This is a genomic window from Fontibacillus phaseoli, from assembly GCF_003337355.1.
In the GTDB taxonomy this organism is placed as follows: domain Bacteria; phylum Bacillota; class Bacilli; order Paenibacillales; family Paenibacillaceae; genus Fontibacillus; species Fontibacillus phaseoli.
The window spans coordinates 57,672-115,342 of record NZ_QPJW01000008.1; the positions used below are offsets into that span (position 1 = coordinate 57,672).

The window sequence follows — 57,671 nt, forward strand, 5'->3', positions numbered from 1 at the left end:
TCTTTCTGCACTTGTCGCCGGAAAATGGGCAGCATACGCTCCCGGAACTGGCGGGAGTGTGCCGAGCCGAATTTCGCCCGGATTTGTCCATGGAGACCGAATATGCCTGCCACTTGTTTTACCGGCAATTAGGCGGCTATATCAGGTTTAATTATGCATATGGGCGCGAGGTGGCTATCTTCTATGAACAGGATGCCGATGCCGGAAAGGCATTTGCTCAACTTGAGCAGTGGTTGTTATCGAACGGCTGCAAGATTATTTAAAAAACACTAAGGGTAAAGTTGAGAGAATCCGGTTTTGCTTGAAATAAGGCTGTTGAAAAGGGCTTTTAGGGCCGGACCGCGAATGTAGAATAAGAATCGGCAGATAAAGGGGGAGTGGCCTTTGGACAATAAGTATCCCGAAATCGATGTCATTCTGGAAAAGATGCAAACGGTTTTGGCGGCGTTGCGTGAACTGGATCCGGAATTTTATGCGAAGTATCCCATGCAGCTTGGAACCGATGCCGAAGAGCAGGATATGCGCGTCGTTTCCGACACTTGGCATTTGCCCGATGAATATTCCTACTTTCTACGGCATTACGTTCCCCAATCGGTCGGCTGGAGCACCGATGAATACATTCATCTGGATATTTACGGGGCGAAGGATTTGCAGAAGGGGCAATGGGGATACAACTATAATCCCGTTACGAAGGAACCTATTTCGGATTGGCCGGACCATTATCTCGTCATTGCTTCGGATGAAGGCGATCCTTACTGTATCGATTTATCCGAAGGGGACACCGTCATTTACACGGCGGAGCACGGAACGGGCCGCTGGGATTTTGAAATTGCTTATGACAATCTGGCGGAGTTTCTTCGCAGCGCCTTGTTGCCGCGAGGCGACGAGGATGTTGATCTTGGCGATGACGTTTCATACGATTACTGCAAAGTCTTTATTACAGGGGAAGGCAAGGACAAGCTTAAAACCTTGTTGTTCATCAAAAAAGCATTCTCCTGCGACGTTTCGCAAGCAAGATCCTACCTGGGAGCGGTACCTTTGCTGGTGTACAAAGGGATTGAAACGGGTGCCGCTAATGTCGAAGCCCAATTGAAAAGCATCGGTGCGGATTATGAAAAGCGCGAAATCGGGTTGGCTGAGTTTTTGTCATAATCGAGTGCGGCAGTTTAGAATATTCAGGAAAAGTGGGGTTAACATGACCATTCGGCAGTGGAAGGAACAAAGTGACCGGTCTTTTCGAATCTGTGCATTCGGTTCAAGCAATACGGAATTATCCTTGGAGAATCGGGGACGGCATAACTGGGTGGACTGGTTCTATATCAACGTGAGAAAAGAAATCGGCAATCATGTCAGCGTCACGAATCTGGGGATCGGCGGAGAGACCGCCATGGATCTGCTCGGCCGGATCGGGCGGGATGTTAACCCCCTCCAGCCTTCGCTTGTCATCGTAACGATCGGGGGCAACGATGCGGGCACGGAAGTGCCGACTACGCTATATGCCGAGCGGTTAAAGACCATTTGTTCCACGATTCGCGAATATCAGGCCGTTCCGGTGCTTCAAACTTATTATTGTCCGCTCTATCATCAGAGTCCGCCTGGTTTTCGGGCCCGCTTCGAGGCCAATATGCAAGTAAACAGGGACATATCGAGCGAATGGGATATACCGTTAGTCGACCAGTATGGTTATTTCGAACCGCTTTATCATAATGATCCGGAAACTTATGAGAAGCTGATGCGGGATTGGCTGCATGTCAATCCTTTGGGCAATCTGGTGATGGGACAGTTCCTATCGGCCAGTTTCGGGCTGCCCCCGATTCCCGTGCCCGAGGACATGCAGCAAGAGTTCAACCCTCTATACGAAAAAATGAACGCGCTGGCAATCCGGTAAGCTGATTTGCCGGTTCAACGAATAAAGAGGAGGCTACAACATGATCAACGATACCGATTTGAGACATCTGCGCCGCTGCATTGAGCTTGCGGAGGCTGCGCTGGAGAAGGGTGATGAACCGTTCGGCTCGATTCTGGTCACTGCGAGCGGCGAGGTGCTTGCGGAAGACCACAACCATGTAGCGGGGGGCGACCATACCCAGCACCCGGAATTTGCGCTGGCGCGCTGGGCGGCCCAGAACATGACCCTCGAGGAACGGGCGCAGGCGACGGTGTATACCTCGGGCGAACATTGCCCGATGTGCGCCGCGGCCCACGGCTGGGTCGGTTTAGGCCGGATCGTTTTGCGAGCTCCTCCGCGCAGCTGGCGCAATGGCTGGGCGAGATGGGAGTTCCTGCGTCGCGCGTCCGGAATCTGCCGATACAGGACGTCATTCGGGACACGGCCATCGACGGGCCCGTGCCGGAACTCGCCGATCAAGTCCGGGAGCTGCATCGCCGGCTTCATGAGACAAAGCGGTAGCCGATCGGTTTTGCGGTAAACAAAAAATGGCCCGGCGTCAAGAAACGACGCCCGGGCCATTTGCTTATTTTTGCTCATCCCCTATTTTCACGTAAAGGCTTGTCCGGAACGATAAACGACACCGTGGTTCCTTCACCGGGCATGCTGATGATGGACAGGCCCTGGCCGTACAACCGGATCAGCCGCCGGTTCGTATTGGCCACTCCGATTCCGCCTTTGCCCTCCAGCGTCGGGCTTAACAGCCGGATTACCTGTTCTTCGTCCATTCCCTTGCCATTATCTTTGACCTCGATTAGCGTGCCATTGTTCCGGCGGGTAACCCGAATCCGAACCGTTCCCCCTTTGTTGCGGCTAAGCAGGCCGTGCTTGACCGCATTTTCGATCAGCGGCTGGATCGTAAGCGGAGGGAGGAGCAAAGAGATATCGGGATCGACTTCCCACACGACGGACAGCCTGTCCCCGAACCGTTCTTTTTCGATATACAAGTAGGCTTCGGCAAGCTGCAGTTCATGGGCGAGCTCGACCTCTTTTCCCGTATTCAAAAAATTAAAGCTGATCCGTAAAAAAGAAGCGAAGGCATCGCCCAGGTTCCGCATTTTGGCCGTGTCGATTTCGCTGAGCGCCATAATGGAACCGAGCGTGTTAAAGAGAAAATGCGGATGAATTTGCGCCTGCAGGTAGGCGGCCTCCATGCGCAGCCGCTCGTTCACCGATTGCTTCATGGCGGTCAAGGCCCGGATCCGGTATTTCAATTCCAGGGCGTCTACCGGCTTGGTCACGTAATCGTTGGCTCCCGACGAGAACCCGGTATAGATATCGGCGGGCTGGCTGCGCGCGGTCAGCAGCAAAACGGGCAGCTCCGAGACGGAGTAATGCTCTCTCACCCGCTGCGTCAACTCATAGCCGGACATCTGCGGCATCATGACATCGGCAATGAGCAGATCCCATGGCTGCGTGCCAAGCAGCTCCAATGCCTCGCGGGCGGAGGGGGCCGTCGTGACGTTATACGGCTCACTCGAAAGGATACCGACGAGCACATTCAGATTGACGGGGTCGTCGTCGACGGCAAGAATGTTTACCTGTCCGTCGTTCAAAAGCGGCGGGACGGCAGCGGTAGCCGCAGATTCGCCGATTGCAGGGTCCGGAAGCAGGAACCCGAAGGAGGACCAAATCTCGGCACCGTCCGTCGGCAGGCCCGAATGAAGCGGGGGCTTTGACAACGGGCCACTCGATTCATCGGCCAACGGCAGATTGAAACTGAACACGGAGCCCTTTCCCGGCTCGGAGCGAACCGTTAGTTCCCCGCCATGCAATTCCACCAGTTGCTTGCAAATGCTTAACCCAAGCCCGATGCCCCGCCCATCGCTTATTCCGTACGATCCTTGTTCATAAGGGAGAAAGATTCGTGCCAAGGTTTCCACATTTATGCCGACGCCCGTGTCGGCAACTTGGATGAGGACATGTTCACCCTTCTTCCCAGCCGAAACGGTGATGGTTCCTTGTTCCGTGTACTTGATGGCGTTATGCAATAAGTTATACAAAATCTGCACAAGTCTTTTCTCATCGGCCAATACCGGAGGCATAGACTCTTCCAAATCCATGTTCAATTGGACAGGCTTGGCTTCCGTCATAAATTGTAGCATGGCGATCACGCCGGGAACGACGGATTGGATCTCCAAGGGCTCTTGCTGCAGGGCGATGCGGTGTTCCTTGAGCCGTGCGACATCGAGAAGATCGCCAAGCAAATGCGACATGCGGCGGCTTATCGTAATCAACAGCTCCATATCTTTAAGACTGCTCTCATTCAGCGACGCTTTCTCTTTGTTCACGACGTTCTGGGCGATATTCATAATGCCGTGCAGCGGCGTTCTTAGCTCATGCGACGTATTGGCAAGGAACTGGTCCTTCAGTTTGTCGGCTTTTTGTAATTGCTCGTTCATCGCGGCGTTCGCCTTGGAATGGAGAATATATTTCTTGAACCAATAAGCCGAAAATCCGACCATGGTCGCCAGAATATCGAACGGATAATACACGGTGGTCACATCTTTGGCCGATTCCAATATGCTCCATGACAAGTTGGATATGATGCCTGCCGCGGTCAGCAGCAGGAAGACGGCGTCTTTGTCGCCATCCTTCTTGAAGATCATCGTTCCCGCGACGTAAATAAACCAAACGAACGAAATCAGATATATGCCGAGAAATCCGTAGAAATCCAAAAATCCGTTCCCCCAGGAAGCGGGTCCGGCGAGCAGAAGCCCGGATACGACGACCAGAATCGCCGTATAAGCCTTCAGCCAGGCGTTGCCCGGCGGCGCGGAAGCGAATTTTCTGAAAATATGCAGGATGAACAAGTTCTGCCACAGGAGCGAAATCAGTCTGATCTTGATCGCCCACGTATAATTGATCGGCAACCATAACGAGAGCAAGTTATCCTGTCCGGCCGTAATCGCCAGGGCGACGGACACCGTCAGCAGGGCCATCGTTAGCAAAGCCCGTTCTTTACGGTTGAACGCATAGAGGATGAAGCCGTACAATCCATGAAGCAACAGGACGATGCACGTAACCAGCTGAAATCCGATCGAATACCAGCGCACGGTTTCGATCGAGGCCAAGGAGCCGAAGCGAATGCTGCGCATGATCCCTCCGTTAAAAGGCTCGTCGTAATTGGCCACCCGGATTAGCACCTCCAGTTCCGTAGCGCCGGTGACGGAATAGGAGGCCGTGTAGGAGATGTTTTTGGGCGTATAATCCTCGGCGCTGGCGGCGGGTTTGCCGATATCGCCTTCGGTCACCCCGTTGATTTCCACGGCGGAGGAGGCTTGTATGCTTTTCATCCAGAGCGCGACGGGATGGCTCAACGGGTCGACCAGAATGCGCAACCGATACGTTCCGTATCCGTAGGAGGACCCGGAGTCCGGATTGAGTATGCTCCCCCAGTCTCCGGGAACCTCGATAAGGCGGGAGGGGAGAGATTCCGATTGCAAATCCGCATAAGAAAGGAAATGTTCAGGGTAGAATTGCCATTGCCCGTTCAAAAAGAAAGAGGGGGATTTCTCCAAATCCACGCCGCGCATATCAAGTACGCCATGGACCGGAAGCGGGGCTTCCGAGGTATAAAAAATTTCGGACCAAGCCCAGCGTAGACCGAGCAGCGCGCTCATAAAGAGGATCAATATGGCTAAATATTTAGTAGCCGTTTTATTTAGAATTTTCATAATATCCAAGTTTCGCTATAAACAGCGCGTACTCCTTCTTTTCATGGCTCCCGTCGCGCCGGCGAAAAAAAAGGCCGTCCGTTACGGATGGCCTTGCCAAGCTTGCCGTTCTTAACGTATATAGGCGCCTACGACCTCGTACTTTGCTCGTTGCCTATCGTCTTGTACTTCACTTCAACGACGTTGCCTTTTTGAAAAAACGGTATACACCTCGCTGTTCATCTCAGTAAGGCAATGGTAAAATGTCCCTGCGTTTATTTTAAATTTTATATTAATGATAAAGAGAAGTCTAATTAATTTATAGAAAATTTGCGGGCAGGCGGCCGCAACCACGCGTTGCGCCAGGCTGCAACCGATGCGGTCTTTACTTAGGCGCAGGGTTCAGCCGATACTGACGTATATAAAACGGAAAGGTTGTTGCAGATATGATATTTGCAGAGAAGTTAAAGGCGGAGAGGAAGAAACAGGGATGGTCTCAAGAGGAACTGGCAGCCAAGCTTTTTGTCAGCAGACAGTCCGTTTCGAAATGGGAGAATGGTCAGAACTATCCAAATATTGAAGTGATCATTCATATCAGCGACCTCTTCGGCTTGACGATCGATGAACTCTTAAGAAGCGATGAGGAGTTGACGAAAAAGGTGATCAAAGATAGCAAAAAATTGGCCTATCCCCGATTAAAAGAGATGTTTGATGTATTGTTTATGATCGGAGTCGTTCTGCTGGTAATCAAACTGGGCGTTCTTCTTTTGAATAAGGTAACTCCATTAGATTTAACCTTGGTTGGCGGCAAGTTTCTGTGGAATTTTGGACCTCTGGTTCTCATGGTGGGTGGCGGAATTGGTTCCGGGATTCTCAAAGAGATTTATAAAAAGGATTAGCGATAAGCGGTTCGTAATTACCGGGGCAAACCACCCCGGTAGCCCGCGGTCTTCGCGGCTATGCTTAATCTAAAAGCATTAAATATCCGCTTTTCGTTCTCGGCTATCTCATTTACTCGCTAATGGGTACGAAAACGGATCTATGGATGATCGTAGTCACTCATATTATCATGATGTTAGGCGTCGGAATTTGCTTCCGTCCAGACGAACACGCTGAATTCGCTTCCGAAACAGTACTGTCCCGGTGGCATCGCTTTAACTCAGACGATCCGGCAAGTAGCCGGCGCGATCGGCATTGCGGTCATGATCTCCCTATTTTCGGCCAAACAAAGCAGCTATTTGGCGACGATCGCAAACGAGACTACAGCAGCGGCGGCTTCAGGCTCTTCGCTGGTATTCACGGTCGACTTGGTCTTTTCGGCGGTGAATCTCGTATTGTCTTTCTTCCTGAAAAAGCCGCATAACGTGAAACTAAAAGTTTAATAATAAAGCGCCCGGAACAATCGCATTCCGGGCGCTTTAACTTTAATGGCTTACAATAAGGTAATTGTCATAAATGGTATAAACGGCATTCTCATGGATATCCGGGGGGAAGCCGCTATAAACTTCGATTAGCGTATCCAGCATGGCCGGCTCATCAATGGGATCATCAAAACGGACAAACAGCTTAGGGTTCCCTTGTTGGATGGACTCGGTGAGCTTGTCATGAAATTGTTCCATCGAATCCATTTGCAGACCGTGGCTTATGTAATAATCATGCGAATTGGTTTTTCCCGCAAATTGCTTCATATCATAGTCGATCCAATATTTATCATTGATTACGAACTGCATATCCTGAGCGGTCTCGTCATTACTGTCGAATAGCCAGTAAGGGATGCCCGAATTGGTTTCATTGTTGGTAGGATCCACATTGAGCCACTCATTGTTGATCTTTACCTTATTCCAGGTATGCGGCACATTGTCGAGTGTCCCTGTAATGACTATGCTTTCCAGCCCGGCCAAATCGCTCAGCAATTTATAGGCGGAGGCATAACTGGCGCAAACCCCTATTTTTTTGACCAAAATGCCATACGTATTGAAGGAATCGTTGAAGCGGGCGTCAAACTTCTTAAACCCGTACTGCTCGACATTCGCCAACGCTGCGTCATCATATCGGGTGTGATCGTTCAAATAATCATAAATGGCTTTTCGCTTATCGTCTTCGCTGGCTCCGTCTTTAATAATCCACTTCACCAATCGGGTCGCTTCCGCGATAATTTCCTCTTGCTTCTTCTTAATATTGCTTTTGGAGTCGCTATAATTGATGTGTAGCGTCAAAGAACGATAATCATAGCCGTAACTTTTAACGTCCAGGATTAAGGGGTTTTGATAGATGACCTTATCTACGGTGTCGTATAAAACTTCGAAATTTTGAGTTTCGGGAAAAGCTTTTAACGAAATCTTCTGACTAGCCGCCATGAGATGGAGGGCCAAGTATTCCTCAACGGCAGAGTCGGCATGAACCGGCACCGGATTGGCGGGATCGGTCTGCGGAACGGACTCTTGGTTTCCTTTTTCCACAACCTGTTTCGTATTCCTCCGCTGGGCATCTATGAGTTCATCTTCGTCAATCTTCGAGCGAAAGAAAGAGTTGCGGATAATTGTAGGAACTTCAGGGCCAGGCCCGTGGGCGGAGAAACTTTCGATCTGAATGAACCCTTCTTTGCTGCTTTGCGGGTTGTCATTCACCGTGTTACCTTGCCGCAGCACCTCCAGATCCTTCTTATCCAAAGACGACACCATGGCCTTTCCGGACAAGAGAGTTCCCTCTACCTTGAAAGGAATGAGTACATAGCTCTCTTTTTCCTCAATATGTTCCGGGTCGTAAAGGATCGAACGGGTCAGAACCGTTTCGTCAATGGTATATACTTTGGTTGTTTTCGGTAAGTCCTTCGCCGTTTTGTAGTCCATATAATAAATTTCGTTATTAACAAGGAAGGTAGGTAAAGAGTTTGATAATTCCATCGCGTCGACCGGAGGGCCGAAATTGGACTCGGCTCCGTCTTTTACGGCCGTAACATAATATTGGCCATTGACGATAAAGTTTTGGGCCGTGATGGCCTTTTGGCCGAGCTTTCCTTGATATTGTCCATATTGGAGGCCGTCGTTTCCGTCCAAATAGAAGTCTTGAAATTCCGTGTTCGTGACGGTTCCGACCCGTCCGGGAAAAGCATGCTTGTAGCCTTGCTCGGGGCCGGGGAGGGGCTCCTTATTTCCGGAAGAATAGACATTATATACGTTATATTTTTCTGCTCCTTTAACTTCATCCCATACCAATTTAAAACGGCCGTCCGCATCGATTTCGTATCTGACATGGGGAGCTTGAAGCTCGGATTTTATAGTAAACGGAATGATGATCGGCTTTTCTAGTTCGGTACGCTCGCTTGCATCCAAATCGTAATTGACGCGAAGGTAGTAAATAGGGGCATAACCCCAGGACGTCTCAAAATCCCTTCCCGTTTCCTCCGAAGTCAGAACAGCAAAACTAGGCTCTACGACCAGTACGCTCTTGTCGGCATTGTAATCCTCTAGGTAGTTAAAGGTGCCGATTTTGCTTTCGGGCAAAGCCCTTTGATCGGTATGGACCGTAACCACGTTCTCATAAAAAAACAAGTCCGTCATGTTGCAGTTAAAGCGGAATTTGAACTTTTTGTCGTGCTCTACATTGTACAGCGGCATGAGAGTGGTTTGTTTCGGGCTGTCATATTTCTGCTTGATGTCCAACACCGTTAAAGGAGGGAGCAAACTTTCAGCCTGATCGGCCGCGTTCATGGAATCCGTCTTGTTCCCGGCGTTTTGCTGCGGTGATCCCATGTTGGAGTTATTGCCGGAAATGCGGGCGGAGTAATTGCCTAAATCACACCCGGATAACACGAAGGCCAAGATGAATATAGAAAACAGCATTTTTTTCAATAGGAACACCTCAAGAGTTGTGGGATTCTTAAAAATCAAACCCATTTATTAAGAATACAAATTTAGAAAAATTTTATCATCTGTCAAAAGATTAGCAAGTAAAAGCATAGGTTAAAGCCCAATATTTACTAGTTTGATTCAGATTCCTGTTATTGAGAACGTTACCTAAATACTGATTTATCTCTTTCCCCTATTGGTATATATTCAAAATAGAGATGGAGCATCGGGTCCTGTCGCTTCAAGGCGGCTATGCAGCGAAAGCAAGATCGTTATAAAAATATGAGGATGGAGGAACCGCCTATGCCCACGAAGCTGCGGTATTTTGGAATTTGCGCGCTGGCTCTCGCAGCAGTCACACTATCAGGATGCGCGCCGAAGCAAACGGAAGTCATCGTAAAGCCTTTGACCGAGTACACCCCTAAGGATGAAGTCGCCCTCATCGAGAAGCTCCGCAAAAACAAAGATCCCGACAAGGAGCTGCACGAGGTTTATCGCGATCTCACGGTCATCGATATACATAACCATGATGCGGCCAACCCGGTAGCCATTGAGAACTGGAGAAAGGTCGGAATCGACCGAATCGTTTTGTTCGGAAGCATATCGGAACCTAGTGCCAAGTATACGGATCAATTAGCCTGGGAGGAATATCAAAAGTCACCCGGGAACGTGTATCCCTCCTTTGCGGGATTTCCCATTTATGAGGAGGAGGGCTTGGACATCGTCCGGAACAATCTGGAGAAGGGCTACTTGAACATCGGAGAAGTGGCCGCCGCTTCGACGTTTTCGGAATCCGTGTCCAGATTGCCCTGGAAGGCCGAGCACCCCAATGACGGTAACTTTCCGAAAATCTATGATCTTGCGGCCCAGTATCAGGTGCCGATTCTTCTGCATATCGACCCGCCTAACGGCAAGCCCGTCGCGAAATTGGAGGAATCCCTGGATGCGCATCCCGATGCGATCCTCATTTTCGGGCACGCCAACGCCCATAACTCTCCGGAAAATATCGAACCGCTCCTAAGCAAACATCCCAACTTATACATCGATTTTTTTGCAGGGTTTACGGCCTATAGTCCGAGCAGCATCAACAAACTGGAAGATTACGTGCCGCTGATGGAAAAGTACCCCGACCGTTTCATGCTGTCCACCGATTCGGGCTTCGACCTGTCGAGGGACCAAGCGGCGAAAGGCATCTATGAAATGATCGACTTGCTCTCCCCGGAAACCGCCTTGAAGGTCGCTTATCAGAACTACGAAGGACTGATCGAGCGCCAGCCTCCGACTCAGACGCAGATCGAGACGATCAAAAAGCTGTCTGCCAAAGCCGGGAAGTTCAAGACGTATGAGTTGAATAAGCGGATGGCGAATGAGGTGATTTTTGAGTTGGAGGGGGATGTGGAGAAGTAGGTATTTGGGTGCGTCGGATATGGAACTGGCTTATCGGCTCATGTGCTTTGAGTATAGGATGGGTCTGAACGGGGAAGATATTCGAGGAACTGCATCGAAATTAAAATTAATTTTTTTATTTGACTATGGTTTATTTTGTAAATAAACTTAAAATAATCGTTATAAAGGGGCTGATTTGAATTGCCATTCATTGAACAGATCACTATAAAAAATTATAAACTACTTCAAAATGTGACATTATCTGATCTACAGCCAATAAATGTAGTGTTAGGGCCAAATGGTACAGGTAAGTCGACCTTGTTCGATGTTTTTGGATTTTTAGCGGATTGTTTACAATCAAATGTCAAAAAGGCTCTGGAATCTAGAGGGAGATTTCTTGAGGTCCGTTCTAGGAATGCAGATGGGCCAATTTCTTTTACTATTAAATACAGAGAAGCAGACTACCTAAATCGTCTGAACTCGACTCCAATTACGTATCATATATCTATTGATGAGAAGAATGGAAAACCTTATGTTTCTCATGAGTACCTCCAATGGAGAAGAGGAAAACAATATGGATCACCATATAGATTCCTAGATATCAAAAACGGAGAGGGTATTGTTATAACTGGGGATTCACCAGAAGAAGGTGATGAGAGGCAGGCTATAAGAATGGATAGTCCTGATATCTTAGCTATTAAGAGTCTAGGACAATTAGCTGAGCATCCACGTGTAGCAAGTTTAAGAAGATTTATTGAAGGGTGGTTTTTGTCTTATTTTATTCCTGATAAAGCTAGGCAAATTCCCGAATCGGGTGCAGCAGAACATCTTTCTGGAACAGGCGATAACCTAGCAAATGTTGTGCAATATTTAAGTGAAGAACACCCTAACACATTCGAGGAGATATTAACAAGAGTAGCAGACCGTATTCCTGGATTAGAGACAATAAAATCGGAAAGAACAGTTGATGGTAGGTTGGTCCTACAATTTAAAGACGGGCCTTTTAAAGATCCATTTCTTGCAAGAAATGTTTCAGATGGAACATTAAAAATGTTTGCTTATTTAATACTATTGTATGATCCTACCCCACCGCCTTTACTCTGCGTTGAAGAACCGGAGAATGGCTTACATCCAAAACTTTTAAATATATTAGCAGAGGAGTTTCGGGCCCATGCTAGGGGCGGTATAGGAGAAAAAGGAACTCAGGTATTTGTTTCTTCTCACTCTCCATACTTTATTGATGCTCTAAAATCTGAAGAATTATGGATAATGAATAGAAATGATAAGGGCTACGCCAGTATTATTAGAGCAGATAAAATAAAGCGTATTCCAGAATTCATGTCTGAGGGTGCCTCATTAGGAAGCCTTTGGTATGAGGGGTATTTTGGAAGGGGTAATGGGTAGTGCATTTAGAAGTACTTGTAGAGGAACTGTCTATGAAAAAGGCACTAGATGTTCTGATTCCTAAGATAATTGATACAAAACATAGCTTCGATGTTTATAATTTTCGTAGTAAACAAGATTTAATGAAGAAGCTAGAATCACGGTTGCGAGGGTATTCAAAATTGAGGAACGATTGGGATTTTAGAATTGTTGTTTTAGTAGATGAGGATAGGCAGGATTGCAAAGAATTAAAACAATTTATGGTCGATACAGCTAATGTAAGCGGAGTCAGGGATATTACATTAAACCGGATTGTTGTTGAAGAATTAGAAGCATGGTTTTTCGGTGATGTGGCCGCTCTCAGGGCTGTTTATCCAAGAATTCCAGAAAGTCTAGGGGAACAAATTCGATTTAGAAATCCGGATCAAATCCCAGGCGGAACATGGGAGGCATTAGATAAGACGCTGATTCAATACGGTTACCGCACTGGTTTGGTAAAGACGGAAGCTGCAGAAAAAATAGCGTTACACATGGATCCGTGGAGTAATAGATCGACGAGCTTCAAAGTTTTTAGGGATGGTATTATAAATTTAGTGAAATGACTTGGTTAAGAGGATTTTTAAAAGGTGGGTACCCCTTTGTTTGATATTACAGACAGTACGAAAAACCGTATCATAAAGTATAAATATTTTAAACTTCATAATATCCCAACGCCCTACAATCCTTCTTCTCTTGATTAGTCACCCAAACCATCAACCTTCTCTTCGAAGGAAGATGGTTTTCTTTTTTACCTGAAGTCACCTCCAAAAACCCACGAATAGCCCCTACAGTCATAACATCAATATGTTTTACAAACAAATTGATGTGAACTTGATCTGCTGCCTGCTTTAATAGGAATTTCTGCATGGCTTCATTAGTGTTTCGATATAATCTTTTGTAGTTATTAGTAAGAGGAGGGCTAATTAATGTATACTGCACGGTCAGAATCTCTCCGTAAAAATAAACTTCGTGGGCATGATCCAAAGGTTCCAAGGAAACATTGAGATACTGCATATCTTTCCCTTCCTCCAATAAAGTGTAACTCTTTATATAATTTTAGTGCATATAAGCACTATTTTCAAATAAAATAAGAATATAATGATCTGTTTATGGGCACAATGCTTCTCTAATCTGATAGAGAGGTGGTAAATTGTGCTACTGCAATTAATCGGTGAACGGATTAAACAATTACGAAAAGAACAGGGGCTTACGCAAGAAGAGCTTGCAGAAAAAGCCGGAGTAAATGCCTCCTACATAGGAACTGTAGAACGCGGGGAACGAAATATTTCATTGGAGACGCTTGAGAAAATCATTCAAGGTCTGGATGTCCCGTTGGAAGTAATGTTTCAATTTCATGAGTTTGAGGATATGGATTCAAGAACGGATAAAGCCGAAGTGCTAACAGCCATCAGTTCTTTGATGCATTCTCGTTCAGTGGAAGAAAATAAGCTTATCTTCCGCGTGATTAAAGATATTTTGAATACGATGGACATTCAGAATGATCTAAAGAAATCATAAGCCGGGATCTTCCCGGCTTATTTTCGCAGTATATGAGATTTATCGGACTTGAGGGGGCTCCCCCTCTTTTTTTATTATGAGGAGAAAAGGGTTCAACTCGAGTGGGAACGAACTTTTAAGAACATAAAAAATATACTTCTCAGCCCGTTGACTTTGACGTTGTGTCGCACCTTAAGCTGATTGTGAAAGGAGGATCATATGGAACTGCAGACCATCAGTCAGGTAACGAAAAACTATAACATCACCACAAGAATGCTTCGGTACTATGAGCAAATCGGGTTACTTCCAAGCTTGAAAAAAGAGGGGTACGCCTATCGGACCTATGATGAGGATTCCCTAACGAGATTGGAACAGATTTTAATCTTAAGAAAGCTGAGAATTCCACTAAAAGAAATCGAGAAAATTCTTCTTAGCGAAGAGTCCAGGACGACTGTGGAAATTTTTCAGGCGAAGATTAAAGAGCTTTCAACCGAAATCACGGCGTTATATACGATCAAGTCTGTTTTGGATACTTTCGTGAGCCGTCTGACGGAAAACGCAGATGTCAAAATGGACCCCGCATTACTGGCTGATGAGTCCATACTTCGTGCCATCGGATCTCTCCCGGGAATGAAACACCATCTTAAGGAGGAACCAAGAATGAATGATTTGAATGCAGCCGACAAAAATCTATCCAAGCTAAGCGACGTACGCATTGTTTACTTGCCCCCTGCCACTGTAGCCGCTATACATTCGGTGGGCGGAGCGCCCGAATCCGACACGGGGAAAGAGCTTCAAAAATTCATGACCGAAGCGAAACTGGCCAGCGTTAAGCCTGACCTGCGGCACTATGGCTTTAACCACCCTGTCGGCAGCGAGCACGGGTACGAGAGATGGGTAACCATCCCCGACGATCTGGAGGTGCCGGAGCCTTGGGTTAAAAAGGAATTCCCCGGAGGCCTATACGCCGCGCATATGATCCCTATGGGGAATTTTGAGGAGTGGGGCTGGCTTATCGAATGGGTCGAGAACAGCGGCGAGTATGAAGCGAACTGGAGCGACTCCGAATCCATGCATGGCTGCCTGGAAGAACATTTGAATTACATTAATTTGTATCCATTGACCAATGAAGAGGTGGATAAAAGAATACAACTGGACCTGCTGGTGCCGATTAAGCCGAAGTCACAGTAAGAGTGAGTCGTGCCGAGCCGCTTCGCACCACGCGCAACTCCCAGCGCGGGGTGCGGCTTGCTTGGCGGCAGGCAGTGAACCGTTGCCGTGGACTTATATAGAGATCCCTGCAAGCGATCGCCATCTCCTTCATGTGCTGCACGGCTGCGGTCATCTGTGCTTGCCATGGACATTATGCAGTCTCCGCAACCGGAAATTTTGCTATACTGGAGCGCAAATAACGACCTTTTGGGACCTTATTTCCTCAAATAGGCAAGACATTGGTGAATAGCGTCCTTTTAGGCCGCTATTTTAATATAAACCAGCTAAAAGATATCCAATGGCTCATTTCCTCCGAAATAAGGTCCCCAAAGTACGCTATTTCTAGCCAAGTACCCAAAAAACGCGGAATAGCGACCCAAAAGGCCGCTATTCCAGCAGAGCGGATGAGAGCACCTGTGAATTGGCAGGTGCTCTTAATATGCACCTGGAATCCCCAGGAGTCCGGGTAATCCCGGATAATCCCAGCAATCCCAGCATCCCAGCATCCCAGCAATCCCGCCAATCCCAACAATCCCAGCAATCCCAGCATCCCAGCAATCCCGCAAATCCCAGCATCCCAGCAATCCCGGCAATCCCCGGCAATCCCGGTAGATCAGCCTATGCTGCCCCTTTGCCGGTCTTCGCCTGCTTCCCGAGAAAACCTGAGGTACCCTCAAGGGTGTCTCATTAAGGGTATCTCTTTTTTTTGCGAACCACCTTGGCTCGTAAAAAAATCCCCCTCCGCCGTTTCGGCGGGAGGGGGATTACTTTAGAACTTGATCCGATCGCTCAGGAATTGCTTCAGATCGGCGATAGGCATCCGCACTTGCGTCATGGAGTCGCGTTCGCGCACGGTGACTTGGCCGTCGGTCTCGGATTCGAAGTCGTAGGTGATGCAGTACGGCGTACCGATCTCGTCATGGCGACGGTACCGTTTGCCGATGGAGCCGGTATCGTCATAGTCGACCATGAAGTCGGAAGTTAATTCCGAAAACACGCGCTGAGCTCCTTCGTTGAGCTTCTTCGACAGCGGGAAGATGGCCGCTTTGAACGGCGCGAGCGCGGGGTGAAGGCGGAGCACGGTCCGGCTGTCGTCGCCTTCGAGCTGTTGCTCTTCGTAGGCATCCACTAGGAAGGCCAGCGTAACGCGGTCGGCTCCGAGCGACGGCTCGATGCAGTAAGGAACATAACGTTCGTTCGACTCCTGGTCGATGTAGTTGAAATCTTCGCCGGAATGCTCCATATGCTGTTTCAGGTCATAATCGGTCCGGTCAGCGATGCCCCACAGCTCGCCCCATCCGAACGGGAAGCGGTATTCGATGTCGGTCGTGGCATTGCTATAGTGGGACAGCTCGTCTTCCGAGTGATCCCGCAGGCGCATGTTTCCTTCGTTCATGCCGAGTGCCAAGAGCCAATCGCGGCAGAAGCCGCGCCAGAATTCGAACCATTTGAGGTCTTCGCCGGGCTTGCAGAAAAATTCAAGCTCCATTTGCTCGAATTCGCGCGTCCGGAACGTAAAGTTGCCCGGGGTGATCTCATTCCGGAAGCTCTTGCCGATTTGGCCGATGCCGAACGGCATTTTCTTCCGCATGGTGCGCTGCACGTTTTTAAAGTTGACGAAGATGCCCTGCGCCGTTTCCGGACGCAGATAAATCTCGTTGGTGCTGGACTCCGTAACCCCTTGGAATGTTTTGAACATGAGATTGAATTGGCGGATATCCGTGAAGTCGCGGCTTCCGCAATCCGGGCAGACGATCTGGTGCTCGTCGATCAGGGCTTTCATCTGGTCGAATGACAGGCCGTCGACAATCAGCTCGATACCCTTCGCGTCCAGGGCATTCTCGATGATTTTATCCGCGCGATGGCGTGCTTTGCACTGCTTGCAGTCGATCATCGGATCGTTGAAATTGCCGACGTGGCCCGAAGCGACCCAAGCCCGCGGGTTCATCAAAATCGCTGCATCCAGACCGACGTTGTAAGGGGACTCCTGGATGAATTTTTTCCACCAGGCGCGTTTGATGTTGTTCTTCAGTTCGACGCCGAGCGGGCCGTAATCCCAAGTGTTCGCCAGACCGCCGTAAATTTCCGATCCCGGAAAAATAAATCCGCGATGCTTGGCCAGCGCGACGACTTGATCCATTGTTTTGGTACTGCTCATGGTTGATCTCTCCTTCGATTATTGAATTGCTTCAGATGCCCGCTAACCGGAAACGATAAAAAAGCCCCCGTCACAAAGGCATCCAACCGATGCCCAGGGACGAGAGCTGTATGCACCCGCGGTTCCACCCTAGTTGACGTTCCCTGCGGGATCGCCCTCTTTTTCCGAGTCTCCGGCTCCGGACTGCCTTTTCCTTGATGCTTCCTCCGGGCTTTCACCGCCCCCGAATCGCTGAATGGGCAAGACAATCAAGTACTATTGGTCCATCATAGCCAGTATCCTTCTTTGCAGTAATATTATCTCAAAGTGAAGCAATACTCAAGCGGCAAATACAATTTTTAGCCTAAGTATATTAGCCTGGATCTAAAGTCTCAGTTACAGGCAAAAACCCATTGTGATAAACTATTTAAAATTGTTAATGTTAAAAATTTTCATAATGGGGTGTAATTTTAATGAAACAAGTGATGAGGTTGTGGTTTGGCGTCCCTTTCATGCTGCTATTGTCGTTTACGCTTGCGGCATGCGGTTCCTCGGGGCCATCGCAGGCGGATTATGACAGCTTGAACGAAAAGGTAGCCGGGTTGGAGCAGCAGTTGGCCGAGGTGGAAAAAGCTTTGGAAGGCATGAAATCGAACGCGGTCGCCGCGAGTGTCGATGTCCCGGAAGGCGAGACCGCAACTCTCGCTCCGGTAGACAATGGGCCGTCCGACAATGGGGATGGAGTACAAATCACCTTGGAGCAGTATGAAAAAACGGAAGTAGGCATGACCTATAAAGAAGTATCCGAGATCCTCGGCGGAGACGGAGAGGCGGTCAGCGAAGCGGAGGATATGGTGGTGTACTCTTACCATGGCACCGGAGATTTGGGAGCCAATGCAGTGTTCTCGTTCCACAAGGGGAAGCTATTGACCAAAGCGCAAGCGGGGCTTGAATAAGGTAAGTTAAGCAACATCTTGCCCGGGATCCCATATGGTTTTACGAAAGGCACCCCTTCCGGTGTTTAAGTTTGGCGGTTGAATTAGAAAAAAGCTGGACTAAGATCGTATCGTTCTTAAATCCAGCTCAAGAGTTTTAATGGGGCATGGTTCCGTTTAGAGGAGCCTTTGTATAGCTGTTTAGCATCACGTTCATATCCTGTTCCTTCAACTGCGGCACTTGATAATATCCGTGCTTGTTCTGGTAAAGGAAGATTTCATAACTGAGCTCGATCAGGTTCGGCACGCTGTCCGCAACGACGCGGCGGAGTACGGGGTTCGTGATTTCCAGGGCCGCCATCGCAAACATGGAGGACAGCGACTTGGTGTTTCCTAACATAAACCCGGAAATGTTCTGGTCGGAAATTTCCTGTGCGGATTGAGCGGGCTTTTTCGGTTGGCCCGGCGTGAGCCCGTATACGACGTCGTTGTTTTGTGTCATTCGGTATTGCTGTGTAGGAACCTCCGGATCCTGTCCGGTCTGAAAGCAATCGACGATCGTATTGTACATTTGAGTAGCGAACGAAGATTGTCGTTGAAGAATGGACTTCAACTCGGGATCTTTCACGTACTGATCGTACATTTGGTATTGATCCAGCATGCAAATGACACTGGAAATGACTTCGTGAGCATCGAAAAATTCATGGCCGCCATGGTTTTTCCCCATCGATGGATTCATGGACAGGTTTGGCGCTTGCTGATATCCCGCTTGGTTCATATTTTGCAACCTGATTCCCTCCTGTGTACATAAGTTACATAGATATAGTTGCCCGGTACTCGTTTTTTCATTCTAAAAAAGGTATGGAGAATGGGCAGGAATCGTCACAAATAAAGGCTCCTTTCACCGGCAAGGTGAAAGGAGCCTTTTTAACCAAGTATTCCGTTACGGCTTACTGTCCGTCATGGCCTTGTGTTTTCAACAATCTTTTCATTCTTACAAAAGCGACAAACTCTATCATGTCATCGGTTGCCAAAGGCTCTCCGTCTATCGTGATTCCGGGATCAGGGCGGGTTAGGAGACCCGTTAATTCCGTCACGCATCGCTCCTCGTCACATCTCCCCAAAATATAATCCACGGTAGTTTCGAATAAATCGGCCATTTGCAACAAAGATTGGAGAGAAGGCTCGCGGTATCCGGTTTCGTACCCCGCATAGGTGCTTTTGGCGATGCCGAGTTGATCGGCGGTTTCCTGCAAGGACCATTTTCGATTTTTTCTTAACTCTGATAAATGTTCCAGCATGCTCTCAAACTCCATGTTTATAATTTCGACTTCATTATCATAGCATAGGAAGATGGACTAAACTAGAAAAAGTACGCGAATCGAGGACAATATCTTGATTTCCTAAAATATAAATCTATAATTACTAATAGAAATACGCGTTTTGCGGAAATTTGATCATTATCCCGCTATGGAGATGTTGCTGATGAAAAATATATTATTGCTTGCGACCGGGGGCACGATTGCTTCGGTGGAGGGGAATGAGGGACTGGTTCCCGGACTGTCCGTCGAAGAGTTGCTTCAATACTTGCAAGAGCCGTCCAACGGCCTGAAGATTGACGGGAAAATCTTAATGAACCAGGACAGCACCAATTTGCAGCCCGAGGATTGGGCAACCATCGCCGAAGCGGTCTATAAATACTATGATGACTACGACGGATTTGTTATTACGCATGGAACGGATACGCTGGCTTACACCTCCTCGGCACTTTCATATATGCTTCAGGGGTTGGATAAACCGGTGGTGCTCACCGGCTCGCAGGTTCCGATCAGCTTTCAGAAAACCGATGCCCGAAAAAACGTCTCCGACGCCCTCCGGTTTGCTTGCGAACCTGTCGGCGGCGTATTTATCGTATTTGATGGCAGGGTGATTCTGGGTACCCGGGCGGTGAAGATGCGGACCAAAAGCTACGATGCGTTCGAAAGCATCAATCATCCGTATGTGGCTTATGTGAATAAGGACGAAGTGAAATATCAATGGAAGCCTGCGCCGGCCGCGTCATCTCTTTTGCTGAATACCAAGCTCTGCACTGATGTGTTTTTGATGAAATTATACCCGGGCATGAAGCCGGAAATCTTCGATTACTTGAAAGGGCTTTACAAGGGAATCATCATTGAAAGCTTCGGAAACGGCGGGCTGCCTTTTGAAGGTCGGAATTTGCTCCCGAAGATCCAGGAACTCACCGAGTCGGGGATGGCGGTCGTCATTACGACGCAATGCCTGGAAGAAGGTGAAGATCTGCTTTTGTACGAGGTCGGACGCAAGGTGGCGCAGTATAACGTGATCTTATCCGGCGATATGAACACGGAGGCCATGGTTGCCAAATTGATGTGGGCGCTTGGACAGGGCGACTCGTTGGATCTGGTCAAAGAGATCATTGAGACGCCGGTCGCGGGCGACTTATCGGTTCATTCGGATCAGGGAGAATAGAAGTAGCATCAGCCCATAAAAGCTAAAGGGGCACCCGAGCGGGCGCCTCTTTTTTGCTTTGTATGAATATTCATAGCTATACCCCAAAAACGAGGTCATATTAACTGTAACGTATCTGCATAAGAGAGGCGGAGAGGATCTTGAGGATGAACATTAGGGAAGCACGGATTGAGGATTATGAAAATATAGCAAAACTGCATCTGCAGCTCCACGAACTGCATGTAGCGAACAGGCCGGATTTATTTAAACATACAGCTAATTATCCTCTCGATTTCGCCTATTTCAAGTCTTGCTTGGATAACGATATCTTCAACGTGTTCATCGTAGAAGATGAGCGGTCGGGAATCATTGCCTATACCATACTCAAGGTGGAGGAAACGCCGGCAATCCCGGTTTTCGTTGTCAGAAGGATTTTGTACATCAATGATATTTGCGTCGATATTCAGTTTCAAGGCAAAGGCGTAGGGAAGCGATTGTTTAAACAAGCCATAGACTACGCCAGGGAATCAGGCGCCGAAAGCCTTGAATTAGGCGTTTCCTCCTTTAATGAATCGGCCATTGAATTCTATAAGGCTATGGGGATGAAGACCAAAAGTTTAAGGATGGAGTTGGATATCGAAAAATAAGTAGTCCTTTTTAAGGGGGAAGTCGAATGGAACCTAGTTTTGAACTTAAAAGTCTTGCCGGTGAGGAATTAACGATTGTTAAATTACAGCAAGCCATGGATCTTGGGGAGGTTTCCTCAAGAGAACTCGTCATGTACTACATGCATCGAATCGCAAAATATGACCAAAGCGGTACATACATAAACTCTGTTATGGAAATCAATCCGGATGTTATTTTTATTGCAGAGGCTTTGGACCGGGAAAGAAAAAGAAGCGGCGCAAGAGGACCTCTCCATGGCATCCCCGTTCTATTGAAAGAAAATATTGAAACCAAGGACAAGATGAGAACCAGCGCAGGGGCTTTGGCTTTGGAGAATCACACAAGCACGAAGGACGCTTTTCTTGTTCGAAAGTTAAGGGAGGCGGGAGCCGTCATACTTGGAAAGACCAACTTGACGGAATGGGCGAACGGGGTTTCTTCCGAGATGTGGGCCGGTTACAGTTCCAAAGGCGGGCAGGTTAAGAATCCGTATGGAGACTTTTTCGTGGGCGGATCGAGTTCCGGTTCTGCTGCAGCGGTGGCCTCTAATTTTACCAGCGTAGCGGTAGGGACGGAGACTTCGGCGTCCATTCTAAGCCCGGCAGTACAAAATTCAATTGTAGGCATTAAGCCGACAGTCGGTTTGGTTAGCCGTACGGGAGTGATTCCTTATTCTTATTCTCAAGATACGGCCGGAGCTATGGCACGAACCGTAACGGATGCATCTATTTTGCTTAGCGTACTTGCCGGAAGAGATGAAGAAGATCCCGCTTCTTGGAGAAATGAACCTGGAGAGATCGATTATACGACATACTTGCAACTAGATGGACTACGGAATGCAACCATTGGAGTTTACAGGAACGTTTCCCCGGGGCAATTTCGTGACGCGGACGAATATGAGGAAACCATATTTAACCAGGCCGTAGCCGAACTTAGAAATGCAGGAGCCAATATCATCGAAGATATAGAAATTCCGTCATTCCATAGAACATGGGAGTGGAATAAATTAAATAACGAATTTAAACACGGCATTGAACATTTTCTTCAAAGTCTTCCGCCTGGATCCCCCGTTCACACGCTTAACGAATTGGTAGAATGGAACGAAGCAAGACCGGATCAGGCTCTAAAATATGGACAAGATTTATTAAAGTATCGGGCACGGTTGGAACATCCCTTGAAGAACCCCGACTACATATTGGAATCCATAACCGATTTATACTATGCTCAAAATGAAGGCATAGATTTCGCCGTAGCGAAGTATGGGCTGGATGCCATTCTTTTTCCGGCTTATGTTGGGGCTGAGATTTGTGCAAGAGCAGGATATCCATCCATAGCTGTTCCGGCGGGATATAGGGAGAACGGCAGACCCCTTGGTATTACATTTGCCGGGCCGGCATTTAGTGAACCGGCACTGATCCGGATCGCCTATGCTTTTGAACAGCGGACGAAGCATAGGAAAAAGCCGCTATTCGGTTAATCATCTTCATGAACGTATTTTATAAATAACAAACAAGGAGCGGTGTCGATGGATGAAGCGAGAAAAGACGAAGTCGGGCGAAAGTTTCTGTTAAGCCAGCATATATCCTTGGAAGAATGCGGCGAGTTAGAGGTTCAAGAACTGATTTTTTTGATTCATTCGGCCAAGTTTTTTAAAGAGAAAGAATCTTTTCCCCGGGAGCATCTGGATGAGCGGATTCAAATGTTCTTCGGCGTGTTGAAGGACAAAATCAAAGATTCCGAATCGTTATTCATCGCCTATGAAAAGAGAACGGGCTATCCCTACGTCGATGCCGATGACCGGATATGGATGTTTTCGAAGGGAGAGTATGCGGCAAGCGCGGCGGATTATTTCATGCAGCAGCTTCTGATGCTTGAAATGAGGAAGATCGACAGGGATGAGATCAATAAGACGTTAGGCGAGCTGCATATTTTGGGGCTGCGTAAAATCCTCCTCGATAACGGGCAGTATCATGCGGAGGTGGACAGGGACGAGCTTTTGCCGCCGCCGGACTGGAACGGCACGCCTGAGATTAGCATCCCCGTGAGCAATCCGGAGCTGCAGCACGCGATGATTACGTTTTTTCAGGCGATGAGTGGCGGGCAAAGCCGGGCGGCGGACAGGCAGCAGCTTGAGGGAATGGAAAACCGTATGCTCGACGAAGTCATTCGGGGGAAATATCTGCTGCCCATGCAATTAAAGGAGCAGGCACCGTCGGCGCCTGACGAGCAAGGCATGAAGACCTTGAAGGAAGGCACCGTCATTCAGTTCGCCGTCTTGGGCGGCGAAGGGGATTCGACCTGGTTACCGGTATTCACGGACTGGCTCGAATTCGAGAAGGCTTACGATAAGCAGGTATGGAGCAGCAATGTCGTGACTTACGATGACATGTTGGCTTTGTCCGAAACGATGGAAGGTATCGTGATCAACTATCGGGGCATCCCGCTCCAGCTCGATGCCAAGAACAAGCAGCGGATCGAAGAGTACCGGCGGGAACGAAGCGAAGACGGTTTGGCCTGATCTGACGCTATTGCATTAAAATATAGATAACAATTAGCGCGAATAGCGGCAGAGGAGGCCATGATCATGCAAAAGAATAAAAACCTTAAGCAGCAGGCACTATCCGATATCGAACATATACAAGTTCACGGTAGAACCACAGGTAATCTTTCTCCCCTAACCTTGTTTTGGACAGGAAGCGCCGTGGAGTTTAACGCCAAGGGGGCGGAGCTTTGGCTCGAACTCGAGGTGGACTATGAGGTGTATGAGCCCTGGATCGGCATCGTGATCAACGGCGCAGTCGTAAGCAGGCAAATGCTCGTTGCGGGAAGGTACTGGGTTTGCATATTCCGGGGCATGAATGCCGATGCCGTGAAAAACGTCCGAATCGTAAAAGAAGTACAGGCCATGAGCGGGGATCCCGGCTGCTCCTTGCAAATCCACGCGGTGAGGTTTGACGGACAATTTCTCCCCGTAGAAGACAAACCTTATAAGCTGGAGTTTATAGGTGACAGCATTACTTCCGGGGAAGGGACTGTAGGGGCTAAAACAGAGGAAGACTGGATCCCGATGTGGTTCAGTGCTCTGAGCAACTATGCGGCCATGACAGCCGAGTCTTTGAATGCGGATTATCGAGTGATTTCCCAAAGCGGGTGGGGCGTGCTTACTGCCTGGGATAACAATCCGCATTGTAATCTTCCCGATCATTATGGGCAGGTCTGCGGCCTGCTTTCCGGACCGAAAAACGAAGCTCTAGGTGCCTTCCGAGCCAATGATTTCGATGCCTGGCAGCCTGACGTCGTGATCATTAATCTCGGAACGAATGACGGATCGGCTTTCCATTCCCCGGAATGGAGTGATCAGGCAACGGGAGAGACCCGAAAGCAGCGATTGAACGAAGACGGCACCTATCATGCGGAAGACCTGAAATCTTTTGAGGAAGCCGTCCGCAGCTTTCTTGCAAAACTTAGAAAAAATAATAAAAAGGCACACTTGGTCTGGGCCTACGGCATGTTGGGGATTCCGCTGATGCCGGCGATCTACCGGGCCGTAGATGCTTATGTAAACGAAACGGGGGATAAGCGGGTATCGGTGTTTCAGCTCCCCGACATGACGGAGGAAGCCATCGGTTCCAGAAGCCACCCGGGTGCAGCTGCTCATGAAAAAGCATCCAAGGAACTGACCGGATACATCCGGGAGATTTTACGGCAGGGTTGACAAAGCGGCGAGATGAATATAATGTTACAATATAAATAATTAGAATACTAACAGTTAAGTTTGTAAGAGAGGAGGAACCGTCTTGAGAGGGCGAAAAGACACTCCCTATTCGGATCTGTTTCAGACGATCGGGCTCAAATTGAAGCGAAAAGCGGATGAGAAAATCAATGAGCTCGGGTTGAATGCGCAGCAAGGCCGGATGATCAGTTATATCCATGAACATCAGGACAAAGGACTGATTCAGAACGATTTGGCCGAAGCCTTCAACCGTCGCGGAGCCAGCATTACCAGTATGCTTCAAGGCTTGGAGAAGAAAGGGTATATCGAGCGGAAGATTCCGGCGGACAATGAGCGGCAAAAGAATATCTACGTGCTCCCCAAAGGGGCGGAGTTAATCGATGCCTTCGAGCATGCCTTTGGATCGGTGGAGAAGGATATCACCGAGTCGCTGACGGAAGAGGAACAGCAAACCCTGAAGGAACTCTTGATCAAGGTCAATCGGAGTTTGTGATTTAGCACAGTAGCCTGGGCTGCTGTCGAGCAAATCATTAGAATTCTAATTTTAAGGAGTCTATTTTTACTCAAATAGTTAGAATTCTAATAGTTAATCATCAATGCATTTTGAGGAGGAAACACCTATGAAAGAAGTAGTATCCAATGTTTATTATTTAGAAAAAGCGCCTATAAAAAAGGCAATCGCCCATTTATCCATTCCGATGATGGTCGGCATGTCGGCCGGAACGATCTATAATCTGGTCAATGCTTATTTTATCGGCCTCGTGCACGATACGGCGATGCTCAGCGCCATTACGCTCTGCTTGCCTATTTTTACGATTCTGATGGCGTTCGGGAATATGTTTGGCGTTGGCGGAGGGACATTTATTACAAGACTGGTTGCGGCAGGGGACGGGGAGAAGGCCCGGAAAGTCGCAGGATACTCTTTTTATGGAAGCATCATTGCAGGTATGGTTATGGCGGGAATCGCCTGGTTGGTCATGACGCCTCTTGTTCATTTGCTGGGTGCGGATGCCTTAACCTTCGAATATACGAGACAGTATACCTTCGTCATGTTCTTGGGCGGGTTCGCTATATTAGGCAATTTTGCGCTGGAACAACTGGTCCGGGCCGGAGGCGCCTCGAAAGAATCCATGTACGGCATGTTTGTCAGCATTGTTTTGAGTATTTTGCTCGACGTTCTGTTTATCCTGATTTTGAACTGGCATGTCGTCGGCGCCGCTTTGTCGATCATTTTGGCCAATATCGGGTCTGCGGTTTATTATGTCTGGTATTTGGAAACCAAAAGCGGGAATCTGAAAGGATTTCTGCGCCATTTTAAACTGAAGGGCAAAGATCAAGGAGAAGTATATAAAATCGGCGTTTCCGAGCTGATCCAAGCCTCATTCCTGCTGGTGACCACATTGTTGCTCAACAATTATTCCATGCAATACGGGGATACGGTAGTGGCCAGTTTTGGCATTGCGCTGAGAATCGTGCAGGTTCCCGAATTTTTGTCCATGGGACTGTTCTTTGGCATCATTCCGCTCATCGCCTATAACTTCTCGAATAAAAATATCCCCCGATTGAAGTCCGGAATCAAGCATGCAGCCCTCTATATCGCCGCCATATCAGGAGTTTTCGCCGGTATCGTATTTCTGTTCAAGGGGCAGGTGCTCCACTTTTTCTCCAATGATCCTTCCGTTCTTTCGATAGGCGGATACATTCTGGCCGCGATGTTAATATCGGCTCTATTTAACGGCTTCACCGGGCTGTTCACGGGGATTTTCCAAGCCTCCGGCCAAGGCGTGTCCAGTACGGTCATGGCGGTGGCGCAGGGGGTCCTGTTTATCCCGGTCGTCATTGTTTTGCACCATGTTTTTGGCCTGCACGGCGTCGTCTGGTCCATGACGATTACGGAAGTGATAACCTGCCTCCTGGGGATGATCTTGTTTGTTTCCTTCACCAAGAAAATTAATGTGGAAGATGGATTGAAAAATGAGATGCAAGCAAGGGAGTAAAATGATTCCGAAGAAATTTGAAAAATGGTAGAATGGGAGTAGATAACGAGATAGAGATCTTATAAGGAGTACGATATGGCGGAATTCGTCTATAAGCAAATTATCGATGACCTCAAGGCTAAAATTTTTGCCGGTCAGTTTGACAACATGAGATTGCCGGATGAGCGGAGCCTTAGCGAGACCTATCAAGTTAGCCGCAGCTCCATAAAACGTGCTTTGACAAAGATGGAGCATGAAGGAATTATTTTTAAGAAGCAGGGGTCGGGAACCTTTATCAATCCTTTATATATAAAGAATGAATCGATCTTTAACTATGAAGGCTCCAATCTGGGCGTTACCGATAATTTTCACATGCACGGCATCAAGCCGAAAACGAAGGTGCTGAATTTCGAGGTCATTCCTCCGACGGAAGAGTTGCAGCGCGATTTGTTCCTGGAGCCGCATGATTTCGTGTACAAAATCGTCCGCCTGCGGTTGTTTGAAGATGAGCCCTTTATGATCGAAACCGGGTATATCCCGATTAAAATCGTCCAAAATCTCAACCAGACCATCATCGAGGGGTCCATTTTCAATTACCTGGAGGATGCGCACAACCTGGCCGTGACCAAGTCGTTTTTGTCCATTTTTGCCGAGCCGTCCAACCCGAATGATCGGGAACTGTTGCTGCTCAAGGAAAATGAGCCGGTAGGCATCATGGAAGGCATCTTCTTTCTGGATAACGGAACTCCCTTTGAGTTTTCCCATATGCGGTTTCACTACAAATACATGAAATTCAATACCTTTGTATCGGTGCAATGAGAAGACTGAAGAAAGCTTCGGTCTTCTTTTTTTGCCTTCAAATTTGCAATATATTTTAATTTCTTCCTTTATAAGGCGAAAAATCAAATTGATAACCTCCAATATTCATACTATGTTCAATATTTCACAAAATTGGACCGTATCATTTTCCTGAAAAAGTCGTTATGATAGATACAGATATATAGTGAATTGTTTCACAATTGGACGTACACAGATAAAGGTATGGGAGTGGAGAACATGGTACTGTCAGCTACGCAAGTCGATTATTCTTCTAAAACTTATTTAGCCAAGCTTGATGCTTATTGGCGCGCAACCAATTACATTTCTGTAGGCCAGCTTTATTTGAAAGACAATCCTTTGTTGCAAGAACCCTTAAAGGACTCGGACGTCAAGGTAAAACCGATCGGACACTGGGGTACGATTCCGGGACAAAACTTTATTTATGCGCATCTGAATCGGGTAATCAACAAATATGATTTAAACATGTTCTACATTGAAGGCCCTGGACACGGCGGCCAGGTTATGGTTTCAAACTCTTACCTGGACGGAAGCTATACGGAAATCTATCCGCAAATTACGCAGGATATCCCGGGCATGAAGAAGCTGTTCAAGCAATTTTCCTTTCCGGGCGGCGTCGCATCCCATGCGGCTCCCGAAACCCCGGGTTCCATTCATGAAGGCGGCGAGTTAGGCTATTCCCTGTCCCATGGCGTTGGGGCGATTTTGGATTACCCGGATTTGATCTCCGCGGTCGTCGTTGGGGATGGCGAAGCCGAAACCGGACCGCTGGCCGCATCGTGGTTCTCCAACCGGTTCATTAACCCGGTCACGGACGGCGCCGTTTTGCCGATACTCCATCTCAACGGATTCAAGATCAGCAACCCGACGATTCTATCCCGTCAAAGCAATGAGGAAATCACCGCTTATTTCAAAGGCATGGGCTGGGAGCCGTTCTTTGTGGAAGGTTCGGACCCTGAGCAAATGCATCCGGAAATGGCAAAAGTGCTAGATACCATTATCGAAAAAATCACGGCCATTCAAAAGAATGCCCGCGAAAATAACGACCTTACCCGTCCGGTATGGCCGATGCTCGTCTTCCGTTCCCCGAAAGGCTGGACCGGTCCGAAGGAATGGGATGGCGTGCCGAACGAGAACTCGTTCCGTGCCCACCAGGTTCCGATTCCGGTGGACCAAAAAAATATGCAGCACGCCCCTGCGTTAATCGAATGGCTGAAAAGCTATAGACCGGAAGAATGCTTCGACGACAACGGCCGCCTGAAACCGGAAATCGCCGAAATCTTGCCTAAAGGCGACAGACGCATGGGGATGAACCCGGTGACCAACGCCGGCAACCTGATCAAAAACTTGTCTTTGCCGAATTTCCGCGATTATGCTCTGGATAATTCCGTTCCGGGTAAAGTGATTGCTCAAGATATGTCCGTTCTCGGAAAATACGTAAGAGATGTAGTAACCCTGAATGAAGACAAGAAGAATTTCAGAATCTTCGGACCGGATGAAACGATGTCCAATCGCTTGGCGCCCGTGTTTGAAGTGACGAAACGCCAATGGATGGACCAAATTATCGAGCCTAACGACGAGTTCCTGTCTTCTTATGGACGCGTCATCGATTCGCAGTTGTCCGAGCATCAAGCTGAAGGCTTGCTCGAAGGATACGTATTAACCGGGCGTCATGGATTCTTCGCAAGCTATGAAGCCTTCTTGCGGGTGGTCGACTCGATGATCACGCAGCACTTCAAATGGCTACGTAAAGCAACGGACCAAGGCTGGCGCGCTGATATTCCGTCTTTGAACGTGGTGGCGACTTCCACGGTATTCCAACAGGATCACAATGGATATACCCACCAGGATCCGGGTTTGCTTGGCCACTTGGCAGACAAGAAGCCGGAATTTATCCGCGAGTATTTACCGGCGGATGCCAACTCTTTGTTGGCCGTGTTCGACACGATCTTGAACGATCGCCAAAAGATCAACCTGATCGTTTCGTCGAAACATCCACGTCCGCAATGGTTTACGGCGGACGAAGCCAAGGAACTGGTCGACAAGGGCTTGAAGATCATCGATTGGGCGAGCACGGACCATGGCGGAGAGCCCGATATCGTCTTTGCTTCCGCCGGGACGGAACCGACGATGGAAAGCTTGGCGGCGATCTCCATTCTGCACGAAAAATTGCCGCAGCTGAAAATCCGTTACATCAACGTGGTCGACTTGTTGAAGCTAAGAAGCCAAAAGCTGGATCCGCGCGGTTTATCCGACGAGGAATTCGACGGCTTCTTCACCAAAGACAAACCGGTTGTTTTCGCCTTCCACGGTTATGAAGGCCTGATCAAGGACTTGTTCTTTGAGCGTCATAATCATAACCTGCATGTCCACGGCTACCGCGAGAACGGCGACATCACGACCCCGTTCGATATGCGGGTATTGAACCAAATGGACCGTTTCGACTTGGTGAAGGAAGCGGTACTGAGCCTGCCCGAAGCAGACAAGTACGCAGCCATCGCGGAAGAAATGGATCAAATGGTGAAGAAGCATCATGAATACATTCGTGAAGCAGGCTTCGATTTGCCGGAAGTGGAAAACTGGGTTTGGAAAGCGCTGAAATAAGGCGCGCCGTCGCTCAGCACGCAATCACTAATTAACTAATGCAAAATCCCATTCATCTTTGATGAGTGGGATTTATTATTAATCAATGTGATCCTCAAATAGTGCCCTATTTGGCCTTTATTTCCCAAAAATGAGCGAGGCTATAGAGGATAGTGTCCTTTTGGACCGCTATTTCTTGCTAGGTGCCCCAAAAACTTGAAATAGCGACCCCAAAAGCCGCTATTTCAGCGGAGCAAATAAAAGATGCTAAGTGCAAAATGGCAAGCGCCCCCCTCGTTCAATGGAGCGGCCTGCCGTCCATTACGCCGATCTGGGCGACCGTCGCTCCTTACGCAAATGCGGGATCCCATTCATCTTTGAGGAGTGGGATTTTTTATTAATCAATGTGAACTTTAAATAGTGCCCTATTTGGCCCTTATTTCCCAAAAATGAGCGAGGCTATAGAGGATAGTGTCCTTTTGGACCGCTATTTTAATCTAAACCGGCTAAAAGGGCTCAAAGCGTCATCGCCATTCGAAATAAGGACATAGAAGTCCGCTATTTCTTGCTAGGTGCCCCAAAAACTTGAAATAGCGACCCCAAAAGCCGCTATTTCACCCAGAGCAAATAAAAGATGCTAAGTGGCAAAATGACAAGCACTCCCCTCGCTCAATGGAACGGCTTGCCGTCCATTACGCCGACCGAAGATCCTTTTTCAAACTGTCCGAGTCCCTCGAAAGAGTGCTATTAGGAAACCTGTCATAGAAATGGTAAAGTATTAATTAGTAGAATAGTTAGGATGTTGTATCCGGGAGGCGTAAGCAATGACAAGAGAAGAACTGATTAAGCAACTGAATGATTGGCATGAAGCCGACGAATACCAACAAATCGTGGATCGGATCAATGAAGTTCCCACCCCGTTGATCGACGATGAATTGGCCGTTCATTTGGGGAGAGCCCTGAATAACCTGGGACGTCATAAAGATGCGCTCAAATGGTTCATGAAGATAGACGAAGAGGGTCGGAATAATCCGCTTTGGCATTTTCGCGTAGGTTATGCCCATTATTATCTGGATCAGAATGAGGAAGCGGTAAAAGAATTCGAAATCGCGCACCAAATGGATCCGGAAGACGAAGATACGGTCGAGTTTCTGGAATGGAGCCGGAAAGAGTTGGCTCAAGCCCAAAAAGCCGACGACGAGGACGAAGATGAAGACGAGGAAGGCCAATAAGGCGAGCTGCACCGTCCAACAAGAGGATTGAAAATACATACAGCCGGAGGTTTGTCATGCACACGAAGTTTACCTTGATGAAGCAACTGGAAGACGCCGGGATCGATTCTCAAGGAATCTTGCTCATGCATTCGTCAATGAAGAAGATCGGCGAGGTGGAGGGGGGAGCGGACACGGTCCTGGATGCGCTTTCGGAATATATGAAAGACGGACTGCTGGTTTTGCCCACCCATACCTGGTCTTCTATTAATGGTGATCATCCCAAATTTTACGTCGAGACGTCCGAAGTCTGCGTCGGCATTCTTCCGGAGCTGTTCCGCAAGCGTCCGGGCGTGATTCGCTCGCTTCATCCGACCCATTCGGTAGCTGCGCTCGGCAAGGATGCGGCTGAATTTACGGCGGGGGATGAACGTTGGGATACGCCGTGTCACCGGCAGTCCGCTTGGGGCAGGCTGCTCGACAGGCAGGCGACGATTATACTCGTAGGCGTCGATCTGCGCAGAAATACGTTCATCCACGGTATTGAGGAATGGGTGGACATCCCGGGAAGAATGACAGACGAACATGAGCAACTATTTACCGTGCTGGGAGACGGCACCGAAATTTCCGTGCCTTCGCGGCGCCACTGTGGCCTGCCTTGGTCGGAGCATTTCTGGAAAGTCGAGGATGTACTTGAAGAGAAAGGTGCGCTGAGCCGAACCCGTTTGGGAGATGCCGAAGTGCTGGTATGCGACGCGGTCAAGACTACGGAGATTCTGACCGGCATGCTGCGAACCAATCCCGATTTATTCTCGGATAACGAGCCGCTTTCGTAGCTGGGATAAAGCACCATCATCAATGAAAAAGGGGCGTTCCCGGTCATCTATGCATGACCCTTGGGACCGCCCCCTTTTAAATTTAACTCAAGACTTCTTACGCTTTCGTATACTTCTCAATCAGCACCTCAAGCTCGCTCCAATGCTCGCAGTTTTCCCAGCGGAAGGACTCCGGCAGCTTGGACATTTCCTCCCACGAACGTTTTTGCAGATACGGCTTCAGGTTCTGCTCCACGCAAATGACCTGCATGATCGTTCTCATGCGGAATTGCAGCGGATAGCGCTCCTCCTTGGAAATCGGCTTGAAATAGGTTTCCGCCATGTAATCCACCAAGGCTTCACCTTTTTCCTGCTCCTTATGCTGGTTCCAGACCAGCTTGATTTCTTCCGTCAATTGGCGCCAAGGCGTTTCTTCCTTCGGATATACAATTCCCATCACATTAGCGTCTTTGTAGAGCCACAGTGCCCAAGACACATCATGTCGCTCGCACAAATCGAGCATATCCTCAATGATGGTCATCTGGAAATCGATGTCTTCCTTCTCATACACCAATCCAAGCTCGCCGCACCAGAGTGGGCGCTTATATTTCTCGCGGATTTCCAGGAGACGATGGAATTCCTCCGCGAAAATTTCCTTGCGGCGCTCCCGGCTCATCTCCTGCGTAAGCACTGCCGGTTCTTTAACGAACGGATAGAAGTGGAACTCATAGGCGATTTGCGGGTCATCCATCGGATCAAGCATGGAAAAGTCCGTCGTAAAGGCATTGCCCTCAATGAAGATAATATGCTTCGGGTCGTTTTTGCGGATTTCCGCAACCGCTTTGCGGTAGAAATCATTGAACGCATCCGCGTTGGTCACCAAAGAGGGTTCGTTTACGATGTCGTAAGCGGCGATCCATGGCTGATCCTTGTAATATTGCGCAATGTGGCCCCAGAGGCCGATGACCGTATCGCGCAAGGCGCCATACTCCCAGAACAACGGCAGACCGGAGTAAGTATCGCAGTGCCAGTCCGGGTTTTGTCCGCCGGGAACGGAGTGAAGCTCCAAAATCGCGTAGATCCCGTACTTTTCGCACAAGTTAATAATATGATCCAGGTATTTAAAACCGTCATTCTTGTAGACGCCCGGGTTTTGATCGTCGATGAAGTATTTGTAGTTGAAAGGAAGACGCAGATGGTTGACGCCGATCTTTTTCAAAAATTCAAAGTCCTTCTCATCCATATATTCCATCAGGAAGCGGTCGAAGAAGTCTGCGCTGCGTTTCTTGCCGTACACCTCGTCAAACGCCTTCTTGATCATGGTGTCCGTGCCCGGAAGGCCGATCAGGAAATGCTCCAGATTCATCCAGGTGCCTAAATTGAAACCGCGGAACAAGATTTTCTCACCGTTTACCGTAAAATCTTTGCCAGTAACCTGTACAAAATGATTCGTAGGAGTAGTTGTGGTCATATTTTAGCACCTCGGTTTATTATTAGTTTTTCATGCCTGTCGTTGCTACGCTTTGAATAAAGAACCGTTCGCCCGCCAGGAACACCGCCACCATCGGAATAGTTGCAAGCACGGTTCCGGCCATCAGCAAGCCGTAGTCCATCGTATGCTCGGTCTGGAATCCTTTCAGGCCAAGCTGCAACGTTTTTAACGAGTCGTCATTCAGATAAATGAGCGGAGCCAAATAGTCATTCCACATAAAGGTGAACGTAAAGATCGTTAAGGTAGATAAGCTGGCTGCGGATAACGGCATCATGATTCTCCAGAAGATTTTCCATTCATTGTAACCGTCCACCCGAGCCGCTTCATTAAGCTCATTAGGCAGGCTCATGAAAAATTGCCGCATCAGGAAAATGCCGAAACCGCTGAATAATTGGATCAAAACATAGCCGGTATGGCTGTTATATAATCCCAGGCTGCTTACGACCGAAAATTGGGGCACCATGATGGAATGCCACGGCATCATCAAGTTGGTCATGAATAATATGAAGATCACGTTCTTGAACGGGATTTTCAGCTTGGCAAAAGCGTAGGCGGCCATGGAGCAAATCACGACTTGCAGCACGGTAATGATCACGGACAGCTTGACGGTATTCAAGAAATATTGAGCGAAAGGAATGGCTTTCCAGACTTCCTTGTAATTGTCCAAGTATAAGGATTGCGGAATCCAGTTCATGGGATTCTTAAACAGATCGACATCCGTCCGCAAGGAAGCCGAAATCATCCATAGGAACGGAAAAAGAGTGGCAAGTGAAAAGATAACCAAAACCAGCAGCAACAGAATATAGGGCAGCTTGGATCTTTTCGTTGTATTGATGGCGGTCAGCATAGGTAGCTCTCTCCTTTCCTAGTAAGTGACCCATTTTTTCTCGAGCCTGAATTGAATCAGGGAGATGACCATAATGATCAGGAACAGGACGGTAGACATGGCTGCAGCGTATCCCATTCGATAATTCACGAAGGCCTCCTGGTAAATTCTAAAGACCAGCACGTTGGTCGAGCGGCCCGGCCCGCCGTCCGTCATGACGGAGACTAAATCGAAGACTTGGAAAGAGTTAATTATAGTAAGGACCAGCACCATAAATAGGGTCGGTGACAGGCTAGGCAAAGTAACGTAGAGGAACTGCTGAAATTTGTTGGCGCCATCCAGCTCGGCGGCTTCATACAAATGCTCAGGAATGCCTTGAATACCAGCCAGTAAAATGATCATGTAGTAACCGAAGCTCTTCCATACAGCTACAAGAATAATAGCCACTAGAGCCCACTTCGAGGACATGAGCCATTCCGGGGGATTCGCGATCCCGACAGCCTTGAGAATATAATTGATCGGTCCGGAAACGGGGTTGAACAAAAGTCCCCAAGCAATGGCGATCGACACCATGGACGTAATGTACGGAAAATAAAAGGCCATGCGCAAATATTTGCGCAGGTGCAATACATGGTTTAAGGCGATGGCCGCAAGCAACGCCAATAGCATGGTTAACGGAACGAACAGCAACGTATAAATAAAGTTGTTTTTTAATGAAATTAGAAAATAATCGTCCTGCAGCAGCTTGGTATAGTTGTCGAGGCCGATGAAATTGGGCGCCACGTTAAACCCGCCATAATCGGTAAAGCTCATGACGAACCCGTAGATTAGCGGTACAAATATAAAAATTGCAAACAAGACGAAGGCCGGAAGAATGAATAACGTCCCCGGAAGGTAGGACTTGTAGTTGCGCAGACGGTGACTTGTCATCAAGGCAACCTCCTTTATGATGATATGGCGCATAAATGAAGTTCGGCTTCCGTCACGAATGATGCGGAAGCCGAATGCCTGGCTATGGATTAGCGGTTAAGAACGGATTGACGATTTTTCATGAAGTTTTGAATCGCTGCCGCGGAGTCCTGCTCTTGGAACAAGAAGAGATCCCGTTGCTCGCTGTATACGCGATTCACCTCGTCGATTTGCGGTACCGGCTGATTTTCTACCACGGTGTTGGTTTCAAAGAAGTAGCCGCTGCCTTGAATGCCCGTCGCGTTCAAGAACGCTTCCTTCGTTTTGTCGCTGGAGTATGCCGGCAACACGCTGGATTCGGCGATTAGCGCCCCGCCTTGTTCCCCCGTTACGAATTGAACAAATTTGAAGGCTGCGTCGGTATGCTCGCTTTTCGGGTTAATCCCGATAAAAGTGCTCACGCCGCCGACCGTGATCGGATCTTTCGTTCCTTCCGGCAACGGAAGAGGTGCCATGTCAAAATCGATATCGGTTTTGCCCGCTTCAATATCCGCTTTAAGCATATTCAAAGTCCATTCTCCGTTAATCAGCATGGCTACATTGCCGCTTTCAAACTGCTTGATCCAGTCGATGCTTTCCGCCTTCATTTGCTTATAGCTCATGTGGGAACCGTCCTTATAGTACAGGCGGTCCAGGTAATCCAGCCAGTTGCCTACCGGATCCAGGTTGTCGTCAAGAATGGTGGTGCCTTCTTGAAGCGCGCCCAGCGGTGCGGTCAGCCAGTCGGCATAATATCCGCCCCACTGCTTCTCGGTCCCTTCGCCTTTTGTCAGGCTTTTGGCCAACTCGGCGTATTGCTCCCAAGTCATTTGCGAGGGAACCTCAATGCCGGCCTGATTAAAAAGATCCTTGTTGTAGAACAATGCATATTGGGAAGTACGGTATGGAAGCGCGTAATTTTTCCGCTCGTCAGCACCTCCGTAATATCTTGGAAGCTGGGCCCGTAGGCGCCGACGTCCATATTCTCCGCTTTAATCCGGTCACTCAGATCCACTAGCTGATTTTTGGAGGAATATAAGCCGAGGCTGCTCGTTCCGTTCATGCTGTAAACATCCATTTTCGAGCCGCCGGAAAGATTGTTCATGATTTTCGTGTTGTATTCGTCGGCATCGTTGCTGATGGTTGTCATATTCACTTCAATGTTGCTGTTTTGGGCATTAAATGCTTCAACGACCTTTTTCATATAGGCTTCTTCATCGGTCCAGGTGTAATATTCCAGCACGGTTTTTTCGGTGCCGCCGTTATTGCTAGCGCTGTCATTATTGCCCGAACCGCAACCGGCCAAGACTAACGCGAACGCCATGATCAAGGATAAACCGGCCAGGCCTTTCTTTCTATTCATCAAGAACCCCTCCCGTATTTGTGGTATGCTTTTAGTTTAAGAGTTTGCGTCTCCGGCGGTAAGGTTGAACTTTTATCCCCGTGCGGGACGCGAAAACCTATGAAATTGGACATTTGGAGCTAGTTTGGCTGCCTTTGGTTGTATAAAACTTCAACCTTTACAGATACGTACAAACTCAAATAAAATTTAATTTATTTAGGGAGAAGGGATGGCTTCCATGTTTATTTTCCTGGTTTTTATTCTGTTCATAGCCATATCCACCTTCTTCTTGGTCCAAAAAAAATATACCAAAGCCACGCTTTTCATGCTGCTCATGGGTTTTTCCTATTTGATCGTGGTGTCCTGTATCATTATCTACATGTCCAAGGATGCTTATTATTACTATAATCTCGGGAAATACTTCGGCATTAAGCAAGGCTTGCAAAATCAATTGATGTTCTTGCCCATCTCCCGGATGAACCTGATCCGCCTAATGAATCTGTTTACGATGGTATTTTTGTATACGGGCCTTTGTTCGGCGATATATTTTGCTTTTGATGTGCAAATGAAACGTAAGCTTGTCCTGTTGGCTGCCCTGGCTGTCCCGTGCCTCCTTCAGGTGATGGTCTATGATCCGTCCTTTTATGCTCATTTGTATTTCCGTCTTTACCCGGATGTCGTTAGTTCGCAGTCTTTTATCTCTGCATATGAAACGTTGCACTCGATTACTTTTGTCCTGAATTCCTTGTATATTGCGGCGGGCTGCGTTTTGCTGATTTATGCGCTGTATGATGCCCCTAAGGTTCGTCAGATCCGAAGCAATATTATCATGATCCTGATTTCCTATATTTCCGTACAAGTCACGTATTACTATATTAACTACTGGGCGCCGGACGTTCTGGTGAAAGTCTCGAAAGCGGCCCACTTCATCCGGTTCAAGCCGATAAATTTGGTGGGGAACCCGTCCATCTACATCTTGCTTCCTTATATCGCGGGATTTTGTTTGTTGGTGAGCCTATACAGCATTTATAAGTACACGCGAATCCAAAACAGCATCAAAAATCAGGAATCCGTCATTTCCAAAAATATCGATTCCGCTCTTTTGACGTCACGGGTGTTCAGCCATTATATGAAAAACGAGCTATTAGCCATTATGGCGCAGAGCGAGTTTATAGAAGGCATGTGCGAACAATCCCCGGAGGTGGTTGAGGAGATTCGGGTGATTGAGCAGCGGTGCCGCAAGGTGTATGATCGTTTGGATGCGGTCCATCAAAAAACCTTGAAATCGAAAATCGAGCTGGCGCCGGTGGTTTTGAATGAGCTTTTGGAGAAGCTGCTCAGAGAGATGGAATTGGAACTGAAACACACGCAAATCCAATATACGCCGCCAAACCGGCAACTTGTGATCATGGCCGATCCCTATTACTTTTCCCAAGCGATAGAAAATCTGATCTCTAACGCTATGGATGCGCTGGAATTCGTGCCCGAGAAGTCCAGATTAATAACGATGGAGATTATCGTGAAAAATAAATGGGTGGAGCTGGTGATTGCGGATAACGGGGCAGGGATTGCGGAGGAACATGTAAGCCATATTTTCCAGCCGTTTTATTCCTCAAAACCTACGGCAACCAACTGGGGAATGGGCTTGTCCATCTGTCTTACCATGATTTCGGCGCATGGTGGTAAAATAAATGCGGAGAGCAAATTAGGCGAAAGCAGCTCTTTTCATATCATTATGCCGTTGCTTTCCATGGCGAAGAATTAAAGGAGTTGACAGCAGCATGAGTACGCCGAAGATCAAGGTGCTTATCGTAGAGGATGATCCTTTAATCAGTAAGCGTTATCAGATGATCTTGTCCAAGGATGGGCAAATCGAATGCGTAGGCAGTGCATCCAGCGGATATGAGGGAACGATGCTGGCCGCGCTCAATAAGCCGGATATTATCTTAATGGATGTAGAGTTGGAAGACAAGGAGGCCGGACTTAGGGCCACCTCGGAAATTTTAAACTATATGCCTGAGGTTAAAATTGTGATGCTGACCGTATGCGAAACCGATGAGACCGTTTTTCGCGCTTTCGAGCTTGGAGCCTCCAATTACTTGTTAAAAAATATGCCCGCGGATGCCATCCTGGATGCGGTGAAGGATGCTTATCATGATCGTTCCTCCTTGCACTCCAATATCGCAGGAAAAATTACGCGCGAATTCAAAAGGATCAAAACTACCGAAGACAGCCTGTTGCATAATTTTTATATTTTCACCCAACTTACGCCTACGGAGCTAGAGGTTCTGGAACTGTTGATAAAGGATTATACCCGCCAGGAAATCTGCGTGCTGCGCCATGTGGAGCCTTCCACCTTGAAATCGCAAATTAACAGCATCTTGAAGAAATTCAACAAAAGCAGCGTTCAAGAGGTTCTGCCCTTATTGCGGAAGCTGCATATCCCGGAAATCCTTTCGCAACGGAAAGGAAAGTAATTCTTGAGTATGGCTGCCGCTTTGGATAAAATGTTACAATAACAAACGCTAACTCGAAAATAGGTGATCGGAACATGGATAGAGAACTAAGAGAACCAATGAATAGCCTGTTGACGAATTGGCTATCTTTAACTCAGATGCAAATGGGTATTACAAGCAAACTGGAAGCCGCCTTGCAAGAGCTGCACCAGTTACCGCTGAACGAATTTTATTTGTTGTTGTTTCTTTCCGAGGCCCCGGAGAAAAAATTGAAGTTGCAGCAATTGGAGGATATGGTCGGCTTGAGCCAAAGCGCGGTATCCAGGCTGGTAAGCCGGTTTGAGGCCAAGGGGTGCGGGGCTCTGCAAAGAACGATTTGCGAAGAGGACCGCAGAGCCGTCTACACTTCGATAACGCCTATAGGAGAAGCCAAGCTGGAGAAGGCATTGCCTACCTTCCAGGCGGTACTTGCCGAAGAATTTTCCGGCGCGAAGTTCCAAAACCTGCTGCAACAAATTATGAAGGGTAACTAAATGGCGGACAAACAGTAGTGTAAAAATCACGGGGACCTGATGCTTGACGGAGAGACTGAGGCATGATAATTTATATGCATGCGCATGCATTTTACTATTGGAGGAGATATTACGATGAACCATCTGTTTAGTCCATACAGTTTAAAGGGATTGGAATTAAGAAACCGCGTCGTTATGCCCCCGATGTGCCAATACTCCGTAACCGATAAAGACGGAATCGCCACCGATTGGCACTATAACCATTATGTCAGCCGGGCCATTGGCGGCACGGGCCTCGTCATCATTGAAATGACGGACGTCGAGCCGGACGGGCGCATTTCCGATTATGACCTGGGCTTGTGGTCCGATGAACAAGTTCCGGCCTTGGCCCGCATTGTGGATGCCATTCACCAGCACGGAGCGAAAGCGGGCATTCAAATCGCCCATGCCGGACGGAAAGCGGAGGATGCCGCCGTTCCGGTTGCCCCTTCGGCGATTCCTTTCGACGAGAAATCCAAGACGCCTAGAGCTCTTACTACGGATGAAGTGAAGGAGATGGTGGAGAAATTCCGCCTGGCCGTCAGACGCGCCGTCCAAGCCGGCTTTGATACGATTGAACTTCACGGCGCTCACGGTTACCTGATTCACCAGTTCCATTCGCCGCTGACGAATCAAAGAACCGATGAGTACGGGCAGGATTTGACCCTGTTCGGAAAAGAAGTCATTCAGGCCGCGAAGAGCGAAATGCCTGCCGATATGCCGCTGATTCTGCGGATTTCCGCCCAAGAATATGTAGAAGGCGGATATGGCATTCAAGAGAGCATTGCCATTTCGAAAGCCTATCAAGAGGCTGGCGTAGACATGTTCCATATCAGTGCAGGCGGAGAAGGGCCGATCGCGGCTTGGGGCAGACCGGGCACCCATGCGGCGTATCAAGTACCGCTGGCCAGAGACATCAAGCAGGCGCTGAACGTGCCGGTGATTGCGGTCGGAAGACTGGATGAACCCGTGCTCGCCAATGCCGTGATCGGAAACGAAGATGCGGATTTGGTCGCCGTGGGAAGAGGCATGCTGAGAAATCCGTTCTGGACGCTGGAAGCCTCCGTGAAGCTCGGGCAAGGCGATCTGATCCCTCGGCAGCTCGTTACCGGATTTCCTAGAGCGTAATGAATCGGATTTACTGAATTACACATAGGGAATTTGAAAAAAGCCTGCTTCCATGAAGAGATGGAACGCAGGCTTTTTTGCGGGCTCCATACTGACAGGGTTGAGAATAAACAATAATCATACCGCAGGGTTAATTTTGCGGGCAGTTGTTTAATATAACGGTGAAGACGGTTCACCAAACTAGCTAAATGGAGTGAAGACACATGTCCAATGCTCAAACAGCAAACCAGGAAGCGATTGAAAAGGTCAGGGATTTGATCAAAGGAATCGATACCGCCATGCTGACAACCGTGACGGGAGAAGGGTTGGTTTCTCGTCCGATGAAGACCCAGGAGGTTGAGTTCGACGGTGACCTGTGGTTCCTGACCAAGAAAGATACGAACAAATACCGGGAGATTCTCCGGAATCCGACGGTCAATGTGGCTTATGTGGATAAATCTTACGTGTCGATCCGGGGAGAAGCCGAGTTGGTGCAGAGTCCGGACAAGGTCAGGGAGTTCTGGAACGTCGCATACGAGAAGCTGCTGGAAACCTCCAGCGACGATCCGAACCTGGTTTTGATCAAGGTCAAAGCCGATACGGCCGAGTATTGGGAAACGGGCAATCCGGTTAAAATGGTGATGCGGCTATTTTCCAAGCTGACGGGAGCCGGCAAGAAAGATCCCAATTTAAACAAGACTGTCGACTTTGAATAGAAGATGAATCAACCCTAAGAGCCGTTCCGGGAAGGGAAACCCCCGGGACGGCTCTTGTTCGTAATCTGCCTCTGCCGGATCAAAATCTATATTGACATTCACCAAGTTAGATCCTATGATTAGAAAATGATATTGAGAATCATTATCGATCACATACGGTTTAAAGGAGATCACGCGCATGAAGAAATTGTTCATCCCTATCATTCTATTATTGGTACTTGTGGTCAGCGGTTGCGGCAAGGGGGCGGCACCTGCGGAAACGCAAGAGCCGGCAACGAATGCAAACCAAACGGCGAATACGAACAAATCGGCCAATACGGAACAGAATTCGGGTACGATCACGTATAACTCCGAAACCGGACCGATCGAAGTACCGGCCAACCCGCAGCGGATCGTCGGGCTTACGAACGCGCCTAACATTCTCTCGCTGGGAGGAACGCTCGTCGGCGTCGATGAATGGACGAACAAGAATCCTCTTTTTACGGATAAATTAGAGGGCGTTGAGATTGTCTCCGATGAAAGCCTGGAGAAGATCATCGAGCTTGAACCGGATTTGATTATTGCCGGATCGTATATGAAGAATCTTGATAAATTACAGGAAATCGCTCCAACGGTTGTCTACACATGGGGTAAGCTCGACTATTTGGAACAGCAGCTCGAAATCGGCAAATTGCTGAATAAGGAGAAGGAAGCCCAGGCTTGGATCGATGATTTTAAACAGCGCACCGAAGCGGCCGGCAAGGAAATTAAGGCCAAGCTGGGCGAGAACGTGACGGTATCCGTCTTCGAATATGATGCCAAGAACCTTTATGTCTTCGGAAACAACTGGGCGCGCGGCACGGAGATTCTGTATCAAGCCATGGGTCTAGGCATGCCGGAGAAGGTCAAAGAAAACGCCCTGGGTCCGGGATACTATACGCTGTCGCTGGAGGTGCTCCCACAGTTTGCCGGCGATTACATCGTACTCAGTAAAAATGCTGCAGGGGACAATTCATTCTTGAGCACCGATACTTGGAAAAACATCCCTGCCGTCAAGAACAACCGCGTTATTGAGATTGACACGGAAGCATCCTCCTACAGTGATCCGATTACGCTTGATTATTTGCTGAATATTTTCAAGGATGCCTTGCTGGCCGAGTCATGATGTCCCGTCCCAAATCGCGCAGAGTCTCTTTTACGCTTCGGCTTATCGTCGCTTCGGCGGGGTTGATCGGCATGTTCCTGATCGCCATGGTTTTTGGAGCGGCCCACACCTCGATTCATGAGGTGTGGCTTGCCTTGACGTCAAGCCAGTCTACAGATACATTGACGATGATCCGGGAGATTCGTCTGCCGCGGGAAGTCGCTGCCGCCCTTGTCGGGGCGGCGCTTGCCGTTTCCGGCTCGATTATGCAGGGGATCACGCGGAATCCGCTGGCCGATCCGGGGCTGCTCGGATTGACCTCCGGCGCCAATGCGGCGCTTGCCATTACGATGGCTTTTCTTCCCGCCGTGGGCTATGGCGGAGTCATATCGGCCTGTTTCATCGGCGCCGCGGCCGGTTCCGTCATCGTTTTTGGCATCGGCGCAGCCCGAAGGGGCGGACTTAGCCCCATCAAATTCGTTCTTGCCGGAGCCGCTGTATCCACCTTTTTATATGCCGTAGCGGATGGGGTCGGCCTGTATTTTCAAAAATCCAAGGATGTGTCGATGTGGACGGCAGGCGGGTTGAACGGGACGTCTTGGCTGCAGCTTAAGTTGATCGTACCGTTAATCCTGATCGGAATCGTCACGGCTCTGCTGCTCTCCAGACAGCTTACCGTACTGAGCTTGAGCGAAGAGGTCGCCGCGGGCCTGGGCCAGCGGATTCACCGGATCAAAGCCGTATTATTTGTGGTCAATATCGTTCTGGCCGGAGCCGCCGTCGCCCTTGTCGGCAATATGGTATTTATCGGCTTGATGGTCCCGCATATCGTGCGGGCTATTGTGGGCACGGATTACCGGCGGATTGTTCCTATGTCCGTCATTATGGGCGCGATTTTGATGTTGTTAGCGGACACCTTGTCCCGAAATCTCAACCCGCCCTTTGAAATCCCGATTGCGGCCATCGGGGCCGTTATGGGTCTGCCCTTCTTTCTGATGGTGATCAAGAAGGGAGGCAAGTCCTTCTCATGAAAACAATGACGATGGTAAAGAAACAGCGGCTGGTGTTAGTTGCGCTGTTTGTACTTATTTTGATTATGATGGGGGTTGGAGCCGGACTGGGGGCTTCCAGCCTGTCCTTTAGCCGGATTTTTCCGACCCTGTTCGGGCAGGGGACGTTCAAAGAAGAATTTATTCTGTTTTCGATCCGCCTCCCGCGAATTATCGTCACCGTGCTGGCTGGAATGGCACTGGCGTTGTCCGGCTCGATCTTGCAGGGAGTGACCCGCAACGATTTGGCCGATCCCGGATTGCTCGGCATTAATACCGGGGCCGGTATGGCCGTCGCGGTATATTTCCTGTTCTTCCCGATTGAGGCGGGCGTGTTCGCCTATTTGCTTCCGGTAGTCGCCTTTGCCGGGGCGTTTGTTGCCTCTGCGCTGATCTATTTATTCTCTTATGACCGGCAAACCGGCCTTCAGCCGGTGAGACTGGTTCTGGTCGGCGTTTGTTTCTCCATGGCCATGTCGGGCCTCATGGTCGTGCTGGTCTCTTCGGCATCTCGCGAAAAAGTAGACTTTATCTACAGCTGGCTTGCCGGAGGAATTTGGGGCTCGGACTGGCCGTTTATCCTAGCGCTGCTTCCCTGGCTCATCGTCCTGATTCCGGTCACGCTGTTCAAGACCAAGCAATTGAACCTGCTTAATCTGGGCGAGACCGTAGCCATCGGCACCGGGGTGCGAGTAGAACGCGACCGTATGGTTTTGCTTGCGGCGGCGGTCGCCTTGGCAGCTTCAGCCGTATCCATTACCGGGTCGATTTCATTTATCGGGTTGATGGCGCCGCATATCGCGAGAAGCTTGGTCGGTCCGAGGAATCAGCTGTTTATTCCGGTTGCCATTCTGACCGGAGGCTGGCTGCTGCTGGTCGCGGACACGATCGGACGCAATCTCTTTCCTCCCGACGGGATCGCGGCAGGCATTATGGTTGCCTTAATCGGGGCTCCCTATTTTATCTATCTGTTATTAAAAAAATAAGATCAGATTTCCTTTGACAATCCCCAGTGAATAGCTTATATTTAAAATTAATTAAATGAAAACTAAATAGTCTTCCTAAAAGGGGAGTAGCTTTTACAACAAAGTCGTCAATTCGGAGGCAGTAATCTCCCGGCTTTGTTGGCGACGAATTTCGTTGTTAGCAAGACCTTTGCCTGTTACTGGGCAAAGGTCTTTTCTAGTTTTAGAAACCTTTGCCGATCTCGGTGAAGGTTTTTTGTTTTTTTAGACTGTTTATAAGAAGGAGAGAGGAGCATCCGGAATTTGGGCTTTTTTTGAAATTGGATTTTTGGAGTTTAGGGAACGATATCAAAATAACAGACATTTAAAAGGAGTGCGGGAACTTTATGGATCTTTCGATTTTATTCGAGTACGGATGGGTATTGTTATTACTAGTTGCGCTTGAAGGCTTGCTCGCTGCGGATAATGCTTTGGTGCTTGCGATCATGGTGAAGCATCTTCCTGAAAGTGAACGGAAAAAGGCGCTCTTTTACGGACTGTTGGGAGCTTTCGTATTTCGTTTGGCCTCATTGTTTATTATTTCGTTTCTGGTCGATGTATGGCAAATTCAAGCCATCGGCGCGCTGTACTTATTGTTCATTGCGATTAACCACATTATAAGGAAAGTGGTGTTCAAGAACAAAGTTTCCGAGAAGCAAAAGAAAGAAAAGAAACAATCCGGGTTCTGGACCACCGTGCTCAAAGTGGAATTGGCGGATATCGCTTTTGCGGTCGACTCCATTTTGGCTGCCGTGGCGTTAGCCATGACGCTTCCGAACACCACGCTTCCCGCGATCGGCGGCATGGACGGAGGGAAATTCATCGTCGTATTCTTGGGCGGATTAATCGGGCTGATTATAATGCGGTTTGCCGCGAATCTGTTTGTCAAGCTGCTGCATTCCAGACCGGGTCTTGAAATCGCCGCTTTCGCCATTGTGGGATGGGTCGGCGTAAAGCTCGCCGTCCTGACGCTAGGACATGAGGATGTGGGAATCATTCCTTACGAATTTGCTCATTCTACGCTGTGGAAGTTGATCTTCTACATCGTGCTGGTCGTCATCGGCGTTGCCGGATGGTTCTTGACTAAAGAACAGGCGAAAAACCGGTCTTCGGCAGAACACTAATGCATTTCAATCTATCTTATTTGGAGGGCTATTGATTGGGTACCGAAATTTTGATTTTGGTCATACTCATATTTGTAAATGCATTTTTTGCGGCGTCCGAGATGGCGCTTGTATCCTTGAACGATAATAAAATCAAGCTGATGGCAGGCGAGGGCAACAAAAAAGCCAAGCTGGTTCAAACTTTATTGGAGCAGCCGGGAAACTTTCTGGCGACGATTCAGATCGGGATCACGCTGGCGGGGTTTCTGGCAAGTGCCTTTGCCGCCGACAGCTTCTCCGGAAGATTGGCGGAGAGCCTCACGAAGTGGGGAGTGCCGCTGGACATCAACTTGCTTGAAACGATATCTACCGTGGTCATCACCTTAATCCTGTCTTATTTTACGCTTGTGCTTGGAGAGCTTGTGCCTAAGCGGCTGGCCTTGCAGAAGGCGGAAACCATCGCCTTTTTTGCCGCAGGCCCGTTAACCTGGTTGTCCAAATTAACCTCCCCTTTCGTCAGGCTGTTGAATGTCTCGACGAATGTGATCGTTCGGTTGTTCGGGGTCGACCCCAATGCGGAAGACGAGCATGTGACGGAAGAAGAAATCCGCATGATGGTGGATGTCGGGAAGGAAAAGGGAACGATTCAGGAATTGGAAAAAGAACTGATCAACAACATCTTCATGTTCGATAACAAGACCGTTTCGGACATCATGACCCATCGGACGAACATTGCGGGAATTCCGGCCGGCGCCAGTCTGAAGGAAACCGTGCACATCATCAATATCGAAAAGTACACGAGATTTCCCGTGTATGAAGGAAATATCGATACCATTATCGGCGTACTGCACGTCAAGGATCTGATCCGGTTTATCGAGCATGGCGACCGGGATCATTTTAACTTGCGGAATTTAATCCGGCAACCTTTCTATGCTTTGGCTTCTCTTCGAACCGATCAATTGTTTCAGGATATGCAGAAGAACAAAGTCCATCTGGCGGTCGTCATCGATGAATACGGAGGGACCGACGGGATGATTACGATTGAGGATTTGATCGAAGAGATCGTCGGGAACATTTATGATGAGCATGATGAACCCGATACGATCCTGACCGAAGTGAAAAAGATCGACGATAACCAGTATTGGATGGCGGGAACGCTGCCGCTTTATGAGGTCGAGGAGATCTTGAAGGTAGATCTTTCTCTTTCCGAATACGATACGTTGAGCGGGTTTTTGATCGGTCAGCTCGGCCGTATTCCGGGTGCTAATGAGCTTCCTGTAATCACTTACCAGAACATCACTTTCGAGGTTCAGGAAATGGTTGACCGGAGAATTGCCGGAGTGAAGGTTATGCTTGAAAATAGATAGAAGATGACAGTGGCAGCGAGAGCTGCCCTGTTAAAGTAGAAAAGGCACCCGAGGGGGTGCCTTTCTGCTGTTATGCAGCATAGTTTAAGCACATGCAAACGGTCTTATCGCGGATTCACCTTTACCTGAGAGCCTTTGCCGCTCGTTTGGATGCCGGATTCTTTCACGCCGACTTCTTTCAGATCGGCGAGCAGCCGCTCCAGAACCGCTTTCGCGGCGACGGCTTCCTTTGCGCCGGAAGCCTTGACTACGCATTGAACCGGCTTGCCGGAACGGAGCAGCTTATCCGCTTGACGCAGCTTCGTCTCGTAATCATGTTCCTCGATATGGGCGGTGAAGCGAAACTCCTTGACTTTTTCCTTGCTGCCGTGGCCGGAAGCCCGGCCGGTTTCCGCTTTGCGTACGGCCGTTTCTTTTTGGGCGGCCGCTTTGGCTTTGCCCTTCGCCATCAGGCTGCAGGGCGGCGGGCTGCTCATTAAGGAGGTGCAGACCAAATCCGCTCCGGCGGAACGGGCCATAGCCAGTGCCTCTGCTCTGGAGACGATGCCGAGTTTTTCACCCCTCAATCCGGTAAGTGCCACTTCGGATGCTTTGATTTGTTCGTTGATGAGTACGGCCACTTTTGTAAATCCTCCTATAACTTCATCTTGCTGTTTCTATTCTACATAAGCCCGGATTTCTTTAACAGGCGCTCTATAATTAGTGCGACTTCGGCTCTGGACACATAAGCCTTCGGTACAAGTTCCCCCGCGTTTCTTCCGGAAACCATACCGGCCGACACGCTGGCCGCGATGCCGCTACGTGCCCAAGGCGATATTTCGGCGACATCTTGGAATCGGCTCAGCGTTTGCTCCGCCGTTGCCGGTCCAGAGAGCTTGGAATCCAGGCCGGTAAGCTTCATAGCTTCGGCTACAATGACCATGGCCTGTTCGCGGGTGATTGGGTCGTCCGGACGGAACGTACCGTCTTCAAAACCGTCGATCAGCCGGTAAGCGACGGCGGCGCTGATGTCGTTATTATACCAGCTGCCCGTCTTCATGTCAGAAAACTCCGGGTAACTATCGCCCGGCTCAAGCGCCAAGGCACGGACAAGCATCGCCGTAAATTCGGCGCGGGTGACTGCCTCGTTTGGACCGAACCCTCCCGAATCGTTCCCCTCAAGGATAAGTTTGGAGCCTAAACGTTGAATGGCTTCCTTGGCCCAGTGATTGGCCACGTCATTAAATTGGACCGGGTGCGAGATCAATGCGTACGTTCCGCCGTTTCTGCTGTGCAGTCTGGCGTAATTTTTGCCGTCAACCTGAATGAAAGTGGTCGGAACATGACGGACAGTACCGTCGGAACCGATGGACACGCCGGTCGCAATTCCGCTTGGATCTATGCCATCCGAAATAGGAATGTCCCGCTTCACGTAATTACCTAAATCCGGGATGTCGATAACCTTACTCCCCAACACGCCTCTAAGCGAAAAATTGGTTGGCGGCGTTATTAGCTCAAAGGCATTGCCGGTCGCCGTCTTTTCTGCGGACTGGACTTTGGCGGCTTTGGCTTTGGAAATTTCGATCTGCAATTTGACGTCTTGCAGCGCCTGGTCCTTTTCTAGCTGCTGAAAGAATGCGTCAAGATTTAACTGCCGGACGGGTAGCGTGAACACCCCTTGTTTGGTATCCAGTACGACTAAGGCCTGCTTCTCTTTCATGAAGGCGGCCAGCGGTTCGTTCATTTCGGCGATAACACCGTCCAAGCGGGAGGTGACGCCAATCGTTACTGTAACTTCATCCGCATTTGCAAGGTTAACGCGGAGCTTATCGTAATCCAACCCTATCGTTGCAATCCTTTGACCGTCTGCTTCCGTAAATGATACGGTTCCGATATCCGCCGGTTTTCCGTTGATCTTGAAGGTGATGTCCGCTTGGCTTTCCGGCTGGTTTTGAGGTTTTAGCGGAGTCTGCGTTGATGAGACGACAGGAGTCGGATTGTTATTGCTATTGCCCGGCGGTTGAACTGCCTGAATCGTTACTTTCGCGGCGTTACTTGCCGCCGTTGCCATCTTGTTGCCTGTCGCGCCGTTGTTCGTGTTGGTTACCGTGACGTAATAATAAGTCACGCCTGCGGATGCGGTCGGTGGTAAATAGGATGGGCCGGTTGCTCCGTTGATCGCCGTGCCTCCGGTGATTTCGTTCTTATCGTTCCGGTACCATTGGAAGCTTAGCGTTCCGCCGTCATTCACGGCTGCCGCAACGCTTAAAGGCGAGGCGTTGCCGCCCGCGTTCAACGTTTGGTCCATCGGCTGCAAGCTTATCACAGGGGTTTCCGCGTTAACGAGCAGAGCTTCTGTCGTGACGGTTACGGTGTTGGAAGTTCCTTCATTGGCGCCACCGGTGACGACAAGCCGGAAATCGTAAGCTGTTACGGCAGTCAACCCTGTAACGGTAGCCGTAGTTGCATCCGCGGCAAGGGATTCCGTTACCGCCGACGCCCAGTTGTTCTCGCCCGCCGGGGTTTGTTCAATTGCGATCCGGGTAGCATTACTTGCAACCGGCCAGTTTAGCGTGACGGTCGTGGCTGTTTTGCCTGCGAGAGCTAAGCCGGTAATCGGCGCGGGAGCCGCACGGTTTACGGTGATCGTGTAAATGCTTGTGTTTTCGCTATCGGTGGGTGAAGTTACGCTAACCGTGATTACATTGTTTCCCGCGATTAACGACACATCCGCCTCGGTTCCGCTGATCTCGTTGATTTTTACCGGGGCCGTTTCGTCCGCAGCCTTGGCCGAAACCCGGACGGAGTTTGTTTCGTTAGTCACGCTAGCGCTGTATTGCTGAATCGTGGGATCGAATTCGGGGGACAAAGCTCCGTGATTAATAGCCAGGCCATTCAGAACCGGATTGCGCAGCCGTAGCACCAAATGCAGCGTAGACTCCGCTTGAATGTTATAGTCCGCTAACGTCCGGTCGTCCTCCAACTGCTTTCCGGCAAAGATGAGCCTTTGCTGATCTATGGGAATGCCCTCTTTATCGGATAATTTCTGTTTTACCTGTAGAATGGTCTCTTGGCTATCCGCTTCAATTGTGATAGTTTTGCCGGTTAATGTTTTGACGAAGATCGACATCGCATACACCTCTTGTTGAAAGAGCAATGCGATAATCAGCATACAGATCAATGAAGCGCTCAGCTTCTTCACATGAAGTCCCTCCTTTCAAATTTACAATAAATTGCAGTCTATAAATAATTATAATTACAATCTGAAAATAAATATAGTTAAAAATTCCATCAAAAAACAAAAGAGAGGACGCGTACCCATACCCTCTTCCAGCTTCCTGCAACGAAATAGGTTTCGAAATTAACCAAGAGGTGCTTTTTAACCGGGAAGCGCTTCTTGTCGTTGTTCAAAGCAAGAAGGTTAGCTAAGGTTGCTATAAAAGGGTATGTTGTTTTTAAAGATGGGGGATTGTAACAGGAGTGAAACTGAGTTATTCGAAAAAAGGAATACCGGCGCGGAATTCAAAATATCCGGTCACCTTTACAATCCGATGCATTTTGTTTTATGTATTAGAACATGAAGAAATAAACATGCAGAAGCCAAAAGGAGAACTCATGATGCACAAAATAACGGAAGCAGGATGGAATTTCGATAACAGTTACGCTACTTTGCCTGACTCCTTTTTTGCCGAGCTTCCGCCGACCCCGGTGCGCGACCCGAAGTTGGCGAAACTGAATCACTCGTTGGCCGAATCAATGGGCCTTGACATCCAGGTGCTGCAAAGCGAAGACGGCGTAGCCGTACTGGCGGGCAATGAGGTGCCGGAGGGGGCGCTGCCGCTGGCTCAGGCCTATGCCGGACACCAATTCGGCTACTTTACGATGCTGGGCGACGGTCGGGCAATCCTGCTAGGCGAGCAAATCACCCCTTCGGATGAGCGGGTGGACATTCAGCTAAAAGGCGCGGGAAGAACGCCCTATTCCCGTTCGGGCGATGGCCGGGCCGCGCTCGGCCCGATGCTGCGGGAATACATCATCAGCGAAGCGATGCACGCGCTAGGCATTCCTACGACGCGAAGCCTGGCGGTGGTATCGACCGGCCAGCCCGTCATCCGGGAAGAAGACCTCCCCGGTGCGATTCTGACCCGGGTTGCTGCCAGCCATATTCGAGTCGGCACTTTTCAATACGCCGCGCAGCGGGGGATCGACGATCTCCGGGCGCTGGCCGATTATACGATCCAAAGGCATTACCCCGAAGCGGAGAGAGAGGATCACCGCTATCTTGCCTTGCTCAAGAAAGTGATCGAGCGCCAGGCGAGGCTAATCGCCCAGTGGCAGCTCGTAGGATTCGTGCACGGAGTCATGAACACCGACAACATGACCCTTAGCGGGGAGACGATCGACTATGGACCATGCGCCTTCATGGATGCCTATGATCCGGCAACGGTATTTAGCTCCATCGACCGCCATGGCCGCTATGCTTATGGCAATCAGCCGAAAATTGCAGCGTGGAATCTGGCGAGGTTGGCGGAAAGCCTGTTGCCGCTTCTCGATGAAGATGAAGATAAGGCTATCAAAGTGGCCGAGGACGCGCTGGAGGGATTCGCCGAATTGTTCCACCGGAATTGGCTGGCGGGGATGAGGGCCAAACTGGGCCTGTTCCATGAAGAGCCGGAGGATGAAGCGCTGATCAAAGACCTTCTCAGACTGATGAAAGAGCATCAAGCGGACTACACCAATACGTTTGTCGCGCTGACGTTTGGTCCTTCAGAGAACAATGCTTTGTTCAGTGCCGAGGAGTTCGCCCGCTGGCAGGAACAGTGGCACGCGAGAATTGGCAGACAGCAGGAGGACGAGGCTTCCCGGCTTAAGCTAATGCGCGGCAGCAATCCGGCGGTCATTCCCCGCAATTACCGGGTGGAAGAGGCGCTGGAAGCTGCGGAGAAGCAGGGGGACTACAGCGTGGTAGAGCGGCTTCTCGAAGTCCTCTCGAATCCGTTCGCGCACTCGCCCGAGCAGGCGGAATACGCCGAACTGCCTCCGCAATCGGCCTGTGCTTACAGGACATTCTGTGGCACCTGATCAAGAAGCGCAGAGCGGTTTGTTTGTCGGCCGAAATTGGAAGCGAATCGGCAAGCCCGTTGGATCTGGCCTTGCCCCAAAGAGCACCTTATTCGGGTGCTCTTTTTTGCTATTTACGAGCATATCGATTGTCTGAACCAGAACGCCGTATAGTATAATACACTAGAGAATCCCAGCGGATTGATAGAACCCTACCGTCAATCATACTTCCAATCTGCAACTTCATTTCGAAGACTATATGGAAAAGAGGTATATGATGATCAGAGCGTCGGAAAATCAGGAGTTTTATGAACTTGATAGCCCAACCCTTCTTCCGAAGGCTTCCGGGTTTCTATGGAACGAGAAGATGATGATTCATATGAACTGCCGGGGATATGCGGTGGCTCAGTACATGCAGCCGGAACCGGCGAAATATTCGCATGCGCCGAATCTGGAAGCGAAGACGTTTATGCAGCCCGAGCAGCCTTACTATGCTCATCATCCCGGCCGTTTCGTGTACGTGAAGGACGAGGAGAGCGGGGAGATTTTTTCGGCGCCCTACGAGCCTGTCCGCGTTCCGGCGGATCGCTATACCTTTGCCGTGGGAAAGAGCAGCATCGTGTGGCAGGTGGAATGCGGCGGCGTTCTCATCGAAATGAGCCTGAGTCTGCCTAAAGAGGATCCGATGGAGCTTTGGCGCGTGAAGGTGACCAACCTTTCGCAAAAGCAGAGAATATTGAGCATTTATCCCTACTTCACGGTCGGTTATATGTCCTGGATGAATCAGTCCGGGGAGTATCATGAGGAGCTGCAAGCGATAGTCTGTTCTTCCATTACGCCTTATCAAAAATATCAGGATTACGCCAAAATCAAAGAATTCAGCGATAAAACCTTCTTGCTGGCGGACCGCAAACCGGTTGCCTGGGAAGTGAACCAGGAAGTATTTGAAGGGGAAGGCGGGATTACGGGACCGTCGGCCCTCCGCGAAGCGGAGCTGTCCAAAGGGGACGCGCGGTACGAAACGCCGGCGGGCGCCCTGCAGTATCGGATACATCTGTCGCCGGGCGAAGAGGAAGCCTACCGGTTTATTTTCGGACCGGCCAAGAACGAGGAACAGGTCGCGCAAATCCGCAGCGAATATTTTATAAAGGATAACGCGAACGGCGAGGACGGCTTCGCGATGGCGGAGCGGGAATATGATCAGTACATCCGGGAGGGCAAAGGGTGCATCGAAATCAAGACCCCGGATCCCGACCTCGATAATTTCGTGAATCAATGGCTGCCTCGGCAAGTGTATTATCATGGGCAAACGAATCGTCTTACGACCGATCCCCAAACCCGAAATTTCCTTCAGGACCACATGGGGATGAGTTATATTAAACCGCGCTTGGCCCGGGAAGCCTTCCTCATTGCGCTGAGCCAGCAAAAGTCGAACGGTTCGATGCCGGACGGAATTATTCTTCATCAGGATGCCGAGCTGAAATACATTAATCAGGTTCCGCATACGGATCATTGCGTTTGGCTTCCCATTTGCCTTAGCACTTATTTGGATGAAAGCAACGACTATGCAATTTTGGATGAAAAGCTTCCTTATGCCGACGGGACAGAGAGCAAAACGGAAACCGTTCTCGAGCATATTCATAAAGCGATGCGGTGGCTTGCAAGCGACCGGGATGAGCGGGGATTGAACTATATCAACCAGGGCGACTGGTGCGACCCGATGAATATGGTGGGTTACAAAGGCAAAGGCGTGTCGGGATGGCTGACTATCGCTACCGCTTATGCATTCAAGGTATGGGCGGATATCTGTGAACGCGGCGGGCAGGCGGAGGTCGCCAAGGAATACCGGGCGGCGGCGGAAGCCACCAACGAGGTCATTAACCGCTATTTATGGGATGGCGAATGGTACGCCCGGGGGATCACGGATGACAACGTGGTGTTCGGGATCAGTTCGGACCGGGAAGGCCGGATTTTCATCAATCCCCAAGGCTGGTCGCTGCTTAGCGGCGCTGCAGATCCGGAGAAGAAGGAGAAGCTGATGCGCGCGGTGACCGAGCAGCTGGAAACGCCGTACGGGGTTGAAAAGCTGGCACCCTCCTACACTTCGATGCGGGAGGACGTGGGCCGGGTTACCCAGAAGCATCCGGGATCGGCCGAAAATGGCGCCGTCTATAATCATGCTGCGGCATTCTATATTTACGCGCTGTACGCCGTAGGCGAGAAGGACAATGCGTATCGCCTGCTGAGAAAAATGCTCCCGGGACCAACGATGGAGGATATCGTCCAGCGCGGCCAGTTGCCGGTCTTCATTCCGAACTATTACCGCGGAGCTTACCGGCAATTCCCCCGTACGGCCGGGCGGTCCAGCCATTTGTTCAATACGGGCACGGTGCCGTGGGTGTACCGCTGCCTGATTGACGGCCTGTTCGGGGTTCAAGGAACTCCCGAGGGCATCCGAATCCACCCGCAGCTTCCTTCCGAATGGAGCGAAGCTACAGTCACCCGGGATTTCCGGGGGGCAAAGCTTGTGATCGAGATGAAGCGGGAACCCGGCGTTCAATCTACCGAGGTCTACGCCGACGGAATATATCTGGAGGAGGGTATCCTCAGAAATATAACCCCGGATACCGAGTATAGCATCCTGGTGAGATTGCCGGAGACGGTGTAGCCTGAATTTCAATGCAGAATAGAAAGAAGCTCTCCGATCCGCCGGTTTCATAACGGATCGGAGAGCTTTTTATCGCCGCATCGGGTTAGGATTCGGTAGTAAACGGCACGGCCGGCAACCCTTCCGCGTTATACAAATTGGCACTGGCCGGATTATTTGACCAGGCATATCGCACGTGAACCGGTTGCTTGATCGAGTTATGCGTGACGATGACGATGTCGCCGTCTATAACGGCCTCGGCAGGCACAAAAACTCCGTCGGAACCGTATACCCTGAATCCCCGGACTTCGCCATCGCCGTTTCGCGTGATGAGCCCGTTGCCGGTCTGGTCGAAATGCAGGTGGATGGCGTCGCCGGCATGCTCCATATGAGTGAACATCGGGCCGCTATATACCAGTTCCTCGTCATACGCGATTTTTCTGGCGCAAAGAGACAGCCGTTGACCCAGCGTCTTTTTGTCCTGCGGGTGCAGATCGTTATATTCGCCGATATCCATCGCGACGGCCATGGCGGTGCCCGGAATCTTCAGCCCCTTTCTTTGTTCCTCCCGGAGTTCGGCCCAGTCGTACTGGCGATCATCCTCCGGCCCCAGATTGGCGAGCTGCGTGAACACAAACGGGAAATCGCCGATATTCCAATTGGCGCGCCAATCCGTAACCATCGCTTCGAACAGATCGCCATATCCGGCCGGATGCCCCGTATTAGATTCTCCTTGGTACCAGGCTACCCCTTTGATCAGATAGTTTCGTAAAGGCGAGATCATCCCATTGTAATTGCCTGAAGGCATATACTGGAAGAAGGTCTGGGACTCCAAGGTTTCCGTGACCGCGCCCACCCGGTATTTCCATCCCCCTTGCAGATCGATCTCTTGCCCGTCAGTACCGGTAATTAGCTTATAGGGCATATCTTTAATAAATCCGCCTGTGTTGTGAGTACTGATGACGCGCACGGCGATGGTATTTGTCCCGGGCTTCAACAGTCCTTCCGGAATGGTATACCGCCGCGGCGGATACATGTATCCTGTGCTGCCGATGAGCGTGCCGTTGATATAGGTATCATCGGCATCGACGACCGTACCGAGCTTCAAGCGAGCCTCACCGTTCAGCAGCACGGAAGCAGGCAGATCGAATTCTTTTCTGAACCAGACGGCTCCCCGCACCGGCTCCAGCTCACTGGCTTCCCAAGAGCCCGGAAGCTCGAAATCCGCCCAGTCGGCCGTATTCCAGGATTCGGCGTACCAACCCTCTTTCAACCCCAAGTCTGTGTCATTTAGATGTGTATACCAAGTGTGGTTACGCTCCTCGTCTCTCCGCTTGGTATCGCTTACATATGCATCGTCTTTGCATTGTTCCAATACAGCTTCATACCCGCCGATTTGCCGGAGCGTCGACTCGCTGATCCAGGATTCAATCGGCGTACCGCCAACCGCGGTTAGAATCAAGCCGATAGGCACCCGGTACTTTTCATATAATTCTTTGGCAAAAAAGAAGCCGGCCGCGCTAAAATTCAGCACATCGCCGGGAACGGCATGAGTCCATCGGCCTCCGGTCAGCTCTTGTTGGGGGCCATGGAAATTGTAGCGCTGAGGCACCGAGAACTGGCGGGTCATCGGCAGGTTTACGGTTTTTACCTCATCTTCCAGCAAATCCAGCGTTCTCCGGACAGGCAGTTCCATATTGGATTGCCCGCCAAGCACCCACACATCGCCGATGAGAATATCGCGAATTACGGTGTCTTGGCCGCCAGCGGAAATGATCATCTCAAACGGGCCTCCCGACTCCGATTTCTCCAGCGTAATCCGCCACTTCCCATTTGGGCCCGATTTGGTTTCATATACTTTTCCGAGAAAGGAAATCCGTACCTCTTGGGGACCGTCGGTCTTTCCCCACAAGTTTACTTTCGCATTCCGTTGCAGTACCATGCCATCACTCAGGATACTGGATAAGTTCATGGTTCTCCACCTTTCAGAAGGGTAGCTGAGTTGATCTGTATTTCATTCGCTGGTCTTCGCGCGATCTCCTTCCGACAGGGGGCAGGGGTTAATTTGGTACGCTTTAGAATTCCGGTTACATAAAATCAAAGAAATAACGGATGACGTGGAAAAAGACCGGCGAGGTGTAGGTTAAGGTGTCGACCAGGCTTAAGTAGCTCTTTTTCAAGGCATGGGACTTATCGTCATCGCCGATCAACATATCCCGCTTCAGCACGGAAACCGTCAGGCTGCCGAAAAAGCCGCTCGCGCTGATCAGCATGCCGGACAAGAATCCGAACAGCGGATCAAGCGGCGTCAGATACGGGTAGATGAGATAGGACGTTACCGTAGTCAGGATAAATGCGCAGGCGAAGCCTTCCCAGGTCAAATGCGGGTTGGCGGTAGGTACGACTTTCCGCTTTCCGAAGGAGACCGAGGCCAGGTAGTGCACGATATCGTTCAGCTGCGTCAGCACCACGAGGAAAAGGACCAGCCCCGCGCCATATTGCGGCGTAGCGAATTGATAATAGGCCAGGTGACTGAGACCGAACACCATCAGCATGAGTCCCCATTGGA

The 57,671-nt window shown here is 49.4% G+C and carries 48 protein-coding genes and 2 pseudogenes (2 of these 50 cut by a window edge); 35 read left to right on the plus strand and 15 right to left on the minus strand.

Features of this window, described 5'->3' with window-relative positions:
• The 4 genes and pseudogenes from DFP94_RS17715 to DFP94_RS17730 all read left to right on the plus strand — a co-directional run.
• Positions 1-263: the final stretch of a hypothetical protein gene (locus DFP94_RS17715; RefSeq protein WP_114497803.1), read on the plus strand. Its footprint begins 478 nt before the window's first position; only the last 263 of its 741 coding nucleotides appear in the window; its start codon lies beyond the left edge, outside the window; it ends in the stop codon at positions 261-263.
• A gap of 121 nt (positions 264-384) precedes the next feature.
• Positions 385-1,152: an SMI1/KNR4 family protein gene (locus tag DFP94_RS17720; RefSeq protein WP_245954935.1), complete on the plus strand. Its 768-nt coding sequence runs from the start codon at positions 385-387 to the stop codon at positions 1,150-1,152.
• A 43-nt stretch (positions 1,153-1,195) separates the two neighbouring features.
• Positions 1,196-1,888 carry an SGNH/GDSL hydrolase family protein gene (locus DFP94_RS17725; RefSeq protein WP_181873200.1) on the plus strand — a complete coding sequence of 231 codons (693 nt, stop codon included), beginning with the start codon at positions 1,196-1,198 and terminating at the stop codon, positions 1,886-1,888.
• 40 nt (positions 1,889-1,928) lie between these two features.
• A pseudogene (locus DFP94_RS17730) lies at positions 1,929-2,410 on the plus strand (nucleoside deaminase).
• 74 nt (positions 2,411-2,484) lie between these two features.
• Here DFP94_RS17730 and DFP94_RS17735 read toward each other — a convergent pair.
• Positions 2,485-5,625, minus strand: coding sequence for a hybrid sensor histidine kinase/response regulator (locus DFP94_RS17735; RefSeq protein WP_114497805.1), 3,141 nt, complete (start codon positions 5,623-5,625; stop codon positions 2,485-2,487).
• A gap of 425 nt (positions 5,626-6,050) precedes the next feature.
• Between DFP94_RS17735 and DFP94_RS17740 the strand changes: the two genes are divergently transcribed.
• On the plus strand, positions 6,051-6,503 hold the full coding sequence (locus DFP94_RS17740) for a helix-turn-helix domain-containing protein (RefSeq protein ID WP_114497806.1): 453 nt from the start codon (positions 6,051-6,053) through the stop codon (positions 6,501-6,503).
• Positions 6,504-6,806: 303 nt separating this feature from the next.
• A complete protein-coding gene (locus DFP94_RS25580; protein ID WP_181873201.1) occupies positions 6,807-6,986 on the plus strand; it encodes a hypothetical protein in 180 nt (59 codons plus the stop codon).
• Between the two features lie 42 nt (positions 6,987-7,028).
• Here the strand turns inward: DFP94_RS25580 and DFP94_RS17750 are convergent, their stop codons facing one another.
• Positions 7,029-9,446, minus strand: coding sequence for a transglutaminase domain-containing protein (locus DFP94_RS17750; RefSeq protein WP_245954951.1), 2,418 nt, complete (start codon positions 9,444-9,446; stop codon positions 7,029-7,031).
• A gap of 309 nt (positions 9,447-9,755) precedes the next feature.
• Here DFP94_RS17750 and DFP94_RS17755 point away from each other — a divergent pair, with 309 nt between their 5' ends.
• From DFP94_RS17755 to DFP94_RS17765, 3 genes are all read left to right on the plus strand, one after another.
• The gene (locus DFP94_RS17755; RefSeq protein WP_114497808.1) at positions 9,756-10,859 is read left to right on the plus strand and encodes an amidohydrolase family protein; all 1,104 of its coding nucleotides are present in this window, start codon (positions 9,756-9,758) and stop codon (positions 10,857-10,859) included.
• A gap of 180 nt (positions 10,860-11,039) precedes the next feature.
• Positions 11,040-12,242: an AAA family ATPase gene (locus tag DFP94_RS17760; protein WP_114497809.1), complete on the plus strand. Its 1,203-nt coding sequence runs from the start codon at positions 11,040-11,042 to the stop codon at positions 12,240-12,242.
• Positions 12,242-12,823, plus strand: a complete 582-nt coding sequence (locus DFP94_RS17765; RefSeq protein WP_114497810.1) for a DUF4276 family protein — start codon at positions 12,242-12,244, stop codon at positions 12,821-12,823. The genes DFP94_RS17760 and DFP94_RS17765 overlap by 1 nt, the downstream gene beginning before the upstream one ends.
• 88 nt (positions 12,824-12,911) lie before the next feature.
• On the opposite strand, the gene DFP94_RS17770 is transcribed toward DFP94_RS17765, so the two are convergent.
• A complete protein-coding gene (locus DFP94_RS17770; protein ID WP_147273865.1) occupies positions 12,912-13,292 on the minus strand; it encodes a hypothetical protein in 381 nt (126 codons plus the stop codon).
• 120 nt (positions 13,293-13,412) lie between these two features.
• On the opposite strand from DFP94_RS17770, the gene DFP94_RS17775 reads away from it, so the two are divergent.
• Both DFP94_RS17775 and DFP94_RS17780 read left to right on the plus strand, forming a co-directional pair.
• Entirely contained in the window at positions 13,413-13,778 is a 366-nt protein-coding gene (locus DFP94_RS17775; protein WP_114497812.1) for a helix-turn-helix domain-containing protein, read from the plus strand.
• Between the two features lie 198 nt (positions 13,779-13,976).
• The gene (locus DFP94_RS17780; RefSeq protein ID WP_114497813.1) at positions 13,977-14,948 is read left to right on the plus strand and encodes a MerR family transcriptional regulator; all 972 of its coding nucleotides are present in this window, start codon (positions 13,977-13,979) and stop codon (positions 14,946-14,948) included.
• 790 nt (positions 14,949-15,738) lie between these two features.
• Here DFP94_RS17780 and DFP94_RS17785 read toward each other — a convergent pair.
• Positions 15,739-17,127 (minus strand): glycine--tRNA ligase, encoded by a 1,389-nt coding sequence (locus DFP94_RS17785; protein ID WP_245954936.1) that lies wholly within the window; start codon positions 17,125-17,127, stop codon positions 15,739-15,741.
• Positions 17,128-17,579: 452 nt separating this feature from the next.
• Here DFP94_RS17785 and DFP94_RS26120 point away from each other — a divergent pair, with 452 nt between their 5' ends.
• Positions 17,580-18,062, plus strand: a complete 483-nt coding sequence (locus DFP94_RS26120; RefSeq protein WP_245954937.1) for a hypothetical protein — start codon at positions 17,580-17,582, stop codon at positions 18,060-18,062.
• A gap of 136 nt (positions 18,063-18,198) precedes the next feature.
• Here DFP94_RS26120 and DFP94_RS17795 read toward each other — a convergent pair whose 3' ends face one another.
• Positions 18,199-18,819 carry a spore coat protein gene (locus DFP94_RS17795; protein ID WP_114497920.1) on the minus strand — a complete coding sequence of 207 codons (621 nt, stop codon included), beginning with the start codon at positions 18,817-18,819 and terminating at the stop codon, positions 18,199-18,201.
• A 172-nt stretch (positions 18,820-18,991) separates the two neighbouring features.
• Positions 18,992-19,342: a helix-turn-helix domain-containing protein gene (locus tag DFP94_RS17800; RefSeq protein ID WP_114497814.1), complete on the minus strand. Its 351-nt coding sequence runs from the start codon at positions 19,340-19,342 to the stop codon at positions 18,992-18,994.
• Positions 19,343-19,526: 184 nt separating this feature from the next.
• Here DFP94_RS17800 and DFP94_RS17805 point away from each other — a divergent pair, with 184 nt between their 5' ends.
• The 11 genes from DFP94_RS17805 (at position 19,527) to DFP94_RS17855 (ending at position 32,352) form a co-directional block, all read left to right on the plus strand.
• Entirely contained in the window at positions 19,527-20,531 is a 1,005-nt protein-coding gene (locus DFP94_RS17805) for an asparaginase (RefSeq protein ID WP_114497815.1), read from the plus strand.
• Between the two features lie 146 nt (positions 20,532-20,677).
• Positions 20,678-21,157 (plus strand): GNAT family N-acetyltransferase, encoded by a 480-nt coding sequence (locus tag DFP94_RS17810; protein WP_114497816.1) that lies wholly within the window; start codon positions 20,678-20,680, stop codon positions 21,155-21,157.
• A gap of 26 nt (positions 21,158-21,183) precedes the next feature.
• Positions 21,184-22,653 (plus strand): amidase family protein, encoded by a 1,470-nt coding sequence (locus DFP94_RS17815; protein WP_114497817.1) that lies wholly within the window; start codon positions 21,184-21,186, stop codon positions 22,651-22,653.
• 48 nt (positions 22,654-22,701) lie between these two features.
• Positions 22,702-23,694 (plus strand): SseB family protein, encoded by a 993-nt coding sequence (locus DFP94_RS17820; RefSeq protein ID WP_114497818.1) that lies wholly within the window; start codon positions 22,702-22,704, stop codon positions 23,692-23,694.
• 66 nt (positions 23,695-23,760) lie between these two features.
• Complete coding sequence (locus DFP94_RS17825) at positions 23,761-24,891, plus strand: SGNH/GDSL hydrolase family protein (RefSeq protein WP_114497819.1); 1,131 nt, start codon at positions 23,761-23,763, stop codon at positions 24,889-24,891.
• 82 nt (positions 24,892-24,973) lie between these two features.
• On the plus strand, positions 24,974-25,402 hold the full coding sequence (locus tag DFP94_RS17830; protein WP_114497820.1) for a MarR family winged helix-turn-helix transcriptional regulator: 429 nt from the start codon (positions 24,974-24,976) through the stop codon (positions 25,400-25,402).
• A gap of 127 nt (positions 25,403-25,529) precedes the next feature.
• Positions 25,530-26,906 (plus strand): MATE family efflux transporter, encoded by a 1,377-nt coding sequence (locus DFP94_RS17835; protein WP_114497821.1) that lies wholly within the window; start codon positions 25,530-25,532, stop codon positions 26,904-26,906.
• Positions 26,907-26,981: 75 nt separating this feature from the next.
• Positions 26,982-27,704: a GntR family transcriptional regulator gene (locus tag DFP94_RS17840; protein WP_114497822.1), complete on the plus strand. Its 723-nt coding sequence runs from the start codon at positions 26,982-26,984 to the stop codon at positions 27,702-27,704.
• 237 nt (positions 27,705-27,941) lie between these two features.
• On the plus strand, positions 27,942-30,326 hold the full coding sequence (locus DFP94_RS17845) for a phosphoketolase family protein (protein ID WP_114497823.1): 2,385 nt from the start codon (positions 27,942-27,944) through the stop codon (positions 30,324-30,326).
• Between the two features lie 803 nt (positions 30,327-31,129).
• Complete coding sequence (locus tag DFP94_RS17850; RefSeq protein ID WP_114497824.1) at positions 31,130-31,537, plus strand: tetratricopeptide repeat protein; 408 nt, start codon at positions 31,130-31,132, stop codon at positions 31,535-31,537.
• A gap of 56 nt (positions 31,538-31,593) precedes the next feature.
• Positions 31,594-32,352, plus strand: a complete 759-nt coding sequence (locus tag DFP94_RS17855) for an AAC(3) family N-acetyltransferase (protein ID WP_114497825.1) — start codon at positions 31,594-31,596, stop codon at positions 32,350-32,352.
• 97 nt (positions 32,353-32,449) lie between these two features.
• Here the strand turns inward: DFP94_RS17855 and DFP94_RS17860 are convergent, their stop codons facing one another.
• From DFP94_RS17860 to DFP94_RS26320, 5 genes and pseudogenes are all read right to left on the minus strand, one after another.
• The gene (locus tag DFP94_RS17860; protein ID WP_114497826.1) at positions 32,450-33,802 is read right to left on the minus strand and encodes a glycoside hydrolase family 5 protein; all 1,353 of its coding nucleotides are present in this window, start codon (positions 33,800-33,802) and stop codon (positions 32,450-32,452) included.
• Positions 33,803-33,824: 22 nt separating this feature from the next.
• Positions 33,825-34,670 carry a carbohydrate ABC transporter permease gene (locus DFP94_RS17865; RefSeq protein WP_114497827.1) on the minus strand — a complete coding sequence of 282 codons (846 nt, stop codon included), beginning with the start codon at positions 34,668-34,670 and terminating at the stop codon, positions 33,825-33,827.
• 18 nt (positions 34,671-34,688) lie between these two features.
• On the minus strand, positions 34,689-35,579 hold the full coding sequence (locus DFP94_RS17870; protein WP_114497828.1) for a carbohydrate ABC transporter permease: 891 nt from the start codon (positions 35,577-35,579) through the stop codon (positions 34,689-34,691).
• Positions 35,580-35,668: 89 nt separating this feature from the next.
• Positions 35,669-36,493 (minus strand): annotated as a pseudogene (locus DFP94_RS17875) (ABC transporter substrate-binding protein); the annotation flags it as partial.
• Positions 36,424-36,960, minus strand: coding sequence for an ABC transporter substrate-binding protein (locus DFP94_RS26320; protein WP_114497830.1), 537 nt, complete (start codon positions 36,958-36,960; stop codon positions 36,424-36,426). The pseudogene DFP94_RS17875 and the gene DFP94_RS26320, both read right to left, overlap by 70 nt.
• Before the next feature lie 217 nt (positions 36,961-37,177).
• Between DFP94_RS26320 and DFP94_RS17885 the strand changes: the two genes are divergently transcribed.
• From DFP94_RS17885 to DFP94_RS17930, 10 genes are all read left to right on the plus strand, one after another.
• The gene (locus DFP94_RS17885) at positions 37,178-38,704 is read left to right on the plus strand and encodes a sensor histidine kinase (RefSeq protein WP_220270925.1); all 1,527 of its coding nucleotides are present in this window, start codon (positions 37,178-37,180) and stop codon (positions 38,702-38,704) included.
• Positions 38,705-38,720: 16 nt separating this feature from the next.
• Complete coding sequence (locus DFP94_RS17890; protein ID WP_114497832.1) at positions 38,721-39,416, plus strand: response regulator transcription factor; 696 nt, start codon at positions 38,721-38,723, stop codon at positions 39,414-39,416.
• 74 nt (positions 39,417-39,490) lie between these two features.
• Entirely contained in the window at positions 39,491-39,928 is a 438-nt protein-coding gene (locus tag DFP94_RS17895; protein WP_245954941.1) for a MarR family winged helix-turn-helix transcriptional regulator, read from the plus strand.
• 114 nt (positions 39,929-40,042) lie between these two features.
• Positions 40,043-41,074 carry an NADH:flavin oxidoreductase/NADH oxidase gene (locus tag DFP94_RS17900; RefSeq protein ID WP_114497834.1) on the plus strand — a complete coding sequence of 344 codons (1,032 nt, stop codon included), beginning with the start codon at positions 40,043-40,045 and terminating at the stop codon, positions 41,072-41,074.
• Between the two features lie 203 nt (positions 41,075-41,277).
• Positions 41,278-41,769, plus strand: coding sequence for a pyridoxamine 5'-phosphate oxidase family protein (locus tag DFP94_RS17905; RefSeq protein ID WP_114497835.1), 492 nt, complete (start codon positions 41,278-41,280; stop codon positions 41,767-41,769).
• A gap of 178 nt (positions 41,770-41,947) precedes the next feature.
• Positions 41,948-42,913, plus strand: coding sequence for an iron-hydroxamate ABC transporter substrate-binding protein (locus tag DFP94_RS17910; protein WP_114497836.1), 966 nt, complete (start codon positions 41,948-41,950; stop codon positions 42,911-42,913).
• Positions 42,913-43,923, plus strand: a complete 1,011-nt coding sequence (locus DFP94_RS17915; protein ID WP_114497921.1) for a FecCD family ABC transporter permease — start codon at positions 42,913-42,915, stop codon at positions 43,921-43,923. Before DFP94_RS17910 ends, DFP94_RS17915 begins: the two co-directional genes overlap by 1 nt.
• Positions 43,920-44,927: a FecCD family ABC transporter permease gene (locus tag DFP94_RS17920; RefSeq protein ID WP_114497837.1), complete on the plus strand. Its 1,008-nt coding sequence runs from the start codon at positions 43,920-43,922 to the stop codon at positions 44,925-44,927. The genes DFP94_RS17915 and DFP94_RS17920 overlap by 4 nt, the downstream gene beginning before the upstream one ends.
• 365 nt (positions 44,928-45,292) lie before the next feature.
• On the plus strand, positions 45,293-46,069 hold the full coding sequence (locus DFP94_RS17925) for a TerC family protein (RefSeq protein WP_114497838.1): 777 nt from the start codon (positions 45,293-45,295) through the stop codon (positions 46,067-46,069).
• A 35-nt stretch (positions 46,070-46,104) separates the two neighbouring features.
• Positions 46,105-47,415: a hemolysin family protein gene (locus tag DFP94_RS17930; RefSeq protein ID WP_114497839.1), complete on the plus strand. Its 1,311-nt coding sequence runs from the start codon at positions 46,105-46,107 to the stop codon at positions 47,413-47,415.
• Positions 47,416-47,519: 104 nt separating this feature from the next.
• Here the strand turns inward: DFP94_RS17930 and infC are convergent, their stop codons facing one another.
• Both infC and DFP94_RS17940 read right to left on the minus strand, forming a co-directional pair.
• Positions 47,520-48,035, minus strand: coding sequence for a translation initiation factor IF-3 (gene infC, locus DFP94_RS17935; protein WP_114497840.1), 516 nt, complete (start codon positions 48,033-48,035; stop codon positions 47,520-47,522).
• A 41-nt stretch (positions 48,036-48,076) separates the two neighbouring features.
• A complete protein-coding gene (locus tag DFP94_RS17940; protein ID WP_114497841.1) occupies positions 48,077-50,596 on the minus strand; it encodes an S-layer homology domain-containing protein in 2,520 nt (839 codons plus the stop codon).
• 413 nt (positions 50,597-51,009) lie between these two features.
• Between DFP94_RS17940 and DFP94_RS17945 the strand changes: the two genes are divergently transcribed.
• Together DFP94_RS17945 and DFP94_RS17950 are read left to right on the plus strand one after the other, a co-directional pair.
• On the plus strand, positions 51,010-52,476 hold the full coding sequence (locus tag DFP94_RS17945) for a protein adenylyltransferase SelO (RefSeq protein ID WP_114497922.1): 1,467 nt from the start codon (positions 51,010-51,012) through the stop codon (positions 52,474-52,476).
• 256 nt (positions 52,477-52,732) lie between these two features.
• Entirely contained in the window at positions 52,733-55,123 is a 2,391-nt protein-coding gene (locus DFP94_RS17950; protein ID WP_114497842.1) for a GH36-type glycosyl hydrolase domain-containing protein, read from the plus strand.
• Positions 55,124-55,208: 85 nt separating this feature from the next.
• On the opposite strand, the gene DFP94_RS17955 is transcribed toward DFP94_RS17950, so the two are convergent.
• Together DFP94_RS17955 and DFP94_RS17960 are read right to left on the minus strand one after the other, a co-directional pair.
• Positions 55,209-57,074 (minus strand): sialate O-acetylesterase, encoded by a 1,866-nt coding sequence (locus DFP94_RS17955; RefSeq protein WP_114497843.1) that lies wholly within the window; start codon positions 57,072-57,074, stop codon positions 55,209-55,211.
• Positions 57,075-57,189: 115 nt separating this feature from the next.
• Positions 57,190-57,671, minus strand: partial view of a phosphatidate cytidylyltransferase gene (locus DFP94_RS17960; protein ID WP_114497844.1) — the 3' portion only. The gene runs 433 nt beyond the window's last position; the window shows 482 of its 915 coding nt (coding positions 434-915); its start codon lies beyond the right edge, outside the window — the gene reads right to left on this strand; the stop codon is at positions 57,190-57,192.

Coding starts and splice junctions, on each gene's coding strand:
- DFP94_RS17735 (WP_114497805.1), bottom strand. CDS start 5,625: ATGAAAATTCTAAATAAAACGGCTACTAAATATTTAGCCATATTGATC.
- DFP94_RS17780 (WP_114497813.1), top strand. CDS start 13,977: ATGGAACTGCAGACCATCAGTCAGGTAACGAAAAACTATAACATCACC.
- DFP94_RS17750 (WP_245954951.1), bottom strand. CDS start 9,446: ATGCTGTTTTCTATATTCATCTTGGCCTTCGTGTTATCCGGGTGTGAT.
- DFP94_RS17860 (WP_114497826.1), bottom strand. CDS start 33,802: ATGACCACAACTACTCCTACGAATCATTTTGTACAGGTTACTGGCAAA.
- DFP94_RS17840 (WP_114497822.1), top strand. CDS start 26,982: ATGGCGGAATTCGTCTATAAGCAAATTATCGATGACCTCAAGGCTAAA.
- DFP94_RS17910 (WP_114497836.1), top strand. CDS start 41,948: ATGAAGAAATTGTTCATCCCTATCATTCTATTATTGGTACTTGTGGTC.
- DFP94_RS17755 (WP_114497808.1), top strand. CDS start 9,756: ATGCCCACGAAGCTGCGGTATTTTGGAATTTGCGCGCTGGCTCTCGCA.
- DFP94_RS17805 (WP_114497815.1), top strand. CDS start 19,527: ATGAAAAATATATTATTGCTTGCGACCGGGGGCACGATTGCTTCGGTG.
- DFP94_RS17800 (WP_114497814.1), bottom strand. CDS start 19,342: ATGCTGGAACATTTATCAGAGTTAAGAAAAAATCGAAAATGGTCCTTG.
- DFP94_RS17955 (WP_114497843.1), bottom strand. CDS start 57,074: ATGAACTTATCCAGTATCCTGAGTGATGGCATGGTACTGCAACGGAAT.
- DFP94_RS17925 (WP_114497838.1), top strand. CDS start 45,293: ATGGATCTTTCGATTTTATTCGAGTACGGATGGGTATTGTTATTACTA.
- DFP94_RS17785 (WP_245954936.1), bottom strand. CDS start 17,127: ATGAGCAGTACCAAAACAATGGATCAAGTCGTCGCGCTGGCCAAGCAT.
- DFP94_RS17885 (WP_220270925.1), top strand. CDS start 37,178: ATGTTTATTTTCCTGGTTTTTATTCTGTTCATAGCCATATCCACCTTC.
- DFP94_RS17905 (WP_114497835.1), top strand. CDS start 41,278: ATGTCCAATGCTCAAACAGCAAACCAGGAAGCGATTGAAAAGGTCAGG.
- DFP94_RS17865 (WP_114497827.1), bottom strand. CDS start 34,670: ATGCTGACCGCCATCAATACAACGAAAAGATCCAAGCTGCCCTATATT.
- DFP94_RS17795 (WP_114497920.1), bottom strand. CDS start 18,819: ATGAACCAAGCGGGATATCAGCAAGCGCCAAACCTGTCCATGAATCCA.
- DFP94_RS17835 (WP_114497821.1), top strand. CDS start 25,530: ATGAAAGAAGTAGTATCCAATGTTTATTATTTAGAAAAAGCGCCTATA.
- DFP94_RS17890 (WP_114497832.1), top strand. CDS start 38,721: ATGAGTACGCCGAAGATCAAGGTGCTTATCGTAGAGGATGATCCTTTA.
- DFP94_RS17845 (WP_114497823.1), top strand. CDS start 27,942: ATGGTACTGTCAGCTACGCAAGTCGATTATTCTTCTAAAACTTATTTA.
- DFP94_RS17810 (WP_114497816.1), top strand. CDS start 20,678: ATGAACATTAGGGAAGCACGGATTGAGGATTATGAAAATATAGCAAAA.
- DFP94_RS17915 (WP_114497921.1), top strand. CDS start 42,913: ATGTCCCGTCCCAAATCGCGCAGAGTCTCTTTTACGCTTCGGCTTATC.
- DFP94_RS17815 (WP_114497817.1), top strand. CDS start 21,184: ATGGAACCTAGTTTTGAACTTAAAAGTCTTGCCGGTGAGGAATTAACG.
- DFP94_RS17855 (WP_114497825.1), top strand. CDS start 31,594: ATGCACACGAAGTTTACCTTGATGAAGCAACTGGAAGACGCCGGGATC.
- DFP94_RS17870 (WP_114497828.1), bottom strand. CDS start 35,579: ATGACAAGTCACCGTCTGCGCAACTACAAGTCCTACCTTCCGGGGACG.
- DFP94_RS17740 (WP_114497806.1), top strand. CDS start 6,051: ATGATATTTGCAGAGAAGTTAAAGGCGGAGAGGAAGAAACAGGGATGG.
- DFP94_RS17825 (WP_114497819.1), top strand. CDS start 23,761: ATGCAAAAGAATAAAAACCTTAAGCAGCAGGCACTATCCGATATCGAA.
- DFP94_RS17900 (WP_114497834.1), top strand. CDS start 40,043: ATGAACCATCTGTTTAGTCCATACAGTTTAAAGGGATTGGAATTAAGA.
- DFP94_RS26120 (WP_245954937.1), top strand. CDS start 17,580: ATGAAACAAGTGATGAGGTTGTGGTTTGGCGTCCCTTTCATGCTGCTA.
- DFP94_RS17850 (WP_114497824.1), top strand. CDS start 31,130: ATGACAAGAGAAGAACTGATTAAGCAACTGAATGATTGGCATGAAGCC.
- DFP94_RS17945 (WP_114497922.1), top strand. CDS start 51,010: ATGATGCACAAAATAACGGAAGCAGGATGGAATTTCGATAACAGTTAC.
- DFP94_RS17950 (WP_114497842.1), top strand. CDS start 52,733: ATGATCAGAGCGTCGGAAAATCAGGAGTTTTATGAACTTGATAGCCCA.
- DFP94_RS17920 (WP_114497837.1), top strand. CDS start 43,920: ATGAAAACAATGACGATGGTAAAGAAACAGCGGCTGGTGTTAGTTGCG.
- DFP94_RS17725 (WP_181873200.1), top strand. CDS start 1,196: ATGACCATTCGGCAGTGGAAGGAACAAAGTGACCGGTCTTTTCGAATC.
- DFP94_RS17820 (WP_114497818.1), top strand. CDS start 22,702: ATGGATGAAGCGAGAAAAGACGAAGTCGGGCGAAAGTTTCTGTTAAGC.
- DFP94_RS25580 (WP_181873201.1), top strand. CDS start 6,807: ATGATCTCCCTATTTTCGGCCAAACAAAGCAGCTATTTGGCGACGATC.
- DFP94_RS17895 (WP_245954941.1), top strand. CDS start 39,491: ATGGATAGAGAACTAAGAGAACCAATGAATAGCCTGTTGACGAATTGG.
- DFP94_RS26320 (WP_114497830.1), bottom strand. CDS start 36,960: ATGAATAGAAAGAAAGGCCTGGCCGGTTTATCCTTGATCATGGCGTTC.